This is a genomic window from Halomonas sp. GD1P12, assembly GCF_025725645.1.
GTDB lineage: Bacteria > Pseudomonadota > Gammaproteobacteria > Pseudomonadales > Halomonadaceae > Vreelandella.
Window position 1 is genome coordinate 1,814,413 of record NZ_CP107007.1, and the last position, 57,327, is coordinate 1,871,739.

The window sequence follows — 57,327 nt, forward strand, 5'->3', positions numbered from 1 at the left end:
GTGGCTCCTGCGCCCCTGAAGGCGGATGGCCAAGCGGGGTCAATTCGCTGTTCATCAAGAAACGTTCGTTCATGCAGCATGGCTTCCTTTAGCGAGCAGGTGCGCCGCGGCGTCTGGTGTCATTGCTTTGTCGATCCATTCGAACTGGGCCTGTGGCGTACCGAGCGCGTTGAATTGTTGTTTTAGGGTCTTGCGTTGGGCGCTATCAAAGCGCGTATCCTCATCGAGGTACCAGCCAAGGTGTTTGCGCGCGATGCGAACGCCCATGGTATCGCCATAGAAGGCGTGCAGGGCCTTTATATGTTCATCGAGTACGTCGCGCCGGGTGGCAAGCGGCGGCGTCTCGAGCCGCTCGCCGTACGCCAGGTAGTGATTGATCTGCTCGAAAATCCACGGGTTACCCTGTGCGGCGCGACCGACCATCAGCGCGTCGGCGCCGGTGTGGCGCAAAACGAACGCGGCCTTCTCTGGCGAGGTGATATCCCCGTTGGCGATCACGGGAATCGACAGCCTTGATTTGACCTCGGCGATGGTGTCGTACTCGGCCAATCCAGTATAGCGCTGTTCGCGGTGACGGCCATGGATCGCCAGCGCCTGAATGCCGCTGGATTCGGCAAGCCTGGCAACGGCCAGCGCGTTGTTGGAGTCGGCACACCAGCCGGTGCGAATCTTGAGCGTCACCGGAATGTCCACCGCGCCGACTACGGCCTCGAGAATCTCGGCGACCAGCGCCTCATCACGCATCAGTGCCGAGCCTGCTGCCTTGTTGCACACTTTTTTGGCCGGACACCCCATATTGATATCGATCACCTGGGCGCCGAGCTCGGCATTGAGCCTCGCGGCATTGGCGAGCATCGCGGCGTCACCGCCAGCGATCTGCACCACGCGAGGTGAGGGCTCGCCCTGATGATCCATGCGCAGGCGCGATTTACGGGTGTTCCAAAGCGAGGGGTCGGCGGTGACCATCTCGCCCACGACCCAGCCCGCGCCAAGGCGCCGGCAGAGCCTGCGAAACGGGCGGTCGGTCACGCCAGCCATTGGCGCCAGCATGACCGGGCTTTGCAGCTGGTAGTCGCCGATGGTCAAAAGCGTTGAAGAAGGTCGCGTCATGGTGTTGGTATCGAGCAAGCGGTAGGCGCATTAAAGGGGCGTATGATACGCCGCAGCGCCGCGAGCGTGAAGGCCATGCGGCAATTAACCCGGGCGCTTGCCGGTCAGCCGCACCCAGCCTTCCCTGAGGGCCGGCTCGTCGATCACGATGCCTTCGGCCTCGTAGGCTTTCACCACGTCATCGGCCTGGTTGGCCAGAATGCCGGAGAGGGCGATACGCCCGCCGGGCGCCACGTAACCTGCGATGGTGGGCGCGAGCTCGACCAGGGGGCCGGCCAGGATATTGGCGGTCACCACGGGGTAGCCTTCACCTTCGAGCTGCTCCGGGTAGTAAAGCGAGAGCCTTTCCTCGGCGATGGCGTTGCGTTCGGCGTTTTCGCGGCTGGCCTGAAGCGCCTGGGGATCGATATCGGTGCCGTCGGCGCGGGCTGCGCCCAGTTTGAGCGCGGCGATGGCGAGAATTCCCGAGCCGCAGCCAACGTCGAGCACGGTCTTGTCATCGAGTTGCCCCTCGACGGCCAGGCCATCGAGCCACTCGAGACACAGCGCGGTGGTGGCGTGAGTACCGGTGCCGAAGGCCAGGCCCGGGTCGAGAATCAGGTTAACCGCCTGGGGCTCAGGCGGCTCGTGCCAGCTCGGCACGATCCAGAGCCGCTCGCCCATTTTGAGCGGCGAGAAGTCGTCCATCCACTCGCGCTCCCAGTCACGATCGGCCAAGAGCTCGTATTCGATGGCGGGGCACGCCTCGCCAGGCATCTGTTCCGCCCAGGCCGCTTCGATACGACCAAGCATCGCATCGACCCCTTCGAGATCGTCGTAAAGGCCGGTCAAAATGGTTTCCTGCCACAGCGGGGTGGTGCCGCGGTCGGGTTCGAACACCGGATCGTCCTCGGCGTCCTGAAGGCCAATGGCCGTGGCGCCTTCTTCCAGCAAAAGCTCTTCGAGCAGTTCTGCCTGCTCCGGGGCAACGTGGGCGCGAAGCTGTAGCCAGGGCATGGCACTCTCCGAAAATGGGGTCGAAATGGGATCGGGATAAACGATAACGGGGTGGCCAGGCCACCCCGTGTCAAGCACGCGCAGGGATTAGCTGCTGAGCTTTTTCTCGAGATAGTGAATATTGACGCCGCCCTGGCGGAAGTAGCTATCGCGCACCAGGTCTTTTTGCAGGTCGATATTGGTCTTGATGCCTTCCACCAGCAGCTCGTCCAACGCGTTACGCATGCGCGTCAGCGCCGTATCGCGGCTTGCGCCCCAGGTGATCAGCTTGCCGATCAGCGAGTCGTAGTGGGGCGGTACGCTGTAGCCGGTGTACATGTGCGAGTCCATGCGCACGCCCAGGCCCCCCGGGGCGTGGAACAGCGTGACCTTGCCAGGCGAGGGCATGAACGTGCGCGCATCCTCGGCGTTGATCCGACACTCGAAGGCGTGGCCGTTGATCTGCACGTCATCCTGGGAAATCGACAGCGGCAAGCCCGAGGCGATCAGCAGCTGCTCCTTGACGATATCGACACCGGTGACCATTTCGGTGACCGGGTGTTCGACCTGCACGCGAGTGTTCATCTCGATAAAGAAGAACTCGCCGTCTTCGTAGAGAAACTCGAAAGTGCCGGCGCCGCGGTAGCCGATCTCGATGCAGGCGTCACGACACGCTTGCAGCACCTTGGCGCGCGCCTCGGGGTCGATGCCCGGTGCCGGGGCCTCTTCCAGTACCTTCTGGTGGCGGCGCTGAAGCGAGCAGTCGCGATCATAGAGATGAATGGCGTTGCCCTGACCGTCGGCCAGTACCTGGACTTCCACGTGGCGCGGACGCTCGAGGAACTTCTCCATGTACACCGTGCCGTCGCCGAACGCGGCGCTGGCTTCGGTGCGCGTCACGGTGATCGCCGAGAGCAGGTGCCCTTCGGTGTGCACCACGCGCATACCGCGACCGCCGCCGCCAGCGGCGGCCTTGATGATCACCGGGTAGCCGATGCGCTTGGCGGTCGCCAGATTGGCGGCATCGTCGTCGCCCAGTGGGCCGTCGGAGCCGGGCACGGTCGGCACGCCCGCCGCCTTCATCGACTCGATGGCGCTGACCTTGTCACCCATCAGGCGGATGGTCTCGGCGCGCGGGCCGATGAAGGTGAAACCGGAGCGCTCGACCTGCTCGGCGAAGTTGGCGTTTTCGGACAAAAAGCCGTAGCCGGGGTGTATGGCGCTCGAGTCGGTGACCTCGGCGGCGCTGATCAGCGCCGGAATGTTGAGGTAGGACTGCGCCGACGGCGCCGGCCCAATGCAGACCGCTTCGTCGGCCAGACGCACGTGCATCAGATCCCGGTCGGCCTTGGAGTGCACCGCCACGGTCTTGATTCCGAGTTCTTTACAGGCGCGAAGTATGCGCAGGGCAATCTCGCCGCGATTCGCGATAAGTACCTTGTCCAGCATGGGAGAATCCACCCGTATTGAAATGAAAGAGTTAAGCGATGACGACCATGGGCTGGTCGAATTCCACCGGCTCGCCGTCTTCCACCAGGATGGCCTCTACCACGCCGTCGCGATCGGCTTCGATCTGGTTCATCATTTTCATCGCCTCGACGATGCACACCGTATCGCCCTGTTTGACAGTATCGCCCACTTCGACGAAGGACTTCGCACCCGGCGCCGGGCTTCTGTAGAACGTGCCGACCATGGGCGAGTTGACCGCTTCGCCGCGATAGCTTTTGGCCGGCGCTTCTGCGCTCGCGTCACCGCCGGAAGCGGGCGCGGCGGGGGCCGGCGCGGGCTGGGCGTGACTCGGGTAGCCATACTGCGGCATTGGCTGGGGCTGCCAGGTCGAACCGTCCGGGTGGCGGCTAATGCGTACCGACTCTTCCCCTTCCTGAATCTCGATCTCGCTGATGTTGGACTCTTCAAGCAGTTCGATCAGTTTTTTAACCTTGCGAATATCCATTGCTGGGCCCCGGTAGTAGTGAACAGTGAATAAAGGCGCCCTGACGAGCCCTCGAAGGGCACGCCAAAGGGCGCAGTAAACCAAACGATAAAACCAACGAAAGGCGACACGTTAACGAACGTTACAGGCCTTTATGCCTTAAAACCGCCGCTAATGCCATTGGGAGCGGAGTTTGCCGAAAAACGCCGGCGTTGTCCAGCGTACGGCTCTCGATGGGGGCGGCCGCTGCGGCGCCAGGAATCAGTACTGCTTGAAAACGAGGGCGCCAGGAGTACGACGGTTTGCATCAGGCGCTCGGTCTCGTGTTTAAAGCGCGTTTGAGTGAAGAAAGGTGCTCGGCAAGCGCTTTTGCATCGACTTCGCCTTGAATACGCGCCTGGCGAATTTCGCGGCCACCGTCGAAAAACAGCAGGCTCGGGGGGCCGAACAGATCGAAGGCCTCTAAAGCAGCGCGAGTGTTGGGCGTCGTCTGCGTAACGTCGACCTCGATCAGCGCCATGTCCTTGAGGGCGTCGATCACGCGTGGGTCGGGGTAGACATCGCGCTCCATCAGCTTGCAGGAGATACACCAGTCGGCGGTGAAGTGAACGAACGCGAGTCGTTCGTCGCTTCGTGCGAGTGCTTCGTTGAGTCCGTCGAGTCCCTCGACGCTCTCGAAGGCGCGCGCCTCAAGGCTTTGGCCAGGCGAGAACGATGAAGCAGCGTGATCCAGCGGGCGCAGCGGGTCACCGCCGCCGGCGGCGGCGCCCAGCACCAGCGCGCCACCCCACACCAGCAGCATCAGCCCCAGGGTTTGGCGCGCCCGCGCCCAGCCGTCGGCGGCGCGCGCAAGCGCCCCAAGCGTCAGGGCGGTGGAAATGGCCAGCGCCGCCCAGAGCAGCAGCGCCAGCGGTGGGGCGATCAAACGCTCGACCATCCAGATGGCCACCCCAAACAGCAATAGCCCAAACGCGGTCTTGACCCCGTTCATCCAGGCGCCGGAGCGCGGCAGAAGCGTCGTGCCGAAGGTACCGACCAGCAGTAGCGGAAGCCCCATGCCAAGCCCGAGGGTAAACAGCACCGCTGCGCCCATCAACGCGTCACCGGTACTCGAGATGAACACCAGCGCCCCGGCCAGCGGCGCGGTCACGCACGGCGATACCACCAGTACCGACAGCGCCCCGGCAAGCGCAAGCCCCATCGGCCCGCTTTGCTGCGCACGCGACTGCCAGCGCTCGACCCGGTGGGCGAGTTTGGGCGAAAGGCTCAGGTTGAACGCGCCCAGCATGGCCATTGCGAACAGGGTGAAAAGAGCGGCAAAGCCGATCAGCACCGGCGGCGATTGAAGCCTTGCCTGCAAATTGAGGCCAGCGCCGAAAAGCCCCATCAGTACGCCCACGAGCGCGTAGGTCATCGCCATGCCCAGCACATAGCTCAGCGAAAGCATAAAGGCGCGCGGCCGGCTCGGATTCTGGCCGACGATGATCGACGAGAGGATCGGCAGCATCGGCAGCACGCAGGGCGTGAAGGTCAGCCCGATACCGGCCAAAAGGAAAAGACCGAGCGCCAGCGGCAGGCTCGCCTCGCTGATCAGCGCGCTAAAGTGCCCGTCCTCGCTTTGCACTGCGCCAAAATCCACCGGTGTATCGATGGGGGCGGCGGTGTCGCTTTCGGCGAGGGCATCGGCAAAGGCGGGGGGCGCGGTGGTTTGCGCCGCCTCGAGCGTGATCTGCTCCGGCGGATAGCAAAGCCCCGCATCGGCGCAGCCCTGAAAGCGAAACTCGAGCGACATCGGCCCGTCAAGCGCCTCGACCAGCGGCGCCTGGAACACCAACTGATGCCGGAACACCTGGGCTTCGCCCATAAACTCATCGGTGTGCGCTTCGCCCTGGGGAATCTGGAGCGATTCGAGGCCGTTGCCTTCAAGGTCAAGCTGATGGCGGTAAAGATAGTAGCCATCGGCGATGTCGACGCCGACGTAAACCCGCTCGCCGTCGTGCCAGGCCTGGCTTTCGAATGCCTCGAGTACCGGGAGAAAGTCGGACTGGCCGCTGCTGGAAAAAAACTGCGCCTGAGCACTCAGCGGGGCTATCAGCAAAAGAAGACAAAGTAAGCGTTTGATCGATAACACGGCGGCTTCCTGAAAACGTACCCGGCCAAAATAGCAGACCGGAGACGGTGAGCGTAGCGACTGCGGTGACGTGACGCGCCGATAGACGCTGGCACTTCAACGAAAGAAGCCGCCCGAAGGCGGCTTCTTTCACGGTGGACCAACGAGGGGTTACGCTTTCTCGTAGGCCGACACGGATTTTTCGATCGCCTTGCGCGCGGCCTCGACCCCTTCCCAGGACTCGACCTTGACCCATTTGCCTTTTTCGAGATCCTTGTAGTTTTCGAAAAAGTGGGCAATCTGCTGGCGAAGCAGTTCCGGCAGGTCAGTGACTTCCTGCACGTCGTCGTAAAGCGTGCTCAGTTTGGGATGCGGCACGCAGACGAGCTTGGCGTCTTCGCCGGCTTCGTCGGTCATGTTCAGGATGCCGACGGGGCGAGCGCGAATGATGCTGCCGGGCGCGACCGGATGCGGTGTGACGACCAGCGCGTCCAGCGGGTCGCCGTCGTCAGCCAAAGTGTGCGGAATGAAGCCGTAGTTGGCCGGGTAAAACATCGGCGTTGCCATGAAGCGGTCAACCAGCAGCGCGCCCATATCCTTGTCGATTTCGTACTTGATCGGCGCGTGGTTAGCCGGAATTTCGATTGCCACGTAAATATCGTTGGGCAGATCCTTTCCAGCGGGAATGTGGTCGAAGTTCATTTTCAATCCTTGGCTTTTGACGTGCGTGATTCAAGCGGTGGTTTAGTTGATGGTTTAAGCGATTGATGTCTTGCGTAATTGTGACGAATTATACGAACAAGCGCCGCTGATTACCAATTCAACGACGCTCGAACACCAAATTTCACGCCTCGATTAGACGTCGCTGCCGCCTTCGAGAAGGCAAGAGGGACGTTTGGCGATACCGAGGATCAATGGGGCATCGCAACCATAGCGCAGCGTGTATGATAGCGAACATCGAGGGAGCGCTCGGGGACGCGCCCGGTGCATTGGACGCGACGCCTTTTGTCGACGTACCTTAGTGATGTAGCACGTTAGGCCAAGGAGAATACAGTGGGGCACGCTCAGTTACTGATCAGCTACGGCCAGGCCTTCGTCGCCCCGGACCGGCGAAAGCACAGAAGCTCCATGTCGGTGAGCGTGCCCGACACTCCCTTGCTCAACCTCAAGGGTGCCTGCGCGGTGATCAGCGATTCGCTGTCGCGTAACACCATGGCCAAACAGGCCGGCGATCTGAGCGTGCGCGGCTTCATGGCCGACTACTACTCCACGCCCGAGCACTGGGATATCAAGACCTCGGCCACCCGGGTGATGCTGGCGCTCAATAGCTGGTGCTACAGCCAGAGCCAGCACGTCAAGGAGGGCAGCTTCGTCTCCTCGATGTCGGCAATGATCTTCAGAGGCGGTGAAGCCAATCTGTTTCATATGGGCGATACGTTGGTGTTTCGCCTGCGTGGGGCCGAGTTCGAGCAGCTTACCCGCGACCACGTCACCGACGTGGGCGGCTATCGCTACCCCTCCCGGGCGCTGGGCATGGATGGCAGCCTCGACATCGATTACAGCCTGGTCGAACTCAAGCAGGGCGACTTTTTCGTCTTCACCACGCAAGGCGTTCGCGGCACGCTCATGCCGTCGGACTACGTGCGCCTGATCCGCGAAAACGCCAGTGACCTGGACGCCGCCTGCGAGCGGTTGGCAAGCGAAGCCAGAGAGCGCGCCCAGGAGCGCGGCTACGGCGGGGATCAGTTCTGCTTTCAGATACTGCGCATCGACGAGCTGCCCGAAGAGACCGAGGACGACCCAGCGCTGATTTACGGCGATTTGCCGATTCCACCGGAGCTCTCCCCGGGGCAGCGCCTGGACGGGCTGGAAGTCGAGCGGGTTTTATCGCGCAACGCCCAGTCCCGCGTCTACCAGGTGCGCGACGTTCACTCTCAGCGCCAGATGGTCATGAAGGCGCCAAGCCCGGAACTTTCGCTGAGAAACGCCTACCTCGAGCATTTTCTGCTTCAGCAGTGGGTCGTGGAGCGGGTCAACTCGCCCTTCGTGGTGCGGGTGATCGAGCCATCAAGGCCCAGACGCTACCTTTACTACCTGATGGCGTTTGTCGAAAGCGAAACGCTCAGAGAGTGGGCGGACCGCCACCCCCAGGCGAGCCTGAAACAGCGCCTGGATATCGCCAATCAGCTCGGTAAGGCGGTGCAGGCGCTACACCATCGCGACATCATTCATCAGCAAATTTCGCCGGACAACGTGCTGATCGATATCCACGGCAAGGTAGTGCTAGCGGACTTTAGCGCCTGCCACATGCGCGATATGGAAGGCCACCGTAACTCCGGCGAGCTGTTGCGCCAGGTGGGGTTCACCGAGCACACCGCCCCCGAGTATGCGCTTGGCGACAGCGTTGGAAGGCGAAGCGATCAGTATTCGCTGGCGTCCACCGTTTACTGGCTTTTGACCGGCGCGCTCCCCTACACGCTGACGCCGGACCGGCTTAGAAGCCACACCGATCTCGAGTCGCTTACCTACAAAAGCGCGCGCAGCGCCAACCCCGAGATTACCTCGGCGCTGGACGATGCGTTGCGCCGGGCGTTGGACCCGCAGCGGGCACTTCGCTTTCGCAAAATGTCGGAACTTCTGTACGCGCTTCGCGTACCGCTTGGCCGTGTGGCCCATGTCGAAATGCGAAGCGAGCCCCGGCGTTTTTGGCAGGGCGTGGCAGGTATCCTGCTGCTGCTGCTCGTGCTCTCCTGGCTTTTACGCTAGCGTTTGGCGAGCACAAAAAAGCGGGGCGATGTAATCATCGCCCCGCTTTTTTATCGGCCGTCACCGGCGCAAGTCGATCGCGCTCAAAGGGTAAAGGTAGGCAGCTTTTGCTCGACCTTTGCAAGCTTCAATTTGGCGACCTTCGGCAGGCCGTTCTCGAACGGCGGGAAGTCCTCGCCCTGGATCAGCGGCGAGAGGTAGTCGCGGCAGGCTTGGGTGATGGCGAAGCCGTTGTCCGAGATGAAGTCCCGTGGCATGAACTTCTCCTGGTTGGCGATCTGCGACAGCGGCGCCGAGATTACGTCCCACTGATAAGGCGTTTGCGAGATACGGCGAATCGCCGGCATCATCGAGTTTTTGCCCGCCAGCGCCAGGCTCACGGCCTCGCGGCCCACGGCGTAGGCTTGCTCGACGTCGGTTTTGGAGGCCAGGTGACGCGCGGCGCGCTGCAGATAATCCGCGACCGCCCAGTGGTACTTGTAGCCCAGATCCTGCTTCACCATGCCGGCAAGCGTGGGCGCCACGCCGCCGAGCTGGCGGTGGCCGAAGGCGTCGGTGTTGCCGGCGTCCGCCAGGAAAGTACCGTCTTCGTAGCGCGCGCCTTCCGACACCACGATCACGCAGTAGCCGTACTTCTTGACGCTCTCATCGACGCGTGCCATGACGGCCTTGCGATCGAAGGCGATCTCCGGAAAGATCACCAGGTGCGGCGGCTCACCTTCACCTTCACCGGCCAGCCCTCCGGAGGCGGCGATCCAGCCGGCGTGGCGGCCCATTACTTCCAGTACGAACACCTTGGTCGAGGTGGCGCACATGGAGGCGATATCCAGGGAGGCCTCTCGGGTGGAGGTGGCGATGTACTTGGCCACGCTGCCAAAGCCCGGGCTGTTGTCGGTGATCGGCAGGTCGTTGTCCACGGTTTTAGGCACGTGGATAGCGGTGAGCGGGTAGCCAAGCTTTTCCGAAAGCTGGGAGACTTTCAGGCAGGTGTCGGCGCTGTCGCCGCCGCCGTTGTAGAAGAAGTAACGGATATCATGGGCCTTGAATACTTCGATCAGGCGCTCGTACTGGGCACGGTGAGTCTCGATATCCTTGAGTTTGTAGCGACACGAGCCAAACGCGCCGCCGGGCGTGTGGCGCAGTGCGGCGATGGCGTCGTCGCTCTCCTGAGTCACGTCGATCAGATCTTCGGTCAGCGCGCCGATGATGCCGTTATGACCGGCGTACACCTTGCCAATCTGGTCGGGCGCCTGGCGGCAGGCTTCGATCACGCCGCAGGCGCTTGCGTTGATGACGGCGGTGACGCCACCGGACTGGGCGTAGAAGGCGTTGTGCTGAGCCATGGAAACCTTTTAACTCCTGATCAAAAGAGAGCGTGGCCGGTCGTTTGAGCCCGGCCAATCGCATCGTAAACGGCGGGATTTTAGCGTAAAGCGCTCGGGACTGCATCAGGCCCAAGTATGGTTGGGCGAGTGCTTACTCCGCTGTATCCAGGTCCTGCTCCTGCTGAGCCAGCCGCCAGCCACCCAAATCCTTGTAGCGGTTGACCATGGTGCAAAAGAGCTCGGCGGTGCGTTCGGTATCGTAGCGCGCCGAGTGCGCGGCCTTGTTGTCGAACTCGATGCCCGCGGCGCGGCAGGCGCGGGCCAGCACCGTCTGCCCGTAAACGAAGCCCGCAAGCGTTGCGGTATCGAAGCTCGAAAAAGGGTGAAAGGGGCTTCTTTTGACATTGCAGCGAGCGGAGGCGGCGTTCAAAAAGCCGTGGTCGAAGGCGGCGTTGTGGCCGACCAGAATGGCGCGAGAGCAGTTGTGCGCCTTGACCGATTTGCGGATCGGCTTGAAAATTTCGCCGAGTGCGTCGGCCTCGGAGAGCGCGACCTGTTTTCTGAGCGGGTCGTCCAGGTTGATGCCGGTAAAATCGAGCGCGGACTGCTCGACGTTGGCGCCCTCAAAAGGCTGAATGTGATACGAGTAGGTATCATCGGGTAGCAGGTTGCCGTCGGAGTCCATCGTCAGCGTCACCGCGGCGATTTCAAGCAGCGCGTCGCGCTGGGCGTTGAAGCCGCCCGTTTCCAAATCGATGACGACCGGTAGATAACTGCGAAAACGCTGGGCCATCAGGTCGCGGGCTATTGCCTCGCTCATGCAGCTCTCCTTAAAAGCGAGTAGTCGGTAAAGAAGTCGTCGGTCGGGGATAGCGAAGGCGTTCGCTAACAGTGCCCTGATTCTAGCAGCTTTACCCTGGCGGCGTCGTTGACGGTGTTCCCGGCTCATTGAGAGCGCTATACTCTTGGTTTAACTCATTCGATAAAGTCCGACGTTAAAACGGGCTTTGCTAACCCCAAGGAGTCAAGAATGTCCGATGTCAAAAAGGTTGTGCTGGCGTATTCAGGCGGCCTGGACACATCCGTAATCGTCAAATGGTTGCAAGAGACCTATAACTGTGAGGTCGTGACCTTCACAGCCGACATCGGCCAGGGTGAGGAAGTCGAGCCGGCGCGCGCCAAGGCGCAGGCCCTCGGCGTCAAGGAAATCTACATCGAGGATCTGCGCGAAGAGTTCGTTCGCGACTACGTCTACCCGATGTTCCGCGCCAACACCATCTACGAAGGCGAGTACCTGCTGGGCACCTCCATTGCCCGCCCGTTGATCGCCAAGCGCCTCATCGAGATCGCCAACGAAACCGGTGCCGATGCGATCTCCCACGGCGCGACCGGCAAGGGCAACGACCAGGTACGCTTCGAGCTCGGCGGCTACGCCCTGAAGCCCGGCGTCAAGGTCATCGCGCCCTGGCGCGAGTGGAACCTTACTTCACGCGAAAAGCTGATGGCTTACTGCGAAGAGCACAACATCCCGGTCGACTTCTCCAACAAGAAGAAGAAATCGCCGTACTCCATGGACGCCAACCTGCTGCACATCTCCTACGAGGGCGGCATTCTGGAAGACCCCTGGGCGGAAGCCGAAGAAGACATGTGGCGCTGGAGCGTCTCGCCGGAAGAGGCGCCCGAGACCCCGACCTATATTGAGCTCACCTTCGAGAAGGGCGATATCGTCGCGATCGACGGAGAAGCGCTCAAGCCCCACGAAGTGCTCGAGAAGCTCAACAAGCTCGGCGGCGATAACGGCATCGGCCGTCTGGACATCGTCGAGAACCGCTACGTCGGTATGAAGTCACGCGGCTGCTACGAAACGCCTGGTGGCACCATCATGCTGCGCGCCCACCGCGCCATCGAGTCGCTGACGCTGGATCGCGAAGAGGCGCACCTGAAAGACCAGCTGATGCCGAAGTACGCCGAAGTGATCTACAACGGCTACTGGTGGAGCCCGGAGCGGCGCATGCTGCAGGCCGCCATCGACGAAACCCAGGGCAACGTGTCTGGCGTCGTGCGCATGAAGCTCTATAAAGGCAACGCCACCGTGGTGGGTCGTAAGTCCGAGCAGTCGCTGTTCGATGAGTCGATCGCCACGTTCGAAGACGATGCCGGCGCTTACGACCAAAAAGACGCCGAGGGCTTTATCAAGCTCAACGCGCTACGCCTGCGCATCGCCGCCGGCAAGGGCCGCAAGCAGAGCTGAGCCGCCCCGTGATGCACGCTTGATGTGAATAAAAACGGCCAGTCTGACTGGCCGTTTTCATATCAAGATGTTGTCGGTCAATCGATTTTGGAGAGCGTCATGTTCAAGAAACTACTATCGGCCCTGATGGGCGGGAGCGAGAAGCCCGCTGCCACATCCCGGGCTTCCGAACCGGTAATCTATTGCGACTTCGCGATCGTCTCCACACCGGACGCCCAGAGCGGGCAGTACCGGGTGAGCGGTACGATCAGCAAAACATTTGAGGATGGCCAAGCGCGTGAGCACCGCTTCGAGCGCTCGGACATGCTGCCGTCGCGCCAGGCCTGCGACGAAATGATGGTCACCAAGGCCAAGCGCTATATCGATGAGGTCGGAGAGGCGATGTTCGAGCCGGACCCGCGAGATAAAAGCTGACGGGTCGAGTCCTAACGCTGTCGGTATAACACGAGCGTATTGTCGATCAGTGATCGTGCGCGCGCGGCAGCGCTTAGTATCAATGAATCCGGCAGGCCCTCCAGTTTGATACCGCTTTCGGCTGATTCGACGTCGTTGAGCATCGCGCCGAAATGACCTTCTCGCGTGATCAGGGTGCGCCAAAAGCTGCCGCCGAGGTTGAGCTCTTTCATCAACGTGTCCAGATCGATATTCAGAATCACCGGCATGTGCGACAAGAGTCCGATGATAAACCCCTCTTCGTCATCCATGCGCCTGCTTTTCGCTACCTGCTCACAGGCCAGTGCCTTGGTCAAACCCTTGATCAGGTTGAGCTTGTTGGCCGGACTGTTATTGGCAAAAAGAATAATCGTCACCATCGTTCTAAGCTCGTTGACCCCCAGAAGCTGAATGCAATCACTCAACTTGTAGGAGGGCTTTGCAAGCGCGTGCCAAACCGAGTTGGCGCGTCTCAATACGGCTTCCACCAGGTAAGGGTCTTGCGCCACCAGCGATTTAATCTCCTGCATGTTGATTTCCGGCTTATAGAGCTTGGCAATCAGGCGGAGTAGGTTGGCCTTTGGAGATGAGCGGCGAACATAGCGAGTTTTTTGAGCGGTTGGCCGCTCGTAAAAATAGCCCTGAAAAAGCGTCACTCCCAACGCCTTGAAATGCTCGAACTCCTCACGCGTTTCCACGCGCTCTGCCAGTAACGTCAGTTTTTGTTGCTGAAGTGATTTGATCATCTCATGGGTGATATCGGATGAAATATCCAGCTTGACGATATCGCAGTATTCCAACAGCGATTGGTGATCTTCCTGTGTTTGAAAGTCGTCGATCGCCAGGGTGTAGCCTTGCGCCTTTAACCGCTCCAGCGCCTTTTTGACCTCCGGGGTCGGACGCGTCGATTCAAGAATTTCCAGTACCACTTGATTGGCAGGCAAGGCGTGCAAGTCGGGGTTGAGAAGCCACTGCTCCGAGACGTTGACGAACAGTTTGCGCGCGCCACAAAGTTTTTTTAATCCAATTTCGTAAATTGCAACGGAGCAGGCGCGGGCGGTTGCCTTGACATCGTCATCGACGCTGGCTGTGGCGGCATCAAAATGGCCGCGATAAAGAAGCTCATCTGCGACATGGCGAAGTTGACCGTCAACGATGGGTTGCAGGGCAATCGTATAGTTTTTACTAGCCTCCGCGGGTGTGTCACTGTTCATTCGATGAGTGCATTCCGAGTTTGCAGGGAGTTGGAGCGTCAAATTAATTTATATTAATCTGGTTATTGTCACATCACTGTGCTTAAGAAAATAATGATTGCTTTAGTGTAAACGGCTTATGCCTAAAACGACAGTTGATGTGTGTTTACAAGCTGCCATCACGGCGGTCCAGAGCGCTGGCTTGAAAAGCCAATAGTTGATCGAGTGTGAGAATGTGGCGCGCCTTGAGGCGCGGCAACATCGAAAGCCACAGTTCGGCGGTTAGCTGGGCGTCCCCCAAAGCGGTGTGGCGAGCCCCCGGGGGAATCGATAGTCCATAGCGTTTTGCCTGGGATTCGAGATCGTGGCCGGGCAGAGCACTGTCCAACGCTTTGGATATCAGCAGGGTATCCAGTATCGGATGGGAGAGACGCTTACCTGCCTGGCTCAGTGCGAGCAGATCGAACGAGGCGTTATGGGCCAAAAGCACCGCTTCGCGAGCGTAGGTTTCAAACGCTTCAAGCACCACGCTTGCGGCGGGAGCATCGCGCACGTCTTCATCGCGAATGCCGTGAATGGCCGTACTCGCGGCGGGGATAGCGCGCTTGGGGTTGATATAGCGCTCAAACACGTCGCTTGCCAGCAGCCGGTTATTGACGATGCGACAGGCGCCAAGACTCAATAGCGTATCGGCGCCGCGAAGGTCGAGCCCGGTCGTTTCGGTATCGAAGGCAACGATAGCCAGTTGATCCAGCGCGCGCTCGGAAAGCGGCGTTTGGGGCGGCGCCAGGCGGGCGATATCGAAGTCATGAAACTCGGGCCGTGAGGCAATATCGGGGTCTGGAGCGCTTTGGCGCGTCGAGCTTTTAAGCGATACGCAAAGGCGCGCGTGAACACCATCCGCGTCCTGTTCACTCCAAAGTTCGCTGCCATGGAGTCCAAGAATGTCGCCCACCGTGGGCGAAAGCGGAAGTGAGTCGATCACCGCGTTTCGCCACTGATTTAGTCGTGTCTGCTCGATGGCGCCCCCTTGCCAGATGAAAGCTAGCCAAACGCCTTTTCCCTCATGAACCAGCGAGCCCTCGAAGCGGCATTGAGGCAGTTGGCCGTGCAGCTGGGTCACCAGTAAATCGAAAAGCGCGATCAGCGACGGCGCGTGGCCCTTGAACCAGCCCGGCACCCCGATCGGCGTGATCAATTTGAGCGAGGGATTTAACTGCTCATCCAGGGTATGCCAGAACGCGTTGGACCAGATCGAGCTCAGGCGCTCGTTGACCAACTCACTATGATGCCAAAGCTCCTTGAGTAGGGAGAGTGACGATGCCGGCACGGTTTGCTCGAGCGAGTCCAGCGTCAGCGTCAGGCGTTTTCTAATTCCCAACTCGTTTTGCCAGACGCGCGTAACGTCCTTGAGTGTCACCAGAATCTCGCAAGGCGTGTAGGAAAGTCGGGTCAGACTAGCCGATATCGTCCGCTCAAAAGCGCTGGTCAGGACGTCGCGCGAAAAGGTGTCGTCCGCATCCATCGCTTCAACCAGCGCATTAAAACGCGCGGCCAGTACCGGGTCGGGCAGAAGATGCTTGAGCTCCTTGCCCAGGCCCAAATTGAACGGCGAGGGGAAAAGCGCGCTGGCCGCCGGGTTGAAAAGTAGCAACCTGCCGTGCTGATCGAAAAGCAGTACGGGGGTTGGTAAACGCTCGATCAGGCCTTCCAACTCCTGACGGATTCGCGCGGCTTCTCGCGCTCCGTCTCGGTGGGCGTTCTTTAACCGTTCGCGGTCGTCTCTCCAGCGCTTGGCAATCTGACAAAGGTCCGGGCCCAGGCTTTCGAGCCAGCCGCCGGGAGCATCGATGGGTTTGTCCGGATGGGCGATCAGTTTACCCAGCTCCGCATGCAGCGTACGCAGCGGTTTGAAGAGATAACGCTCGAGCAGATACCCAACCGCCAGCAGCGTCGCTCCACCTGAAAGTGCGCAAAGCCACATTAAAAGCCTGGCAGCAGGCTCCAGCGCCAGACGACTGTCGAGCCACGCTGCGAAAATGGCGCCGCCTGCGAGGCTTATGCCTCCCAGTAACAGCCAAAGGCCTACGAGCCATTGCGGCGTGGGCAGCCCTTTACGCATGGCGTTTACTCCTGGAAAGGCCAAACGCCCGGCGACGGGGTAGAGCCGTAACCGGAGTGTGCAACGTCACGCCTTTTGAGTGGTTCGATATAGCGATAGGCCTCGATTCCCATCAGGGCTTTGAAAATGAAGTTTAAGTAGATAGGCGCCTTGCGCCTAGGCGACCTTGGTGCAAATCCGCCGGTGATTGCTTGAAAGCGGGGCGCATCGAGGATTGCTATAATCCCGCCTCTTTTAAAAGCGTTAGTCAATAGGACAGGGCATGCGGGTACTGCTACTCTCGGCGTACGAGGCGGTTAGCCACCGCTACTGGGCGGATCAGTTGACGGCGCGGCTGGACGATATCGAGTGGGTGCGGCTAAGCCTTACGCCGCGTCATTTCGCGTGGCGTATTCGCGGCAATCCGCTGAGCTGGTGGCTCAGGGAGCACGCCACCTTGAGTCAGGCGTTTGACGTCGTACTCGCTACCTCGATGGTGGACCTGGCCACGCTCATCGGGCTTTTTCCGCACCTGGGGCAGGCGCGCAAGATCGTCTACTTTCACGAAAACCAGTTTGCCTATCCGAGTTCGAGCGCGCAGCGCCCGCCCGTCGAGGCGATGATGGTCAATCTCTACTCGGCGCTGGCCGCCGACGAGGTCGCGTTCAACACCGCCTTCAATCGTGATTCCTTCATCGACGGCGCGAAGGCGTTTCTAAAAAAGATGCCGGACAAACTCCCCGTTGCCGCGCCGCTGGAGGCGCTACGGCGTCGCGCACGTGTTCTCCCGGTACCGCTCGAGGCACGTCCATGCAAGGTCGCTTCAGGTTCGTCTATCAATCGAATCATCTGGAACCACCGCTGGGAGTACGACAAGAACCCGCAGGACTTTTTTGAGGTGCTGTTCCAACTAAGCCAGGCAGGCGTCTCGTTTGAACTTGCCGTGGTGGGGCAGCGTTTTCGCGACGCCCCGGCGGTTTTTGATGAGGCCAGGGAGCGCCTTGGCGCGCATATCCACTGCTGGGGGCCGCTCGAATACCAACAATACCAGGCGCTTTTGGACGAAGGCGGCATCGTGGTATCGACCGCCTGGCACGAGTTTCAGGGGCTTGCCATCATGGAGGCCGCCCAGCGCGGCGCTCGCCCGCTGGTCCCCGCGCGGCTCTGCTTTCCCGAACTCTACCCGGCGGCGTTTTGTTACGACGGTACACGCGACGGACTTTTCGAGCGCCTGAAGGGGTGGCTGGAGGTTCCGGAAAGCCGACCACCAACGCTCGACCTTCAGACGTTCGAGTGGCCGCAGTGGCAGGCGCGCTACCGCGAATTAATTGTGGGGAAATGACCGGGGGCGGTCAGAGCTCGGTTTTCTCCTTGTATTCGCACAGATCCTCGATGAGGCAGCTGCCGCAGCGCGGCTTGCGGGCGATACAGGTGTAGCGGCCGTGCAGAATCAGCCAGTGGTGAGCGTCCTGCTTGAACGTGCGGGGCACGTGGCGCTCGAGCTTTTGCTCCACTTCCAGCACGTTCTTGCCCCTGGCGATGCCGGTGCGGTTGGAGACGCGAAAGATATGCGTGTCCACCGCGATGGTCGGCTCGCCGAAGGCGGTGTTGAGGATCACGTTGGCGGTCTTGCGCCCGACGCCGGGCAGCGCCTCCAGCGCCTCGCGGCTTTTGGGCACCTCGCCCTGATGGCGCTCAACGAGCAACTGACAGGTTTTCATCAGATTCTGCGCCTTGGTGTTGTAAAGGCCGATGGTCTTGATGTGCTCTTTGAGTCCTTCCAATCCAAGCGCCAGAATTTGCGGTGGCGTGTTGGCGATGGGGAAGAGTTTGGCCATCGCCTTGTTGACGCCAACGTCGGTCGCTTGGGCCGACAGGAGCACGGCGGTCAGAAGCTCGAAGGGCGTGCTCCAGTTGAGCTCGGTGGTCGGGTGCGGGTTTTCCGCCTGAAGCCGGGAGAAGATCTCGGCACGTTTTTGAGCATTCATGGAGTCGTTTCCGAATCGAGCGCCGCGCGGGCCGAATCGACCACCTGCTGGGCCTTGTCGAGCTGCTCTTCGACCTGGCGCACCGCCGCGCTATCCTGCTGGCGCTTGGCGTGAGCGAGCTGCTGGCGCACGTGGCGAAGCGACTGCTCGGCGGCCTTGAGCGCCAGCCGCTTCTGGTGGCGGCGCGTGGCGTTGGGCTCGGTCGTCGTGGCGGGCGCGACGCCGGAAAGGCGTTCAAGCGTGGTGTCGAGCTCGTCCAGTTTCTGGCGCTGCGCCGCTAGCTGATCGGCTACGACCTGGCGCTGAGCGTCATCCTGCTCGGCGGCCAGCTTGCGCTCGAGGCGCTTGAGCGCCGCCGCCTGGCGGGCGCGACTGGCACGCAGGGCGCTTGGCGAGAGCTCGGGCGCTTGCGGGGCGGCCACAGCGGGCGGGCTGGCGGCGTGACGTTTGGCGCGGCGCTGCGCTTTGGCCTCGGCCTCGGCGGCCAGGCGCTGGTTGCGCGCAATAAAGCGCGAGCGCCCCTTGAGGGCGCGCTGCTCCAGGTAATCGGTTTGCGCGCCGGGCGTGGACGCCGCCTGCCACTGCGGGTGGGGTACCAGGTCGATGCAGTCGACCGGGCAGGGCGCGACGCACAGCTCGCAGCCGGTGCATTCGCTCTCGATCACGGTATGCATCTGTTTGGCCGCGCCGAGAATGGCATCCACCGGGCAGGCCTGGATGCACTTGGTGCAGCCGATACACTCGGCCTCGCGAATCACCGCCAGCAGCGGGGGCTGGGGCGGCTCGGCCAGCGCAATGACCGGGCGACCGGTCAGCCCGGCCAGCCGCTTGAGCGTTTCATCGCCGCCGGGCGGGCAGCGGTTAATGGCTTCGCCCTGGACAATCGCCTCGGCGTAGGGGCGACAGCCGTCATGTCCGCACTTGGTGCACTGGGTTTGCGGAAGCTCGGCGTCGATGGCATCGATTAACTGCGTGGCGAGCACGTTACATCACCCGCTGGCCCGGTTTGGCGCCGCTATCCGGTGACATCAGGTAGATGCCCTCATTATCGCCTGCCGCCAGCACCATGCCCTCGGACATGCCAAAGCGCATCTTGCGCGGGGCCAGGTTCGCGACCATCACGGTCAGCCGACCCTCGAGCGCCTCCGGCGAGTAGGCGCTGCGAATGCCGGAGAAGACGTTGCGGGTTTCGCCGCCCAAATCCAGCGTGAGCTGCAACAGCTTGTCCGCGCCTTCGACGTACTGCGCCTTGGCGATCCGCGCGATGCGCAAATCGACCTTGGCGAAGTCGTCGAAACCGATCTCATCGGCGATCGGCTCTTCCGCCAGCGGCCCCTTGGGTGTTTCCTTGAGTTTCTGCTCTTCCACCAGGTCCTCCTTCGATGCCTCGATCATGGCGTCGATTTTGTCGCGCTCGATGCGCGTCATCAGCGGCTTGAATTTCTCGATGGCGTGATCGGTCAGTACGGCCGTGCGGCTTTGCCAGTCAAGGCGCTCGAGCTTGAGAAAGCGCTGCGCTTCAACGGCCATGGCGGGCACGACCGGCGCCAGGTACACCATCAGTTGACGGAACAGGTTGATGCCCACGGAGCAGATATCCAGCACCTCCTGCTCGCGGCCTTCCTCCTTGGCCAATGCCCAGGGCGCCTTATCGGCGATGTAGGTGTTGGCCTCGTCGGCGAGCTCCATGATTTTACGCATGGCGCGGCCGAACTCGCGCGCTTCGAAATCCTGAGCGATGTCGTCGCCGGCATCGATAAAGCGCTGTACGAGCGTCGGCTCGGCGCAGTCTGCGGAAAGCGTGCCGCCGCCGAGTTTTTTGACGAAACCGGCGCAGCGGCTGGCGATGTTGACCACCTTGCCGACCAGATCGGAGTTGACCCGGGCGGTGAAGTCGTCGAGATTCAAATCCAGATCGTCGACGCCGGCGCTGAGCTTGGCGGCGAAGTAGTAGCGCAGATACTCCGGGTTCAGGTGCTCGGCGTAGGTGGCAGCCTTGATGAAGGTGCCCCGCGACTTCGACATCTTGGCGCCGTCGACGGTCAAAAAGCCGTGGCAGTTCACCGCGGTGGGGGTGCGCATATCCGCCCCGTGGAGCATCGCCGGCCAGAACAGGGCGTGGAAGTAGACGATGTCCTTGCCGATGAAGTGGTAGACCTCGGCCTCGGAGTCCCTTTCCCAGAAGCTATCGAAATCGATGCCTTCGCGTTCGCACAGGTTCTTGAAGCTGGCCAGGTAGCCGATCGGCGCGTCGAGCCATACGTAGAAGTACTTGCCCGGCGCATCGGGAATCTCGAAGCCGAAGTAGGGGGCGTCGCGGGAGATGTCCCACTCGTTGAAGCCGGATTCGAACCACTCCATCAGCTTGTTGCGAATCTGCGGCTGCACGTGGCCGTCACTGATCCACGCCTGCAAAAACTCACTGAACTCGGGCAGCTTGAAGAAGTAGTGGGTGGAGCTTTTCACTTCTGGCGTCGCACCCGAGATCGCCGATACCGGGTCGATCAGCTCCGCCGGTGTGTAGGTCGCGCCGCACTTTTCGCAGTTGTCGCCGTACTGGTCGTCGGCCTTGCACTTCGGGCAGGTGCCCTTGATGAAGCGGTCCGCGAGAAACAGACCCTTGACCGGGTCGAACATCTGCTCGATGTCACGGGTGGCGATATGGCCCTTGTCGCGCAGGCGGGTGTAGATCTGCTCGCTGAAGTAGCGGTTCTCTTCCGAGTGGGTGGAGTGGTAGTTATCGAAACCCACGCCGAATTTGGCGAAGTCCGCCTGGTGGGCGTTCGACACTCGCTCGATCAGCGCCTCGGGGGTGATGCCTTCCTGCTCGGCGCGCAGCATGATCGCGGTGCCGTGGGCGTCATCGGCGCACACGTAGAAGCAGCGCTGGCCCCGGCTCTTTTGAAAGCGCACCCAGATGTCGGTTTGAATGTACTCGAGCAGGTGGCCAAGGTGAATGTCACCGTTGGCGTAGGGGAGAGCGCTGGTCACCAGAATGTTGCGCGGGGCAGTGTTTGACATGGTTCGTGGACGTTCCAATTAGCCTGTAACAAATAAAGACGGCGAAGAGGGCACTTTGCCGATACTTCGCCGATAACGGGGCACTCAAAAAGCCGCAGGTCGCGGCACGTTGGGCCGCGCTGGTCAGCAGGGGTTCAGTAGAGCGCCTGCTCCTCTTGCACCACTTCCTTTAAGAGCTCTAGAAAAAGCTTGTCCGCCTCAGAGTGCTCGGCGGGGTCTTCGGGAATATGGACGCTGGTGGTGCCCGATATCTCGTTGGCGATACGCGCCATGACCGCCGGGCTCGAGCCTTCGGCGAACTCCTGGCGCGCAACGTTCAGCGACTGCGTGAGAATTTCCGGGTCCTGTAAAAGCTTACGTATGAAGCCGCGCAGCTCGTTGATCACGCGGGTTTTCTGAATTTCGGATGCGGACATGATGCGCTCCTTATCGCCTTGTCATCACAAGGCCTTGACCATTTCGAATATGCCTTGACCATAGCACTTTTTGCCACGCGCGGCATGAGGCACGCGCTGCGGCTAGACGCGCAGCCGCCCGGCCTTGTGTTTGACCGGGTTGGCGTACTGGGCCAGCCAATAGGGTTTTAGCTCATCGGAAACCGAGGCCAGCCGCTCGTTGAACCGTGCGCGATCATCGCGGCTGATGGCGCTGCGGGCGATCAGCTCCGGCGCCTCTCCCAGCGCCTCGAGGGCCAAATAGTGGCTCGGGAACAGCCGGTAGCCGCCGATCACCTGGCGGTCGATCTCGGCGGCGACTTCGTCCGGGGTCGCCATGTCCGCGCCGATCGGCTGACCAAAGCGCAGCTGCACGCGCCCCTTGGTGCCGGTGATGCCGGCAACGATCGAGCGGATGTCCTCGAACTCGGTCTTTGAATAGCTGCCCTTGTTAGCGATGTCGAAAAGCTCCTGGGCTTTTTGCACGTCGCAAGGGTCGTACTCATAGCTGATCGACACCGGTACCAGCTTGAGCTCGGCGATCGCATCGCCGAAAACGAACTCGCCGGCGTCGCCACGGCGCGCCATGGTCAACATTTTGACGATCGCCGGATCGGTGCGATCGATACCGTTCTTGGCACGCCCTTCGCGCTGGGCCATCCAGATCGAGTGGTTGTCCGTGGTGATCGAGTGGCGAATGTAGCCCGATAGCTGTTGGTAGGCCGCCAGCATCGCGCGTTTGCCGCGGGCGCTTCGGGGCACGATGAAGCTCTTGTTGAGCCGCATGAGATCGGTGACGTAGGGCTTTTTCAACAGATTGTCACCGATAGCGATACGCACCGTGTCGCGTCCGGCCTGGTAGAGCGCGTAGTTGACGAAGGCCGGGTCGAGCGAGATGTCGCGGTGGTTGCCGATGAACAGATAGGCGCTGTCGTCGTCGAGCTTCTCGAGCCCCGTGACTTCGAAGGCATCGGTGGTGGTGCGTATCATGCGTTCCATGTAGCTTGCGATACGCATTTGGAAATCATACACCGAGGCAACGTTATCGACCTCGCGGCGCACGGCGCGCCCGGCGAGCAGGCGTGCCACCCCGGGGGCCCACTTGGCCAATCGGGGCAGCTTGAACCGGGTCAACGCGTCCAGAAGCTCGCTGTCGCGCGCGAGCCGCGACAGCACGTCGTGCACCTCGTGATCCATGTAAGGGCGAATGTCGGCCCAGGGATCATCGGTCGAGGCGTTGGGGGCGTGGAGTTGGTCAGTCATGCGATCCGTTTATTAGAGTGAGCCAAATCGAGAAGCGTTGGACAGCGGCGAGCGCCGTTCAACTCGCATCAAGCGCTTTGCGGGGCGTCCGGCTCTTTTTTCGCCTCGCCGCCAAGCCACTCGAGCAGCCTGGGAATGTCCTGAGAAAGCGACTGCGCCATCAGGATGAAATCGGTTTCGAGTCGCGCCAGGGCGTCGTCGCCATCATCGGCGTGATCGGCCTCTTCGATCAGCGCGTCGCCAAAGCGCAGCGACTTCAGCGCCAGATCGTCGTGAAGCACTAAATTCAGCCGGCCTTCGAGCCCGAGAGCGAGCTTGCTCGCCTGGCGGCCGCTCTCCAACAGCTGCTGGATCTCGTCGCTGTCGAGGTCGACCTGGCGGGCGCGCAGTACGCCGTCGTCGCCCTTGGCCTTGAGCTCGACCTGATCACCGAGCTGCATGTCCGCCGGGCGGCTGGCGGCGTCGCCAAGCCAGGCCGTCATCGCGCGAATCGGCAGCGTTTCGGAGCTTACGGGAGTGACCTTGAGGCTACCCAGACTCTCGCGCAGTAGATCGAGAATCTCTTCGCAGCGGGTGCGCGAGCTGGCGTTGATGCCGATCAGATTGGTTTTCGTGTCCCACCATAGATCTACCTTTTGGCTGCGCACGAACGCGCGCGGCATCAGCTCTTCGGTGATCTGCTCCTTGAGTGCGGTCTTCTCCTTGCGGGAAACCTTGCGCGCCTCCTGGGCTTCGATATCGGCGACCTTGTCATCGAGCTCCTCCTTGACGACCGAGGCAGGCAGAAGACGCTCCTGGCGCAATACCGACAACAGGCGGTGACCTTGAATTTCGTGCAGAAGCTGACCGCTTCCCAAACGACCTGCCGGCGCTGTCCACCCGAGCCGGCGAGCATCCGAGCCGCCCAGCGGCCTCGATGCTAAAGGCTCCAGAGCGCGCTCGAGTGCCGCGGCGTCCGGTGCTACCTCGCCGTGCAGACGATACAAGTGCAGGTGTTTAAACCACATATCACCAATCCTATCCAAAAGGGGGCACATTATGGCGAAACGCCGACGCGACTGCCAGCCTCACGCATGCACCGGGTTTTATTGCCTACGTTTCAAACTTGTGTTTGATTGCGTAAGCGGTCGTTAGACGGATAATTATTCTTCTTCGGGGCGCCTGCCAAAAGCGAAATGCGCGTTTTTTACATCGAATAAGGAGTCAGTATGTCATCTTTGATCAATCGAGTCGGCCTTCGCGTTCGGGGTTATCACCTGGATGGCTATGGGCACGTCAACAATGCGCGCTATCTCGAGTTCATGGAGGAGGGGCGCTGGTCCTACTTCGATCAGCACGCGCGGCTCGTACGCGAAATGCACGATTCCGGGCGCGCTTTCGTCGTGGTCAATTTGAACATCGATTACAAACGCGCCGCGGTGCAAAACGATGACCTCACCGTAATGACCGGCTTGATCGAGGTCGGCGAGCGCAGCGCGCTTTGCCATCACCGCATTTTGCGTGCCGACGGCAAGGTGGTGGCTCAAGCGGACCTGACGTTCGTGCTGATGGACATGAATGCCGGCCGAGCCAGCACGATCGACGGCGAAATTCTCGAGACGATGAAGCGCATTCGAGTGGCCAAAACCGAGTTCGCCCTTTAAGTCGCCCACTCGCTTTCATTTTTTTGCGATTTTAGGGGCTAGACTCTTACTATCCCGCCGCCCCAGAGCGCGGGTTACCAGGCCAAGCGCAGCGGGCGATGGCTGCGCCTTGACAACACTCTCGACGGAAAAGGGCATTCGCTATGAGCGATGACAAGGAAGCGATCTACAAGGAGTTTCGAGAGGCCGTCAACATGGCGCCCAAGGAGCTCGAGGAGTGGCTTGAGACCGACGAGTCCAAATCCGTGGGTGATAGTGACGGCGGTGAGTCGACCGGGCACAAGTCGGGGCGGCGTATCGTCGAGATCAAGCGCAAAAACAAGGACGAGCTGACCGATAGCGACTATAGCCATATGAAGAAGGTGAACCAGTACGTGGCGCGTCATCTCAAGCAACCACCAAAGAAAGAGGACAAGAAGACCTCGCGCTGGCGCTACTCGTTAATGAACTGGGGACACGATCCGCTGAAATAATCGGCGAACGCCTCTCGGGTTTTACCCGCGGCCGAGCACTGCCTTTGGCCGCTTTTAACACGCTCGATTCAGACTCGGCGCGTCTGAGTGTCCCGCCACGCGCTTTTTTCACGACCCCTTGGGGGCCTACTGTTCTTTCAGGTCAACGCTTTGGCGTGCTCTCTGACTGCCCATGATGCTCACACAGTGGTATGATACATGCGACTATGTTCGCCTCTGATAGGCCGTTCAAGCGGCCTTCAAGCGCTTTCAACTCTCGCAGTGCCAATGCAGTGCAAAGGATCTGACTTTCATGGGTGACATCGCCAGAGAAATATTGCCCGTCAATATCGAAGACGAGCTAAAACAGTCGTACCTCGACTACGCGATGAGCGTCATCATCGGCCGCGCGCTACCCGACGTGCGCGACGGTTTGAAGCCGGTGCATCGCCGCGTGCTGTTCGCCATGCACGAGCTTAGCAACGACTGGAACAAACCGTACAAGAAGTCGGCGCGTGTGGTCGGCGATGTCATCGGTAAATACCACCCTCACGGCGACAGCGCGGTTTACGACACCATCGTTCGCATGGCGCAGCACTTCTCGATGCGCCATGTGCTGGTCGACGGCCAGGGTAACTTCGGCTCGATCGACGGCGACAACGCCGCTGCCATGCGTTACACCGAGGTGCGCATGGCGCGCTTGGCCCACGAATTGCTGGCGGATCTGGAAAAGGATACCGTCGACTGGGTCGATAACTACGACGGCACCGAGCGAATCCCCGAGGTACTGCCGACGCGCGTACCCAATCTACTGATCAACGGCTCCTCGGGTATCGCCGTGGGTATGGCGACCAACATCCCGCCGCATAACATGCGCGAAGTGATCGACGGCTGTCTGGCGCTGATCGACGACTACACGCTGACCATCGATGATCTGATGCAGTACATCCCGGGGCCGGATTTCCCCACTGCGGGCATCATCAACGGCCGCGCGGGGATTCTGGACGCCTACCGCACCGGACGTGGGCGCATTTACGTGCGCGCGCTGCACACCATCGAGCACGATGACAAGAGCGGCCGCGATCACATCATCATCACCGAGCTGCCCTATCAGGTGAACAAGGCGCGGCTGATCGAGAAGATCGCCGAGCTGGTGAAAGAGAAGCGCATCGAAGGCATCGCCGAGCTTCGCGACGAGTCCGACAAGGAAGGGCTTCGCGTGGTCATCGAGATCAAGCGCGGCGAATCCGGCGAGGTGGTGGTCAACAACCTCTTCGCCCAGACTCAGCTTCAAAACGTCTTCGGCATCAACATGGTGGCACTGGAGAACGGCCAGCCGCGCACGCTGAATCTGAAGGAGATGCTCGAGGCGTTCATTCGCCACCGCCGCGAAGTCGTCACACGGCGCACGCTGTTCGAGCTCAAGAAGGCGCGCGAGCGTGGCCATATTCTCGAAGGCCTGACCGTTGCGATCTCCAACATCGATGAGGTGATCGAGCTCATCAAGGCCTCGCCCAACGCCGCCGAGGCGAAGGAGAAGCTGCTCGAACAGGTGTGGCAGCCAGGCCAGGTCACGGCGATGCTCGAACGCGCCGGGGCGACCTCCTGCAAGCCCGAGGATCTCGACGAAGGCTTTGGCCTCAATACGCTGGCCACGGAGTATCGGCTATCGCCGGCTCAGGCCCAGGCGATTCTGGAGCTGCGCCTGCACCGTTTGACCGGGCTTGAAACCGAAAAACTTCTCGACGAGTACCTGGCGATTCTTCAGCGCATTGCCGAGCTGACCGAGATTCTGGCCTCGCCGGATCGTTTGATGGAAGTCATCCGTGAAGAGCTTCACGCGGTGCGCGACCAGTTCGGCGACGACCGCCGTACCGAGATCCAGGCAAGCCACCTCGACCTCTCCATGGAGGACTTGATCGCCGAAGAGGACATGGTCGTCACCGTGTCGCGCTCCGGCTATGCCAAGACCCAGCCGCTGTCCGACTACCAGGCCCAGCGCCGTGGTGGTCGCGGCAAGTCCGCGACCTCGATGAAGGACGAGGACGTCATCGAGCATCTGCTGGTCGCCTCGACCCACGACACCGTGCTCTTGTTTTCCAACCGCGGCAAGGTGTACTGGCTCAAGGTGTACGAAATGCCCAACGCCAGCCGTGGCTCACGCGGCAAGCCGCTGGTCAACATGCTGCCGCTCGACGAAGGCGAGGCGATCAACGCGATTTTGCCGGTGCGCGACTACGACCCGGAGCACTACATCTTCTTCGCCACCGCCAAGGGCACCGTCAAGCGCACGAGCCTCGAGCAGTTCTCGCGACCACGCTCGGTGGGCCTGATCGCCATCGATCTCGAAGAGGACGACCGCCTGGTGGGCGCGGCGATCACGTCGGGCACCGATCACGCCATGCTACTCTCGTCCAACGGCAAGGCGATCCGCTTCGAAGAGGGTAACGTGCGCGCCATGGGCCGCACCGCCCGCGGCGTTCGCGGCATGCGCCTGCTCGACGACGCGGAAGTGATCAGCCTGATCATTCCCAAGAGCCAGCAGATCGACCAGGAAAACGACGGCGACGATGAATCGGCGGCACCCGAAGCGGCCGCCGAGACGCCGATCGAAGAGGGGCAGATCTACATTCTGACTGCCAGCGAGAAAGGCTACGGCAAGCGTACGCGTCTTCAGGAGTTCCCGCTCAGGGGCCGCGGCGGTCAGGGCGTGATCGCAATGCAGACCAGCGAGCGCAACGGCGCGCTGGTGGCGGCCATGCAGGTGTATGACGCCGACGAAATGATGCTGATCACCGACCGCGGCACGCTGGTGCGCACGCGGGTCGAGGAGGTCTCCACCACCTCGCGCAACACCCAGGGCGTGATGCTGATTCGCTTGGGCAAGGAAGAACAGCTCGTTAAAACCGTGCGCGTCGATGAGCCTGAGGAGGTGCTGGTCGACGAAGCGGAGGCGCTCGAGGCTGACGCCAGCACCGCCGAGAACGCCGGCGACAATCAGGGTGAGCAAGAGCAAGGTAGCGCCGATGACACGTCACTATAACTTCTGCGCAGGGCCTGCGGCCCTGCCTACCGCCGTTCTGGAGCGCGCTCAGCGTGAGATGCTCGATTACCAGGGGCGCGGCCTCTCGGTGATGGAAATGAGCCATCGAAGCGACGAGTTCATCGCAATCGCCAGGCAGGCGGAAGCGGATCTTCGCGAGCTGATGGCCATTCCCGATAACTACCGGGTGCTGTTCCTGCAGGGTGGGGCGAGCATGCAGTTCGCCATGCTCCCCATGAACCTGCTCGGGCGAGGCGGCAGCGCCAACTTCATTCAGACCGGTATCTGGGGCAAGAAGGCGCTCACCGAGGCCAAACGGTTAGGGTTCGATTGCCACGTAGCGGGTGAGAGCGAATCCAACGGCCATACCGAAGTGCCGCCGCTTTCAAGCCTCTCAATAAGCGACGACGCCGCTTATCTGCACTATACCGCCAATGAAACCATCGGCGGGCTCGAGTTCGACTATGTCCCAACGATTGCGCGCGCCGACGGCGTTGACGTGCCGCTCGTGTGCGACATGTCCTCCAGCATTTTGTCCGGGCCGACCAACGTGGCCGACTTCGGCATCATCTACGCCGGCGCCCAGAAGAACATCGGCCCGGCGGGGCTGACGCTGGTCATCGTGCGCGAGGATCTCGCCGGTCACGCCGTGGCGAAGACGCCGACGCTGTTCGACTATCAGGCGCTGGCCGAGGCCGAGTCGATGGTCAACACGCCGCCGACCTACGCTTGGTATCTGTCGGGGCTGGTGTTCGACTGGCTCAAGAACGACATGGGCGGTTTAAACGCCATGGATGCGCTGAACCAGCGCAAGGCCGACAAGCTCTACCGCGCCATCGATGAAAGCGGCTTTTATTCCAACCCGATCGCCAAACATAACCGTTCGCGCATGAACGTGCCGTTCGTACTGGCCGATAGCGCCCTGGACAAGGCGTTTTTGAGCGAGGCGGAGGCGGCGGGGCTTTTGAACTTGAAGGGCCACCGCAGTGTCGGCGGCATGCGCGCAAGTCTTTATAACGCCGTGCCCGAAGCCGCGGTGGACGCGCTGATCGCCTTCATGCACGATTTCGAACAACGAAAAGGCTAACCCCATGTCAGATACGCCAATCAATTTGGGTGAACTTCGCCAGCGCATCGACCAGCTCGACGAGGATATCGTGCGTCTTATCAGCGAGCGCGCCCGCTGCGCTCAGCAGGTCGCCCGCGTGAAGCTTGCCGACGATGAGAACGCGGTATTTTACCGGCCCGAGCGCGAAGCCCAGGTGCTGCGCCGGATCATGTCGCTCAACGAAGGGCCGCTGGACGACGAAGAGATGGCGCGGCTGTTTCGTGAAATCATGTCGGCGTGTCTGGCGCTGGAGAAGCCCATCAAGGTGGCGTATCTCGGACCAGAAGGCACCTTTACCCAGCAGGCGGCGCTCAAGCATTTTGGCGACAGCGCCGTGAGTCTGCCGATGGCGGCCATCGATGAAGTCTTTCGCGAGGTCGAGGCGGGCGCCGTCAACTATGGAGTCGTGCCGGTCGAGAACTCCACCGAAGGCGTGGTCAACCACACCCTGGATACCTTCATCGATTCGTCGATCAAGATCTGCGGCGAAGTCGTCCTGCGTATTCATCACCACCTGCTGGTCAGCGAGAACACTCGCCGCGACAAGGTCACGCGAATTTATTCGCATCCGCAATCCTTTGGCCAGTGCCGCAAATGGCTCGACGCCCACTTCCCCCACGCCGAACGGGTGCCGGTGGCCTCCAATGCCGAGGCGGCGAAGCTGGTCAAGACCGAGTGGCACAGCGCGGCGATCGCCGGCGACATGGCGGCCAAACTCTACGGGCTGACCCATATTGCAGAAAAGATAGAGGACCGGCCGGATAACTCTACCCGCTTTTTGATCATCGGCAGCGAAGGCGTACCGAGCTGCGGTGAAGACAAAACCTCGGTCGTGGTGGCCATGCGCAACCAGCCCGGCGCGCTTCACGATCTGCTCGAGCCGTTTCACCGTCACGGCATCGATCTTACCCGCATCGAAACACGCCCCTCGCGCACCGGCGCCTGGAACTATGTGTTCTTCATTGACTTCAAGGGCCACACCGACGAGCCCGAAGTGGCGTCGGTACTCGAAGAGGTCAGCCGCGGCGCGCTCGAGCTGCGCGTACTGGGTTCCTACCCCCAGGGTGTCATGTGACAAAGCGGCTCTCTTCGATGAGCGTTGCAGGCGTGTGTCATGAGCCGCGAATTCTCATCGTCGGGCTTGGCCTGATGGGCGGCTCGCTCGCCGCTGCGCTCAAGAGCAGGGGCTTCGAAGGCGAGATTCTGGCCTGCGACCCGGACGAAGGCGAGATCGCGCTCGGCGTCGAAATGGGGCTGATCGACAGCGGGGGCCGTGAGCTCGAAGCGCTGCTGGATGGCGTTTCGCTGGTGGTGCTGGCGGTGCCGGTGCTGGCGATGGAGCCGGTGCTGGAACGTCTCAAGGCGGGGCTCGACCGTGCGGCGGCCAGCGTCGTCGTGACCGATGTCGGCAGCACCAAGGGCGTGATTCGTGACTGCGTCGAGCGCGTGTTCGGTGAGCTTCCCACCAATGTCGTGCTGGGGCATCCGATCGCCGGCTCGGAGAAAAGCGGCGTGGCCGCTGCCAACCCGGCGCTCTACACCGACCACAAGGTGATTTTGACGCCAGAGCCCGACACCGATCCCGTGGCGCTGGGCCGAGTGTACGCGCTTTGGCAAGCCTGCGGCGCCGAGGTGCTGGAGATGAGCGTCGAGCGCCACGATCAGGTGCTGGCGCGCACCAGCCACCTGCCGCACCTGCTGGCGTTCTCGCTGGTGGATACGCTGGCACGTCAGGACCAGCGCCTCGATATCTTTCGCTACGCCGCTGGCGGTTTTCGCGATTTCACGCGGATCGCCGGCAGCGACCCGGTCATGTGGCGCGACATCTTCATTGCCAACCGCGAGGCGGTGCTGGCGTCGCTCGACGACTTCGAGGCGGGCCTGAAAACGCTTAGAACGTCCATCGAGCGCGGCGATAGCGACGCGTTGATCGCCACCTTCGATCGAGCCAGCCATGCGCGGCGCTACTTTGGAACCTTACTCAGTCAAACAAGCTATCAGGCGGAATACCATATGCACTCTCATGCGCGCGTTACCTACCGTGTCAAGCCCGGCGGCCAGGCCCAGGGGCGCCTGCGGGTGCCCGGCGACAAATCGATGTCGCACCGCTCCATCATGCTGGGGGCGCTTGCCGAAGGCGTAACCGAGGTCAAGGGCTTTCTCGAAGGCGAGGACAGTCTGGCCACGCTTCAGGCGTTTCGCGAAATGGGGGTGGCCATCGAAGGCCCGCACCAGGGGCGTGTGATCATTCACGGCGTGGGCCTGCACGGGCTCAAGGCGCCGGCGGGGCCCCTGTACGTCGGTAACTCCGGCACTGCCATGCGCCTGTTTGCCGGGCTTTTGGCCGGGCAGGATTTTGATAGCGAACTCACCGGCGACGAATCGCTGACCAAGCGCCCGATGGGGCGCGTGGCGGACCCGTTGAGAGCGATGGGGGCCACCGTCGAGACCGCCGACGGCGGGCGCCCGCCGCTCGTCATCAAGGGCGGCGCGGCCCTCAAGGGGATCCATTACGATATGCCGATGGCCAGCGCCCAGGTGAAGTCATGCCTGCTGCTCGCCGGGCTTTACGCCAAAGGCGAAACCCGCGTGCGCGAACCCGCGCCGACCCGCGATCATACCGAGCGCATGCTCAATGGCTTTGGCTACCCGGTTCACCGCGAAGGCGATACGTGCTGGCTGGAAGGCGGCCACGGCCTGACCGCCGGGACCATTGACGTGCCCTCGGATATCTCTTCGGCGACCTTCTTTTTGGTGGCCGCAGCGATCACCCCGGGGTCGGATATTACCCTCGAGCACGTGGGCATGAATCCGACGCGCATCGGCGTGATCAATATTCTAACGCTGATGGGGGCGAATCTTGCGTTCGAGAACGAGCGCGAGGTAGGCGGCGAGCCGGTGGCGGATATTCGTATTCGCTACGCGCCGCTGACGGGCATCGATATTCCGGTCGAGCAGGTGCCGCTGGCCATCGACGAATTTCCGGCGCTGTTCATTGCCGCCGCCAACGCCCAGGGCACTACGCGCCTGCGCGGGGCGGAAGAGCTTCGCGTCAAGGAGTCGGACCGGCTGCAGGCCATGGCCGACGGTCTTGCGATTCTGGGTATCGAGCACACGATGCTCAATGACGGTATCGATATCGTGGGCGCTCAGCAGGATGATTCACCGGCGCCCAACTACACCGGTGGCAACGTCGATAGTCTGGGCGATCACCGTATTGCCATGGCCTTTGCGGTGGCGGCGCTGCGCGCCTCCAGCGAAATCACGATCGACGACTGCGCCAATGTGGCGACCTCCTTCCCGGGCTTTCTAGGGCTTCTCGAGCGTATCGGCATGAGTGCCGAGGAGGTGCGCCAGTGAATGTCGAGGTTCCCGTTCTCACCATCGACGGCCCCGGGGGCGCCGGCAAGGGCACCATTAGCGGCTTGATCGCCGAACGCCTGGGCTGGCATCTGCTCGATAGCGGCGCGCTTTACCGGCTGACCGCCCAGGCGGCGCTCAAGCACGGCGTGGCGCTGGACGACGAAGGCGGCCTCGAACGCTTGGCGATGTCGTTGGACGTCGCGTTTCCAGTAGAAGAGGGCACGCCGCGTACGCTACTGGAAGGCGAAGACGTCACGCTGGCCATTCGCACCGAGCAGGCCGGCGAGCGCGCCTCCCAGGTGGCATCGCTTCCCGGCGTTCGCCAGGGGCTTTTGGAGCGCCAGCGCAACTTTTGCCAGACGCCCGGGCTTGTGGCGGATGGGCGCGATATGGGTACGGTCGTTTTCCCCGATGCGCCGGTCAAGGTATTTTTGACCGCCAGTGCCGAGGAACGGGCGCGAAGACGCTTCAGGCAGTTGCAGGACGCCGGCGTGGATGCTAGTCTTTCGAGTCTTTTGAAGGAGATTCAGGCACGCGATGCACGCGACACGCAGCGCAGTGTGGCTCCGCTCAAGCCGGCATCCGATGCCGTAACGCTTGACACCACGCGCCTGAGTATACCGGAAGTGGTTGATCGTCTAACGCAGTTGCTGGCCCAAAAAGGGCTTGCAAGCGCAGACTGATTCTCCCTTGCGGCGTTTTTGGGAAGGTGTCACGACATGGCAGGGCGGCAAGTCATATGATCGTTCATATCCGAGAGCCCGGTCAGGTCCAACCAGCGCTAACACCCCTGAAAGCTGAGTTACATAGGCCCGTACTCGCTGGTGGTACGGAGAAGGCATTACGCCTCAACAACGTTGATCACGTAGGAAAACCATGAGCGAAAGCTTTGCTGAACTGTTTGAACAGTCTCTTAACGACATCAACATGGAGCCGGGCGCCATCGTCGCGGCCCAGGTTGTCGACATCGACGGTGACTGGGTTACCGTTAATGCTGGTCTGAAATCCGAAGGCCAAATTCCCGCGGCACAGTTCCGCGACGACAACGGTGAACTCACTATCGCCATCGGCGATGACGTTCACGTTGCACTGGAAGCCGTCGAAGACGGTTTCGGCGAAACGCGCCTGTCGCGTGAAAAAGCCAAGCGTGCTGAAGCCTGGAAGATTCTGGAAGCGGCCTTCGAGAAAGACGAAATCATCAAGGGCGTGATCAACGGTAAAGTTAAAGGCGGCTTCACTGTCGACGTTGACTCCATCCGTGCCTTCCTGCCGGGTTCACTGGTCGACGTTCGTCCGGTTCGCGATACTGCGCACCTGGAAAACAAGGAACTCGACTTCAAGGTCATCAAACTCGACCCGAAGCGTAACAACGTCGTTGTATCGCGTCGCGCCGTCCTCGAAGCTGAAAACAGCGCCGAGCGTGAAGCTTTGCTTGCCACGCTTCAGGAAGGCCAGCAGATCAAGGGTATCGTCAAGAACCTGACCGATTACGGCGCCTTCGTCGACCTCGGCGGCGTCGACGGCCTGCTGCACATCACCGACATGGCCTGGAAGCGCATCAAGCATCCGTCCGAAATCGTCGCCGTGGGCGATGAGATCAACGTCAAGGTGCTGAAATTCGACCGCGAGCGTAACCGCGTATCGCTGGGTCTCAAGCAACTGGGCGAAGATCCGTGGGTCAACATCAAGGCGCGTTACCCGGAAGGCACCAAGGTGCACGCCGTGGTGACCAACTTGACCGACTACGGCTGCTTTGCAGAGCTCGAAGAAGGTGTCGAAGGTCTGGTTCACGTCTCTGAAATGGACTGGACCAACAAGAACATCCATCCGTCCAAGGTCGTTCAAGTGGGCGACGATGTCGACGTCATGGTTCTGGACATCGACGAAGAGCGTCGTCGTATTTCCCTGGGTATCAAGCAGTGCACCGCTAACCCGTGGGAAACCTTCAACGCCGAGTACAACAAGGGCGACCGCGTTTCTGGCACCATCAAGTCGATCACCGATTTCGGTATCTTCATTGGTCTGGAAGGCGGCATCGACGGTCTGGTTCATCTGTCCGACATCTCCTGGACAGAGACTGGCGAAGAAGCGGTTCGTAACTTCAAGAAAGGCGATGAAGCCGAAGCCGTTATCCTGTCGATCGACCCGGAGCGCGAGCGCATCTCCCTGGGTATCAAGCAAATGGATTCCGATCCGGTGGCTGAATACCTCTCGGTCAACGACAAGGGCAGCATCGTGACTGGCCGCGTTGTCGAAGTCGATGCAAAAGAAGCGCACGTTGAGCTGGCAACCGATGTTGTTGCTATCCTCAAGGCGTCTGAAATCAGCGCTGACCGTGTCGAAGACGCGCGTAACGTGCTGAACGAAGGCGACAGCGTTGAAGCGCGTATCGTGAACGTCGATCGCAAGAGCCGTCAGATCAATCTGTCGATCAAAGCGAAAGAGCAGGACGATACTCGTCAGAACATGAAGAAACTGCGCGAGCAGGACTCCGAAACCGGCGGTGGCGGTGCTACCACGATCGGTGATCTGATCAAGCAGCAGATGGGTCAGGACTAATCGTTCCGGCTCTATCTCAAAAAACGCCACCTTCGGGTGGCGTTTTTTTTTGCTGAGTTGAATCTTTTCCATGATGCACTCTTTACGACCACCAGTTGTTAAGTTTCAAGCGTAGATATAAAAAAACGATTAGTATTCGTCCTTGAATGGACTAGACTATTGTCAATTAGTGAAATTGAAGTAATAATGTCGCCGCCTCGCGATAAGTAGACGGCTTTAAAAGACGTTTTGCTTTTCCAGCCATAGTTTATCAAGGAAGCCCCATGTCATTGCTGAATGAATACATGCAAAAAGAGCAGCAGTTAAAGCAGCTGCAGGAAGACCTTCAACGTCTGGAAGGCGATCAGCGACTTAAAAGTGAGCTGGAGTTTAAATCCAAACTCGAAGCGTTAATGAACGAGTTCGGTAAAAAACCGGCCGATGTCATTGCCATGCTTGACCCGTCAAGCGACCAGCGAGGCAGCAGTGCTGCTTCCAAGGCTTCTGCTACCCCCAGCAATCGCCGTAAGCGCCGTTTGAAAGTGTACAAGAATCCGCACACTGGTGAAGTCATCGAAACCCGTGGCGGCAATCATAAAGGCCTGCGCAGCTGGAAAGACGAGTACGGTGATGAAACCGTAGAATCCTGGCTCGAGCAGCAGGATAGCTAAAACATGACCGGCGCCCTCGTTGAGGGCGCCGGTTTTTTGTTTCTCGGGGTGGTAGCAGTGTTCATGAGCGGTAAACGTGTCTGGTAGTGTGTTAGGCATTCCTGCCGGCAACTCTGCCTTGTTTTAAGACACTGCGATATTCGAAGCCTTGCCTACGGAACTCAATCCGGAAAATGGCATCAAATTTTGACTTCATGGTTCAAGCGCTCACCGTTAGGGTGATTCGATTAATGTCGTTCTTCCAGACTCGGATATATGCGCTATAGTAGTAGGCGCTCGTATTCGATGGGCAGGAAGGCGTCCCAGACCCGGGCATCTTTCGTAGTATTTGTCGACGAGTATTAACGAGCAACCTCCCGCCAAGATGAAGCGGCTATCTTCTGGCTTTTTTCACTGACGCTTTACGTGGATACAGAGCAGGACATGCTCTCACCGCGGTTTGAATATTTGTAGCTTTTGTCGTTTCAAGGCACCTGATTCAGGTTGACGCTGACGAGTTTTGCACACATGAAAATAGTGCCGTTAAAGTCAGCAATTAGTGCCAATAAAGAACGCTCTCTTTTCTTAAGTAAGGTGTGAATTCAAGTTCAATGAAATATCAAAAGGCTCATAAACAAGTGGATGAACGCGATAAACTGCGCAAGTTTCGCGAGCTCGACGACGCCTTCGCCGAAGCCTTGCGACAGCTTGAAAGTCCAGGCAATCGTTTTGATATCCCCACCGGCCCTCCCGTGCGCTCGCTCAAGGATCTGGAAGAGGAAGAGCATCAGACGCGCTTACAAGAGCGTGAGCGCCAATTCGAGGAGCGCTTGAAAGCGCTGTGCATCGAGTCAGGCTACCGCGATAAAAAAGCCCTGGCATTGATTGAAAGTCTGCTGGAATGCGGTCTTTGGTCCAGAGAAGATACGCCTGCGATCAGCGAACCTACCGTGGCAGCGCTCAGCGGTAGCGATAGATCCGAAGGCTAGGCAGAAACGGCTCGCTCTCGAGCTTTTCATCACGACGCTTGGCGCGAGTACGCTCGGTGGGCGCCTGGCTATTAGGCGCCTTGATATGCGGCAAACGTGCCTCGACGTTTGGAACGATCAGCGGCATGGCAATATTATGCGCTCTTCGCGTGTGGCCATCTTCCAGCGGTTCGATAAAAAACAGATTGGCGCGCATGAGAGGGGCCTGGGCCTGCACCTGAGCCAGCGTTTCACTACTGGGGATCCCCGCGAGTTTTTGCAGCTGAATCCGAATATGAGGTGCGTCGGTATCGAGCTGCAAAAGCTTTTTTTCAGCATCCCGGACGCTGAGTTTTTTGATCGAGCGCCCGCTGGTATACCAGGCAAGCCGAACCCTGGCCACCGGCGCCGGCGCGATCGGTACATGGCGCCAGCACTGCTTTAAATGAAGGCGCGCCATACCACTTTTACGCAGCATGTCGTCCACATGGAGGTGGCGTGCAGGCAGTCTACTCTTGGCCTCAGATAGCGCGTGAGAAGAGAGCGCCTTGATACGCCCAATCAGTTCGCCAATAGCATCTTTTTTCCGATTGACCTCTTCGACCGCTAGAATTAGCGGTTCATCCGCCGCCACGACGGCGATGTAATTACGCGTTTCACGCCCGTCCTGACCTTCAACGTGCCACATATCCATCAGTGCCTGACGAAACCAGTGGGGTCCCTCGACGTTTGTTTCGAGTCGCCAGCTAAGCGGCGGCTGAGCCTCGAAAAGCGACGCTGCGTGGTCGATCGCCGCCATTAACTCATCGAAGCGCGCATCGAGCTCGAAGAAAAGATGATAGGCAGCAGGCGCCGGGCTAGTCATGGAAGAGCGCAGCCTCGGCGTAGAGCGCCGTATCGGCAAAGCCCCTCATGAGAGCGGCGCATCCTTGTCGGCTTGGGCGAGCAGCGTTTCGATATCCGCTTCGTCCATGGCCGATTCGCCGCCGATACGATGCGACTCGTCCGCCCAGGCGCCCAAATCCAGAAGTTGGCAGCGCTTACTGCAAAACGGTCGATAGGCGCTTTCCGGCGCCCAAGCCACTTTGGTAGCGCACTGAGGGCAGTCGACTTCGAACGGGGAATCGTTGGCAGGGGACATAAAACTCCTGGGTAAAAAACGCTTTCGCGGTATCGGATTGAACTTCCTGTTGGAATATTTACGAACGCTTTGGTTCCTGCGGTGAGTTCGTCTCGCTCATGTGGCGATAGCGCTCGTCAAGCGCCGCCACCTGGGCCTTGAGTCGCTCCGGGTCGCCATCGTTGTCCAGCACATCGTCGGCGCGCACCAAACGCTCTTCGCGCGAAAGCTGAGCGGCCAGTATGGCCTCGATTTGTGCGGCGCTAACGCCATCCCGTCGCAGGGTTCGCTCGCGCTGGGTATCCATACTAACATCGACGACCAGCGTTCGCGCGACCAGCGCCGCCTGGCCGGATTCGAACAGCAGCGGCGAGACGAGCAGCACGTAAGGGGAGTGGCGCTTCAGCACCTGCAAGCGTTCGACAATGCGTTGGCGGATGCGCGGATGGGTAACCGACTCGAGCCACGCGCGCTCAGAAGGCTCGTTGAAGATACGCTCGCGAAGCGCGGCGCGATCGAGGCTGCCATCCGTTTTTAATAGGTGCCGGCCGAAATGATCGGCGATTTCTGAAAGCGCCGGCTCATCAGGCTCGACGATCTCTCGGGCAACGTCGTCGGCATCCACGTAGCCGATGCCAAGCGCTTCGAACGCTTTTGCCACCGTCGATTTGCCCGAGCCGATACCGCCCGTCAATCCAATGATCATATTATCGCGCCATTTACTTGAGTACGGATCAATAGCTTAGCGCGGCGTAGAGCGCGAACAGCTCATCACCGACCAAAAGACACACCCACCCGGCGAGCGCTAGAAACGGGCCAAAGGGAAGAGGCTTGCCGCGCAGAGTGGGCGAGAGCAGTTGGGCGAGCCCACCGACCACTGCGCCAAGCCCCGCTGAGAGCACTAGCAAAAGCGGCAAGAATGGCCAGCCAAGCCAGGCGCCCAGCGCCGCCAGCAATTTGAAGTCGCCATAGCCCATGCCTTCCTTACCGGTAACCAGCTTGAAGAGCCAGTAGAAACTCCAGAGCGCTAGATAGCCCGCGATCGCCCCGATGACTGCCTGCGTGAGCATAAACGGCTGAAATAGAAGCTGATAAACCAACCCTAGCCATAGCAGCGGCAGGGTCAACGTATCCGGCAGTAAAAAGGTGCGAAAGTCGATCACGGCCAGCGCCAGCAGCGTCAAACAGGCCGCATATACCAACAGCGCTTGAGACTCAAAGCCATGAAGCGCGGCGACGGCCACCGCCAGGAGTCCACCGGCGAGCTCGACGAGCGGGTATTGCCCACTGATGCGCGTCTGGCAATGGGCGCAGCGGCCGCGGCGCTTGAGCCAGCCCAGAAGTGGCAGGTTGTCGTGCCAGGCGATGGGTGCTTCACAGCGCGGACACATCGAGGCGGGCACGGCGAGGTTGAAGCGCGGTGCGTGATCAACAGGAATTTCGAGGGCTTGCTGCGCCTCCTCACGCCAGCGTCGCATCAGCATGACGGGTAAACGCGTGATGACAACGTTCAAAAAGCTGCCAAAACAGAGGCCAGTGACGAAAACGAGCGGGTACAGAATGGCTGGCGATACGCCCATGGTGCTCCGAAGCGTGGTTGAATGGCGGTGTGTAGTTGAATGACCCTACGCGATTAAAGCGCGGTTCCTATTTCGAAAATGGGCAGATACATGGAGACGACGACGCCGCCGACCAGAAGCCCCAATACCACGATTATAACCGGTTCCATCAGCGAGGTGAGGGTATCGACCTTGTTTTCGACCTCCTCTTCGTAATAGTCGGCCACTCGATTGAGCATGGCATCCAGGGAACCGGCTTCTTCACCGATGTTCACCATCTGAACCGCCAGGGCGGGAAAGCGGTTGGTCAGGCGCATGGCAAAGTGAAGCTGCTGGCCGGTGGTCACATCCTGGCGTACTTCATTGATCGCCTTCATGTAAACGCGATTGTCCGCCGCGCCGGAGGCAGTTTCGAGGCCTTCGATCAGCGGCACGCCGGAACTGAACGTGGTCGCCAGCGTGCGCGTAAAGCGCGATACCGCGGATTTATGCAAAATGTCGCCCAGCACCGGCAGGCGCAACAGAAACTGATCGATCTTGTACGCTACCTTGTCCGAGCGCCGCGCCGCCGCCTTGAGCAGCAGTATGGCGCCAACGATCAGCGCCAGTGTGGGCAGCCAAAATACCTGAGCGAGTTCGGAAAACTGAACGGTGAGCTGGGTCAGCATCGGAAGCTCCGCGCCGAAGCCCTGAAACATGCTTTCGAATTCCGGCACGACGACGACCAGCAGAATCATGGTCACGGCAAGGCCGATGGTGAGTACTGCAGCCGGATACCAGAGCGCCTTTTTCACCCGGCTTTTGAGCGAGGCGACTTTCTCCTTGTAAATCGCGATACGCTCGAGCATCTGATCCAGCGCGCCGGCCTGCTCCCCGGCATTGACCAGGTTCACGAACAGCCGGTCGAACTGTTTGGGGTGGCGCGCCATGGCTTGGGAAAGGCTATCGCCGGAGGAGACATCACGCATGATCTGCTGGGTGAGATCGACCATGGCGGGCTTTTTCATGCTTTCGGAAATCGCCTGAAGCGCTTGGAGAATCGGAATGCCGGCGCGCATCATCGTGGCCATCTGGCGCGCGAACAGCATGATATCGACGCTGGCTACCTTGCCTCGGCCGCTAAAGCTGCTGCGCTTTTGAATCTTGAGAACGGTGATGCGCTGCTTGGCGAGCTGGTCGACGATTTCCTCCCGGCTGCGGCCGATCAGCTCGCCTTTCATGAGTCGATCCTTCGGCCCCTTGCCCTGCCATTTCCAGCGGTGCAGGGGGGCAAGCTTCGTCCGCGCTTTTGCTTTGGCCATCACCGGGGCTACTCCTTGCTGATACGGTTGACTTCTTCAAGGCTCGTGCTGCCATCGAGCACGCGCGCAAGACAGCTTTGGTAAAGGCTCGGATGGCCCTCCTTGCGCGCCAGCTCGTCGATTTCGAGCGCGTTGCCGTCACGCATGATCAGGTTGCGCATGGCATCGCTGATCGGCAGCACTTCATAAATACCGACCCGGCCCTTGTACCCCTGAGTGCACTGTTTACAGCCAACCGCTTTATAGATCGTCACGTTGGTCAGCTGCTCCTTGCGAAAGCCGGCTTTTAAAAGCGCTTCCTGAGGAATGTCCGCCGGCGCTTTGCAGCTCGGGCAAAGCCGGCGCGCAAGGCGCTGAGCAATAATCAGCGTGACTGAACTTGCGATGTTATAAGAGGCCACCCCCATATTGGCCAGGCGCGTCAGGGTTTGCGCCGCCGAATTGGTGTGAACCGTGGAGAGCACCATGTGGCCGGTTTGCGCCGCCTTGACGGCGATCTCGGCGGTTTCGAGGTCGCGAATCTCGCCGACCATGACCACGTCCGGATCTTGGCGCAAAAACGCCCTTAGAGCGCTGGCAAAGTTGAGCCCTATTTTGGGCAGCACGTTGACCTGGTTGATGCCGGACACCTTGATCTCGACCGGATCCTCAGCGGTACAAATATTGCGCTCGATCTCATTGAGCATGTTGATGCCGGTATAAAGCGTCACGGTCTTGCCGCTACCGGTTGGCCCGGTGACCAGAATCATGCCCTGGGGGCGCTTGAGCGCGTATTCGTACTCGCGCTGCTGTGTGGGGCTAAAGCCCAGTTGCTCGATGCCAAGTCGCACCGAGGAGGGGTCGAGTATCCGCAGCACCAGCTTTTCGCCATACACGGTGGGCAGGGAGTTGACGCGAAAGTCGATCGAGCGGGTGCGCGAGAGCTGAAGCTTGATCGCGCCGTCCTGGGGCAGGCGACGCTCGGAGATATCGAGTCGCGACATGATCTTCAGGCGTGCGGCGATCCGGTCGCGCATCGAAAAGGGCGGTTTAGCGACCTCGATGAGCATGCCGTCGATACGAAAGCGAACCCGGTACTGGGATTCGAACGGCTCGAAGTGAATATCCGACGCCCCGCGGCCGATGGCGTCCAGCAGCACCTTATTGACGAACTTCACGACCGGTGCGTCATCCTTGTTCGTCACCGAGGACTCGAGCGTAACCTCTTCCTCCTCTTCCTGCTGCACGACATTGAGCTCGCCCACGGCGTCGTCCACGCCTTCCAACTCATCCAGCAGGCTACGCTCGTTTTGCGAGACGTACTGCGCCAGGTTATTGCGTATCTGCTCGACCGGCGCCAGCACGCCCTCGACACTCAGGCTGGTCGCAAACTGCAGCTCGTCGAGCCGTGTGAGCGTGGCCGGGTAGGGGACTGCCACGGTCAGCCGGTGGCCGTGGCGTGCCAGCGGCAAAACGTTCAGCTTTTCGAGAATCTTGACCGGATAGTCGCTGGCCGGAGGAAGCGCGCTGATCTTGATCGCCTCCAGATCCACTACCGGCAAACCGTACTCCCAGGCCGCCGCGAGCGCTGCATCGACCGAGCCTACCAGCCCGCTTTGTACTACGTGCTCCAAAAACGAGACTTCGAGCTCGGCAGACGTCGTATCGGCGACTTCGGCCTGGCCCTGGGTCATCACCTCATGAGCGACGAGCCGTTTCGCGATACCGCTAAGCGCGCGTGAAGCCAAGGGCTGATCGAAGGCGGATGAGGACATAGGGGCTCGCAGCGCAGGAGGTGCATGGGGAAAGCAGCTGACATCTGACGCTGCCACCTAAAAGCACTATACTGCACGAATGTGTTTGGTCAAAACGTCTGAATAGCGCTCAAAAAAGGCTTATAAAGCTAGTTGTCAGCTTGCAGGGGCTGAGCTAATGTGACAAGCCAAGCGGCTAAGCTATTTTAGCTCCATAACGCACAACGCAAGGGACTCAACGTATGCAAACCCCCACAACTACTCAGCTACGCCGGTACTACCAAAGCGGTTTTACCCTGATCGAGCTTTTGATCGTGATCGCGATCATCGGGATTTTGGCGGCGATTGCGGTGCCGCAGTATGGTAATTATTTGGATCGTTCTGAGCGTAGTGCTTGTATTGCGGAGTTGAACTCATTTAGATCTTTAGCGGTTGCCTCTTCTGCAACAGGAGAAGATTTGGATGAAAATGTTTTAGACTTTGAAGCCTGTAGCTTGGATGCAGAAGGAACAACTGTAAACTTCGAGGGATTAGTGGAGTTGTTCGTAGCTCAAGGAACCGGCTCTGGAGTTGAGGCTGATGGCCCTGAAACAATAATCACACAAAACCGAACTCAGCCCGTTTATGTTTATTCTAATGGTCGTATCTCTCAAACCAACGATTAAAATTTTATTTAATTATGGCGTTTAAAAAAAGCCGCTGACAAGCGGCTTTTTTTATACTTTAAAAAAATCTCGTAAGTTTTAATATAATTGAATGCCGTGTCTTAAGAGATTAACCACCCGCTCGTTAAATAACTCTCGTCAACTAAATCACCACTCTATCATAGCCGTGATTGATGATCGACGATGAAACGCTTTATGAGAAGCATGGCGATTTTAGAGCCAAGTGTAGCGTTTAAGCCTCTGCTTCAAGTATAGAGTCGAATAGCCAGCAGTTCGTTAATGCGACCATTTACCTTTTAAAATGCCATTTATTTGAGGCCTAATCGGCGTAATTAGGCGATGTTTTATTCAATGGAATTAGCATGCTTGATCTGAGGGCAGATTGCACTTAAGTACACATTGTTCTTGATTTTATACTAAGCTACAACCTCCATTCTTAATGAGTTTAGGTATGAACATTTCTGCTTTGAGCATCTTGGTGGCCACTTCCTTGACGTGGCACACCGTTGCACTAGCCCAACCCGCCCACGCGCCAGCCCATAGCGCGCGAGGCAATTCGCAAGGTCACCACCAGGATCACCATCAACGCGGCAATTCACACCGCGGCCATGACGAGTCGCACTCCTACAGCGACCTGCCGCGTTTCAACGACCAGGATATTCTGCGCATCCTTCGCCAGTACGATGTTCGCGCTGACTCCTCCCTGCCGCCGGGTATGCAGAATCGTTTGGAGCAGGGTAAACCCTTGCCGCCCGGGATCGCCAAACGCTTCGACGATTCCGTTTATCGTGAGCTTCCGCAGTATTCCGGCTATGAGTGGCGCCGCGTGGGGGCCGATGTGGTGCTGATCGAAGCGGCTACCCAAGTGGTCGTCGATATCATCACCAACGCGCTGATTCGTTAATGTCATGACACCGCCATGAGGACTCCTTACCATAAAGCGTTTAGCACAACGGTAAGGGAGTCAGCATGGCGGTTACTTTGGAAGCACGTTTAGCCGAAGCGGTGCGCATTGCCGAAGAGGCAGGGCGCATGATCGTTAAAGCGCGAGAAGAGCAGTGCTTCGATCAGCGCTTGAAGGAAGGTATCGAACTGGTCACCGATGTGGACGTGGCGGTCGATACCTTTATCAGTCAGCAGCTCGACAAACACTTCCCTGGCGAGCTGCAGTTGAGCGAAGAACTGAGCCCGGAGCAGGGCCTCGGTACGAAAGCGCCGCTGTGGGTGGTAGATCCCATCGACGGCACGGTCAACTTTGCCCAGGGGCTTCGCCACGTGGCGGTCTCGATCGCTTGGCTTGAAGAGGGTGTAGGCAAGGTCGGCGTCGTACACGCGCCATTTCTCGATGAAACCTTCACTGCTTTCAAAGGCGGCGGCGCGTTCTGCAATGGCCAGCCGATCAAGCCTAGTAGCGCTACCGAGCTTCCCGCCACGCTGGTAGGCACCGGCTTTCCCTATGACCGCGCCGCACGCAAGGCGCTGATGCCACGTTTGGAAACGATTCTGACCCACTGCCAGGATATCCGCCGCAATGGCGCGGCCGCACTCGATATTTGCGACATCGCCTGCGGGCGCTTGGACGCGTATGTCGAAACGGTATCGCCCTGGGATTTCGCCGCGGGCTGGGTGATTGCCCGGGAAGCGGGGGCGACGGTGGGCCGGCTGGTCGAGGTGCCTGAAGGTGTCTCAATCGATCTTTACCCAAAAGAGCTTCTGATCACCGCGCCCGGTGTTTTCCAATCGATGAAGTCGCTTTTACTCGATGCAATTTGAAAGCCTTGGCCAAGCATTTGATAAGAAAGCGTAAAAAGGCCTTTTCATTTGAAGCGCAAAACGCTAGTATACGCACCGTCCTGAGGCGTTAAGCCAATGGGCATCGGAGTGTGGCGCAGCTTGGTAGCGCGTTGCAATGGGGTTGCAAAGGTCGCAGGTTCGAATCCTGTCACTCCGACCAATACTAAAAACCGCCGCTTTGGTTTATCCCGAGCGGCGGTTTTTTTATGGCTGGTCAGTAGCGGTCATTGAGCTCGTTTGGTCGGCCCTGCTGGCCACCAGGGCGCGCGTTTTGAGGGCGCTGAGCTTGATTGGGAGTGTTTCCGCGATGCTTGTCCCAGGCGTTTTTTACCTTCTGGCGATTGGCGGGCTTTCGCAGCCAGTTGAACACCGCCAGCATGATCCACTTTCTCATACAGCCTCCTTGATAAAGTAAGAGGGCATTGGTTGTCTAGCGTGCAGCGTTCGAGCTATAACGCCGCTCGATTGGAGCGGCAATGCAAGGCACTTACTCCTGCTGGGCGCGGTGGTCGGCGAGTGCGGTGGTTACGGCTTCTTCCCACTGGCCCGCGTTGATACCCCAATGCTCCATTTCAGCTTCGTCCGGCGCGCCTTCGGCCGCCTTTTCGAGCTCTTCCGGGGAGTGGGCTTCGAAGCAGTGTTTGGCGAACGCCTTGGTCGGGCCTTCCTGAAGCTGGTTGATCATTTCCATGTGAGTATCCTTTCCTTGGGAGTACATAAAGCGCGATGTCGCGTGTACTCAGTATAGTGTTTCGTTCGGCATTTGCGTCAAACGTTGTACGCCGCGTTCAAAGAAACACGTCGGTGATGATTTTTACCGCAATGGATGCCAGCAGCAGCACGATGAGATTGTCGAACCACACGTAGGGCAATCGCTTGCCGAGTGCGGCGCCAAGCGGCATGCCCAGTGCAATGACGCCAAAGGCAGCCGCGCTGTAAAGCGTAAGCTCCACGTTTAAAAGCCCCGCAGCCAGCAGCGCGGGAATCTGCGCGACGGTGATCGCGCAGAAAAAAACCGAGATCGAGCCGATAAATACGCGCCGTTCGAGCTGCATGGCGTTCAAGAACGTGATCGAGGCGGGTGCCGACATGCCCGCCGCGCCCTGAAGTACGCCGCCGACCAGACCCACCGGTAAAACGAGCCGCTGCGCCCAGGCCATCGAAAGCGCCATTTTGCGCCGCAGCAGTTTGATTATCAGATAAAGCACGATCGCCCCCGCGACGCCAAGCGACAGGGTATCGTGAGACAGCGCGACGAGCCCCCAGGTGCCGACTACGATGCCAGCACACCCGGCGATCGAGAAGGTGGCCAGAAAGCGCCAGGGCAGCAGATGTCGGCGGTACTGCCACACCTGAAGCGCGTTGCTGCAAAGGTTGGAGACCACCAGTAGCGCAATCGCCACCCGCACGTTGTAGAGCATGGTGAAGATCGGCACCACGATCACCGGCACGCCGGAGCCGATCGCTCCCTTGACGACGCCGGCGGCAAGTAGGGTCAAAAACGCAACGATCACGCCTTCATCTCTGGATGAGTCGGTAAAAGCTCACTTCTTGAGCACGTAGCAGGGCGTATAGGGCTGGCCGTCGAGCTTCATGCGCCCCTGGGCGACGAAGGAGCTCAAGAGCTCGTCCAGGCGCGTCATCAGTTCCGGCTCGGCGGAGAGCTCGAAGGGCCCATACGCCTTGATCGCGCGAATGCCCGGCTCTTTTACGTTGCCGGCGACGATACCGGAAAACGCCCGGCGCAGGTTGGCGGCAAGCTCGTGAGTCGGCTGATGGCGGTGAAGCGCGAGGCTTTTCATCGCTTCGTGGGTCGGCTCGAAGGTCGCCTGGAACTCACGGGCGATGTTGAGGCGCCAGTTGTAGTAGAACGCGTCCTGGTGCTCGCGGCGAAAGTGCGTAACCGTGTCGATGCCTTCGCGCATGCGCCGTGCGACCGCCACCGCATCGCCGGTGATGATGGTGTAGTAGCGGCGAATCTCCTCACCCAGGGTGTAGACCAGAAACTCGTCGATCTTCTCGAAGTAGGCAGCGGAATCCGCGGGGCCGGTAAAGATGAGGGGGAAGGGCATGGTGGCGTTGTTGGGGTGGAGCAAAATGCCGAGGAGGTACAAAATCTCCTCAGCGGTACCCACCCCGCCGGGGAACACGATGATGCCATGGCCCAGGCGCACGAAGGCCTCGAGGCGTTTTTCGATGTCCGGCATCACCACCAGCTCGTTGACGATCGGGTTCGGCGCTTCGGCGGCGATGATGCCCGGCTCGGAAATCCCGAGATAGCGCCCGCCCTTGCGCCGCTGCTTGGCGTGGGCCACGTTGGCGCCTTTCATCGGGCCCTTCATGGCGCCCGGGCCGCAGCCGGTGCAGATGTCCATTTCGCGCAGGCCCAGCTGATAGCCCACGTCCTTGGAGTAGTCGTACTCCTGGCGTGAGATCGAGTGGCCGCCCCAGCACACCACCAGGCTCGGGTCGAGGCCGGGCTTTAACGTGCCCGCCTTGCGCAGAATATGAAACACCGCGTTGGTCGTACCTTCACCGGTGGTCAGATCGAAGCGATTGTGCTGCTGGATCTCGTTATAGACGTAAACGATATCGCGAAGAATCGACGAGAGATGCTCGCGAATACCGCGAATCATGTGGCCGTCGACGAAGGCTTCCGCCGGGGCGTTGGTCAGTTTCAAGCGAATACCACGATCCTGCTGGAGCACCTCGATGTCGAAATCCTTGTAGGCTTCGAGAATCGCGAGGCTATCATCGGAGGGGTTGCCGCAGTTGAGCACCGCCAGCGCGCAGCGGCGCAAAAGGTCGTGCAGACCGGTTTGCGAGGTGCTCTGCAGCCGGTTGACCTCCTGCTGCGAGAGTACTTCGAGGCTGCCCTCCGGCGAGATGATGCTGGAAATGGTCGGGCGAGGTGACAGAACTTCATTCATGCGTGAGACGGTCTCTATGTAATTGATCGCGGTTGATTTCCATACTATCACGCAAGCATCGGGGCTGGCGCAAGGCCGCCTTCACTTGCCGGTTATGCTAACCTTACGCGTTTGGGTGGCCGGGTTGCGTCACCTGACGACTCTTTTGCCATGGCGCTTCTCATGTTCAATGCCCACTACTTTCGAACGTTCATCACTTTGGTGGAAACCGGCAGCTTCACGCGCACCGCAAAGCGCCTGGAAATGACCCAGCCGGGTGTCAGTCAGCACATTCGAAAGCTCGAAGGGTATCTGGATAAAACGCTGATCGAGCGTAAGGGCAAGAGCTTCACGCTGACCGAGTCCGGGCGTCGCGCCTACGACTACGCGCTCAAGCTCTTTGCCGAGCATGAGCAGTTTCGACACGCCCTGGATGATGATTTGATCGATAGCGGCGAGTGCCGTATTGCATCACCCGGAAGCGTAGGGCTCATGCTCTACCCGTTCATTCTGGGTCAGCAGCAGATGCACCCCAACCTGACGGTGAGCTACAGCTTCGCCTTCAACCACGAGATCGTCGGGGATGTGATCAATGGGCGCTACGATATCGGTATCGCCACCGAACAGGTCAAAAGTGCGGAGCTCTCCTGCACCGTTTGGCATACCGAGCCGCTTTGCCTGGTCGTACCGGCGGACTTCGCTGGATCTACGCTTGCCGAGTTGATGGGCCTGGGCTTCATCAACTACTACGACGGCATCAACCACGCCAACCACCTGCTGCGCGCCAACTATCCCGACGAATTTCGCTCGATGAGCCACTTCCGCCATCAAGGATTTACCAACGAGGTGAGCATGGTGCTCGACGCCGTGGCCCGGGGGCTGGGGTTTACCGTGGTGTCGCGGCTGGTGCTCGAAACCTCGCCCTGGCAGCGTCAGGTACGGGCGCTTTCGCTTCCGGTCGGTGTCGACGAGGTGCTCTACGTACTGACACGGCGCGACGCCACCCCGCCCAAGCGCTATCAAAAGCTGCTCGACGGCTTCAAGGCGCAGCGGCTTCAGGAAACCGCTCAGTAACGAAGACATAAGTAACGAAGGCATAAGTAACGCAGGCATAAGTAACGAAAGCGTAGGCAACGAAACGCATAAGTATCGAAACGTATAAAAAAGCCCCGCCGCGATGCGCGCGGCGGGGCTTGTCGTGCCAAAAGACGAGGGGGCTATTCGCTTCGGTAGTCGTCGATGCTCGGGCAGGAGCAGATCAACTGCCGGTCGCCAAGCACGTTATCGACCCGGTTGACCGCGGGCCAGTACTTCGCCGCCATGACCGCCTCCGACGGGAATGCGCCGAGGGCCCGATCGTAGGGGCGATCCCATTCGGCATCGACCAGATCGCTCTGGGTGTGCGGGGCGTTGACCAGCGGATTGTTCTCGAGCGGCCACTCGCCGTTTTCGACGCGCTTGATCTCGCCTCGAATGCTGATCATGGCGTCGCAGAAACGGTCGATCTCGTAAAGCGACTCCGACTCGGTCGGCTCGATCATTAGCGTACCCGGCACCGGGAACGACATGGTCGGCGCGTGGAAGCCGTAGTCCATCAGGCGCTTGGCGATATCCTCCTCGCTGATGCCGGAGCTCTGCTTGAGCGGGCGAATATCGATGATGCACTCGTGAGCCACGGTGCCGTTTTGGCCGCGATAGAGAATCGGGTAGCTCTCTTCGAGGCGCTTGGCGATGTAGTTGGCGTTGAGGATCGCCAGCTCGGTCGCCTCGCGCAGTCCGCGCGCGCCCATCATCTTGATGTAAGCCCAGGAGATCGGCAGGATCGAGGCGCTGCCGAAGGCCGCTGCGGCCACCGCGCCGCCTTCGGTTTTCACACCACTGATTGGCGTGACCACGTGATTGGCAACAAAGGGCGCCAGGTGCGCTTTTACCCCGATCGGTCCCATGCCCGGACCGCCGCCGCCGTGGGGAATACAGAAGGTCTTGTGCAGGTTCAGGTGCGAAACGTCGCCGCCGAAGTCGCCAGGCCGGGTTAAACCGACCTGAGCGTTCATGTTGGCGCCATCGACATACACCTGGCCGCCGTTGTCGTGCACCACCTCACACACCTTACGCACGTGGGATTCGAACACGCCGTGGGTCGACGGGTAGGTGATCATCACCGCGGAGAGGCGGTCCTTGTGCTGCTCGGCCTTTTGGGTCAGGTCATCGAGGTCGATGTTGCCCTGCTTGTCACACTCGACCACGACCACTTCCATGCTCACCATGGCCGCGGACGCCGGGTTGGTGCCGTGGGCGGAACTCGGAATCAGGCAGACGTTGCGGTGGCCCTCGCCCTGGGCGGCCTGGTAGCGGCGAATGGCCAAAAGCCCCGCGTACTCGCCCTGGGCGCCGGAGTTGGGCTGCATCGACACGTGGTCGTAGCCGGTGATCTCGACCAGAAACGCTGCCAGCTCATCGATCATCTGATGATAGCCGGCCACCTGGTCGCGCGGCGCGAAGGGGTGCAGCTTGGCAAACGCCGGCCAGGAGATCGGAATCATCTCGCTGGTCGCGTTGAGCTTCATGGTGCATGAGCCCAGCGGAATCATGGCGTGGGCCAGCGACAGATCCTTGTTCTCCAGGCGCTTCAGGTAGCGCAGCATTTCGGTTTCGCTGCGGTAACGCTTGAACGTCGGGTGCGTCAGAAAATCGCTTTCACGGCGGTAGGCGGCCGGAATGCCCGAGCGCTCTTCACTCATCACCTGCTCTTCGAGCGGCGGCAGCGACAGACCGTGCTCATCGCCCAGCAGCACATCGAACAGCGTGCTCACGTCGTGGGCGGTGGTGGTTTCGTCGAGGCTTACGCCGATGTCGCCGTCTTCGAAATAGTGCAGGTTGATATCGACGGTCATAGCACGGCCGTGAATCTTGCCCGCATCCACGCCGGTCAGGCGTAGCGTGTCGAACCAGCTGTCGCTTGCAAGTGTCACGCCGGCCTGCTCGAGGCCCAACGCCAGCAGGGTGGTCAGGCGGTGAACCCGGGCGGCGATCTTTTTGAGTCCTTCGGCGCCGTGGTACGTGGCGTAGAAGCCGGCGATGTTGGCCAACAGCGCCTGGGCGGTACAGATATTGGAGGTCGCTTTCTCACGGCGGATGTGCTGCTCACGGGTTTGCATCGCCATGCGCAGCGCGGTATGGCCGCGACTGTCCTGGGACACACCGATGATCCGCCCGGGAATCGAGCGCTTGAGTTTGTCGGAGGTGGCAAAAAACGCCGCGTGGGGGCCACCAAAGCCCATCGGCACGCCAAAGCGCTGGGAGTTGCCGATAACGATGTCGGCCCCCATCGCGCCGGGCTCCTTGAGCAGTACCAGACTCAAAAGATCCGTCGCCACGCAGCTCATCACGCCGCGCTCCTTTGCGGTGGTCAACAGCGTCTCGAGTGAAGTGATCGCGCCGCTGGCGTTGGGGTATTGAAACAGCGCGCCGAAGACGTCGTGCTCGGCAAGCGACGCCGCCGGACCAGTGATCAGCTCGAAGCCGAAGCACTCGGCGCGGGTGCGTACCACGTCGACGGTTTGCGGGAAGACGTCGTCGGCAACGAAGAAGGCGTTGGACTTGCTCTTCTTGTTGGCGCGTTTACAAAGCGCCATGGCCTCTGCCGCCGCGGTCGCTTCGTCCAGCAGCGAGGCGTTGGCAAGCTCCATGCCGGTCAAATCCATCACCACCTGCTGGAAGTTCAAAAGCCCTTCCAAACGGCCCTGGGAGATTTCCGGCTGGTAGGGCGTGTAGGCGGTGTACCAGCCCGGATTTTCCAGCACGTTACGCTGAATCACCGCCGGCAGATGGGTGTTGTAATACCCCTGGCCGATGTAGCTTTTGGCAACCCGATTCTGGCGCGCCAGCTGGGCAAGATAGCCCAGCGCCTCGGCTTCGCCCTGAGGGTCGTCGAGTGCGAGCTCGCGGCCCAGGCGAATGTCATCGGGCACGGTGCGCTGAATAAGCTCCTCTAAGCCTTCGATGCCCAGCGCCTGGAGCATCGCGCTAACGTCGCGCTCTCCCGGGCCGTTGTGGCGTTTGATGAAGGCATCGTGGTCGGCCAGTTCGGCCAGGCGGCGTGTTTCAAAGGGCATGAGAAAATTCCGGACGTGATGGAAAAACCGTGCAGGGTAAAACGCAGGCGCCTGCCAGGGCAGGCGCCTCAAGCTCACTCGTCGGCGAGTGTGGCTTGGTAGGCATCGGCGTCGAGCAGGCCGTCAAGGCCGGTATCGTCGAGACGCACTTTCATGATCCAGCCGCCTTCGTAGGGCGCTTCGTTGACGGTTTCCGGCGCATCGTCGAGCGCTTCGTTGACTTCGACCACTTCGCCGTTGACCGGCGCGTAGAGATCCGAGGCCGCCTTGACCGACTCGATGACGCCGAACTCGTCGCCCTTGCTCAGGGTTTGGCCGACGTCAGGAAGCTCGACGAACACCACGTCGCCCAGCGCCTTTTGAGCGTGATCGGTAATGCCGACGGTAACGGTACCGTCTTCGTTATCGAGCACCCATTCGTGGCTTTTGGCGTAGCGAAGGTTGGAAGGCAAGTTGCTCATGTCGTTTCCCTATTGAACGGTTGTCTGAACCACCATGGTAGCGCCTGGCCGGGGGGCTTGGCGAGCCTCTCGCCGGGCGTCGATGATGGACGCTATGGTACCGTGTTTCTGATAGGAAACAAATTTCCATAGCGCGATCGGGTATAAGAAAATAGCCTTGTGAAAGCGCCCGATCATTTGCAGCAGTGCGTGAAATCAATCGCTTGGCGAGGTTTTGCAAGCTAAAACGCGTAAAGCGCATGGCGGGCGATAGGGGTAATGGTGTAAAACGGGGAAATCGAGCGCCGAATGGGGACGGGGCCTGGGCCTGGTCGCGCTCGGCGTTCAGTCAACGCTTTGCCACCGTATAGAGCAGGGTGAGCCGAACATAAAAAATCAGCCATAACAAAAAGCATCCAGCGGATGCTTCAAGGGATAAGGAGTAATGTCGTGGAGACTTTAACCAGTCTGGTAGGCGCCGTGAACGGCGTCGTGTGGGGGCCTTTGATGCTCATCCTGTTGCTCGGGGTGGGGATCTATCTTCAGGTGGGCTTGAAGTTGATGCCGGTGCGAAAGCTCGGCACGGGTTTCAAGCTGTTGTGGCAGGGGCGCGACCCGAAACGGGTGAAGGGCGTCGAGCATAAAACCGACGACGGCGAGATTTCGCCGTTCAACGCGCTGATGACCGCGCTTTCCGCCACCGTCGGTACGGGGAATATCGCCGGTGTGGCCACGGCGATTGCCCTGGGTGGGCCGGGGGCGGTGTTCTGGATGTGGATCACTGCGCTGGTTGGCATGGCGACCAAGTTCGCCGAGGCAGTGCTCGCCGTGCGCTATCGTGAAACCGATAGCAACGGCCACCACGTGGGCGGGCCGATGTTCTACATCAAGAACGGCCTGGGCCGAAAGTGGCTGTGGCTCGGCGTACTGTTCGCCTTTTTCGGCGCGGTCGCTGCCTTCGGCATCGGCAATACCGTTCAGGCCAACTCCGTGGCCGATGCCATGGATGCGACCTTTGGCGTGCCGCACTGGCTGACCGGCCTCGTGATCATGGTACTCACCGGCGCGGTCATTCTGGGCGGTATCAAGCGGATCGCCAACGTGGCGGGCAAGCTGGTACCGATCATGGGCATCGCCTACGTGCTGGCAGGGCTTGCGGTTCTGGTGGTCAACGCCGACCAGCTCGGTGAAGCGTTCGGGCTGATCTTCTACTACGCCTTCAACCCGGCGGCGGCCGCTGGCGGCTTCGCCGGTGCGGCGGTCATGGCGGCGATTCGTTTCGGTGTGGCGCGCGGTATCTTCTCCAACGAAGCGGGTCTTGGCAGCGCGCCGATCGCTCACGCCGCGGCGCAAACCAAAAATCCGGTGCGCCAGGGTCTAATCGCGATGCTGGGCACCTTCATCGACACGCTTGTCGTGTGCACCATTACCGCGCTGGTCATTCTGACCTCCACGGTTTGGCTCGAAGGTGAGGAGGGCGCCTCGCTGACCGCGCTCTCCTTCGATGCGGCGCTGCCCGGCTGGGGCAATCAGATCGTGGCCGTCGCGCTTGCGATCTTCGCCTTTACCACCATCCTGGGCTGGTCGTTCTATGGCGAGAAGTGCTTTCAGTTTCTGTTCGGCACGCGCTCGATCATGCTTTACCGCGTGCTGTTCGTGCTGGCGCTGCCGCTGGGTGCCATGGCTCAGCTGGGGTTCATCTGGCTGATGGCGGATACGTTCAACGCGCTGATGGCGATTCCCAACCTGATCGCGCTGGCGCTACTGTCGCCGGTGGTGTTCAAGCTTGCGCGCGACTACTTCGCCGGCAAGGACGTGCTCCCCGGCGAAGCGCTGGATCACGACAAGTAAGCATGAGCGCAACACGTTGACTCGAGCCGGGGGCGAATCACGCTTCCCGGCTCTTTTGATGTCGATGAAAAGATATCGAAGATCAGATATTGAGGAACGAGCATGACCGAACTCAAGAAAACCCCGCTACACGCGCTGCACGAGTCGCTGGGCGCCAAAATGGTGCCCTTCGCCGGCTATGAGATGCCGGTGCAGTACCCGCTCGGCGTCAAGAAAGAGCACGAGCATACCCGCCGTCAATGCGGGCTGTTCGATGTTTCCCACATGGGCCAGATCGCGGTGTCCGGCCCGGACGTTGCAAAGGCGCTTGAATCGCTGATTCCCGCCGACCTCGTGGGCCTGTCGAAAGATCATCAGCGCTACGGGCTGTTCATCGGCACCGAGGGCGGCATCATCGACGATCTGATGCTGGTCAACGCCGGTGATCATTTCTATCTGGTGGTGAACGCGGCGTGCAAGGATCAGGATTTGGCGCACCTGCGCGCCACGTTGGGCAACACCCACGATATCGAGGTGTTGGAGCGCGGCCTTCTGGCGCTGCAGGGCCCGGAGGCTGTTAACGTCATGCAGCGTCTCTGCCCGGATGCGTGCGCGCTGACCTTCATGCAGCATGGGCGTTTCAACGTGGCCGGCTTTGACGTGTGGGTCAGCCGCAGTGGCTATACCGGTGAGGATGGCTTCGAGATCTCGGTAGCCGAGCCGGACTGTGAGCCGTTCGCTAAAGCACTCTTGAGCGAGCCGGAGGTGGAAATGATCGGCCTGGGCGCGCGGGACTCGTTGCGCCTGGAAGCTGGGCTCTGCCTTTACGGTCACGATATGGACATGCAGACCACGCCCATCGAGGCCGGCCTGATCTGGGCGATCGGCAAGCCCCGCCGCCACGGCGGCGAACGCGCAGGCGGCTTTCCTGGCGCCGACGTGGTGCTTCACCAGATCGATGCGAAGGATCATACGCGCAAGCGGGTGGGTCTGGTCGCCGATGGCCGGGCACCGGTACGCGAAGGCGCGCGCCTGGTCGATGAGCAGGGTGACGAGGTTGGGGTGGTCACGTCCGGCGGTTTTGGGCCAAGTGTTGGCAAGCCGATCGCCATGGGGTACGTGGCCCGCGAATTCGAAGCGGTGGAGACGGTGGTCTACGCCGAAGTGCGTGGAAAGAGGCTGCCGATGACCGTGGTTAAAACGCCGTTCGTTGCTCCGGGGTACTATCGCGGCTAGGCCTACGTTCTGACCGAGAAGCCCCGGCGATGGCCGGGGCTTTTTTGTAGCTGTCCGTAACGCGTTGGGGCGCTAGCGAAGCACCCGGCGCGGGTCGATCGGCTGGCCACCCAGGCGCAAATCAAACAGCAGGTCATAACGCTGGGTGGCGTTACTCTGACCGACTTCGCAAAGCGGCTCGCCGGCGCTGACGTTCTGGCCGGTGCTGACCAGGATGTTGTCACACAGCGCGTAGACGCTTTGCAGGTTATCGGCGTGATGCACGATCACGACTTCACCCAGCTGGCGCATACCATCGGCGAAACGCACTTCACCCGGAGCCACCGCCTGGGCCCGCGCGCCCGCTTGAGTCGCCAGCAGCATCGGTTGAAGCGTGCCTCGGCTGTCGGTGCCGAAGCGGCGCACGATGCGGTAATCCTCCAGCGGCCAGGGCCAGTTGCGCGCCGACGACGGGACGCTGGCGCTCGGCGTGGGGGCCGGGCGGCTGGCGCTACTCGAGGCGTTGGAGGAGGCTGCTCGTGCGGCGGATGCGCCACTCAGCGGTACGCTAATGACCTGGCCCACACGCAGCGCGGTGGGTGAGGTGCCCGAGTTGGCACTTTGAATGCGCCCCGCCGTGGTGTTGAAGTGGCGCGCGACTTTGGAAAACGTATCGCCCGGGCGGATCTGGTAGCGATAGGGCCCGCCGGACGGGGCGCGCTCCTGTTGAGTAGGAATCAAAAGGCGTTGCCCCACCGCCAGGCCTCTGGCATTGACCCCGGGGTTAAACCGCTCCAGGCGCTCCAGCGGTACGCCCGCGCGGTTGGCAAGCTCACCCAGCGTATCGCCGCGGCGTACCTCGACCCACTGACCGTTAATGGCGCTAGCGCCGCTGGCGCTGCTGCCCACGCTAACCCGCTGACCCGACGAGGGTGACGAGCCCGCGCACCCGCCAAGAACGCCGGCCAGCAGGCAAACACCAATCCAAAGCGTTAGGCGTGATCGCTGAGCGTTTCCAGCAGCGCGTCTTTTTCCTGCCAGAGTGAGTTGATCCATGCGTGGAAACGTTCCTTGTGCTGCGGTTGTTGATGATAGCTTGCGGTGTGCATCCAGTCGGGGATCTCGAGTTTGCGGGCCACCAGCGTGATGGGCGCTTCCTGACCACAAAGAAAACCCCAGAAGGTTGGCGATGGGTTGGCGTAGCTGATGGTGACATCGATAACGCCGTCGAGTTGGTCGCCAAGGAGCCCGAGCACCTGGGCGACGCCGCCGGCCTTGGGCCGCAGTAAATGTCGATACGGGCTCTGCTGAGCGTCGCGTTTGGCCACGCTAAAACGGGTGCCTTCGACGAAATTGTAGATCGAAATTGGCGCGTGGCGCGCCTGGCGGCACACGCGCTCGGTCGACTCCCGGTCAATGGTAGCGAGCTTTGGATTTTTGGCAATCTGCTCGCGGCTAAAACGGCGCATGAAGGGAAACTCCAGCGCCCAGAAGGCCAGACCGACGATGGGAATCCAGATCAACCGGTGTTTGAGAAAAAACCGCGGCATGGGAATGCGCCGATGCATCGCCATGAACAGGATGAAAATATCGGTCCAACTGCGATGATTGGAAATCACCAGAAGCCACTGCTCAGGGCTTAGCGAGTCGGGAACGTCCAGGGAGACGTTGGGCTTGAGCCAGCGCTTCATCCACCAAAGGTTGAGCCCGATCCAGTTCAGCGCCACCGCGCAGAGCCGGTCGAGCAGCCACTGACGAGCACGCCGCCCCGGTATCACGACCTTGAGAAACGTGAGTACGAGAAGCGGCACGCCCCAGAAAAGCGTGGTAAGCGTCATCAGCACTATGCTAACGACTCCCTTGATGACCGGCATACTCACCCTCCTTAAGTGCCCCGCGCCCTTTTATTGACTCTTGGTAAGCCGCTTTGCCCGTGACCGCGCTGGCACGCCCGGCGGCCCGGTTGGAACGCATTGTCC

General features: G+C 60.3%; 51 protein-coding genes and 1 tRNA gene (1 of these 52 only partly in view). 21 read left to right on the plus strand and 31 right to left on the minus strand.

Going from position 1 to position 57,327, the window contains the following annotated elements; translation table 11 throughout:
- From fis to ppa, 7 genes are all read right to left on the minus strand, one after another.
- Positions 1-73: the 5' portion of a DNA-binding transcriptional regulator Fis gene (fis, locus tag OCT39_RS08455; RefSeq protein WP_263587205.1), read on the minus strand. 242 nt of this gene lie to the left of the window's left edge; only the first 73 of its 315 coding nucleotides appear in the window; its start codon is at positions 71-73; its stop codon lies beyond the left edge, outside the window.
- Entirely contained in the window at positions 70-1,110 is a 1,041-nt protein-coding gene (gene dusB / locus OCT39_RS08460) for a tRNA dihydrouridine synthase DusB (RefSeq protein WP_263587206.1), read from the minus strand. Before dusB ends, fis begins: the two co-directional genes overlap by 4 nt.
- Positions 1,111-1,194: 84 nt before the next feature.
- Positions 1,195-2,106 (minus strand): 50S ribosomal protein L11 methyltransferase, encoded by a 912-nt coding sequence (gene prmA / locus OCT39_RS08465; RefSeq protein ID WP_263587207.1) that lies wholly within the window; start codon positions 2,104-2,106, stop codon positions 1,195-1,197.
- 87 nt (positions 2,107-2,193) lie between these two features.
- Positions 2,194-3,534 (minus strand): acetyl-CoA carboxylase biotin carboxylase subunit, encoded by a 1,341-nt coding sequence (gene accC, locus OCT39_RS08470; RefSeq protein WP_263587208.1) that lies wholly within the window; start codon positions 3,532-3,534, stop codon positions 2,194-2,196.
- Between the two features lie 31 nt (positions 3,535-3,565).
- Positions 3,566-4,039, minus strand: a complete 474-nt coding sequence (accB, locus tag OCT39_RS08475; RefSeq protein ID WP_263587209.1) for an acetyl-CoA carboxylase biotin carboxyl carrier protein — start codon at positions 4,037-4,039, stop codon at positions 3,566-3,568.
- Between the two features lie 286 nt (positions 4,040-4,325).
- Entirely contained in the window at positions 4,326-6,149 is a 1,824-nt protein-coding gene (dsbD, locus tag OCT39_RS08480) for a protein-disulfide reductase DsbD (RefSeq protein WP_263587210.1), read from the minus strand.
- A gap of 150 nt (positions 6,150-6,299) precedes the next feature.
- Positions 6,300-6,830, minus strand: a complete 531-nt coding sequence (ppa, locus tag OCT39_RS08485; protein ID WP_263587211.1) for an inorganic diphosphatase — start codon at positions 6,828-6,830, stop codon at positions 6,300-6,302.
- Between the two features lie 351 nt (positions 6,831-7,181).
- Here ppa and OCT39_RS08490 point away from each other — a divergent pair, with 351 nt between their 5' ends.
- Positions 7,182-8,894, plus strand: coding sequence for a bifunctional protein-serine/threonine kinase/phosphatase (locus tag OCT39_RS08490; RefSeq protein WP_263587212.1), 1,713 nt, complete (start codon positions 7,182-7,184; stop codon positions 8,892-8,894).
- A gap of 83 nt (positions 8,895-8,977) precedes the next feature.
- On the opposite strand, the gene OCT39_RS08495 is transcribed toward OCT39_RS08490, so the two are convergent.
- Positions 8,978-10,237 carry a 6-phosphofructokinase gene (locus tag OCT39_RS08495; protein ID WP_263587213.1) on the minus strand — a complete coding sequence of 420 codons (1,260 nt, stop codon included), beginning with the start codon at positions 10,235-10,237 and terminating at the stop codon, positions 8,978-8,980.
- Positions 10,238-10,370: 133 nt separating this feature from the next.
- Complete coding sequence (gene rnt / locus OCT39_RS08500) at positions 10,371-11,039, minus strand: ribonuclease T (RefSeq protein WP_263587214.1); 669 nt, start codon at positions 11,037-11,039, stop codon at positions 10,371-10,373.
- 210 nt (positions 11,040-11,249) lie between these two features.
- On the opposite strand from rnt, the gene OCT39_RS08505 reads away from it, so the two are divergent.
- Positions 11,250-12,470 carry an argininosuccinate synthase gene (locus OCT39_RS08505; protein ID WP_263587215.1) on the plus strand — a complete coding sequence of 407 codons (1,221 nt, stop codon included), beginning with the start codon at positions 11,250-11,252 and terminating at the stop codon, positions 12,468-12,470.
- Between the two features lie 99 nt (positions 12,471-12,569).
- Positions 12,570-12,884 (plus strand): HlyU family transcriptional regulator, encoded by a 315-nt coding sequence (locus tag OCT39_RS08510; RefSeq protein WP_263587216.1) that lies wholly within the window; start codon positions 12,570-12,572, stop codon positions 12,882-12,884.
- Between the two features lie 11 nt (positions 12,885-12,895).
- Here the strand turns inward: OCT39_RS08510 and OCT39_RS08515 are convergent, their stop codons facing one another.
- Entirely contained in the window at positions 12,896-14,116 is a 1,221-nt protein-coding gene (locus OCT39_RS08515; protein ID WP_263587217.1) for an EAL and HDOD domain-containing protein, read from the minus strand.
- A gap of 145 nt (positions 14,117-14,261) precedes the next feature.
- Positions 14,262-16,217 carry an exonuclease domain-containing protein gene (locus tag OCT39_RS08520; RefSeq protein ID WP_263587218.1) on the minus strand — a complete coding sequence of 652 codons (1,956 nt, stop codon included), beginning with the start codon at positions 16,215-16,217 and terminating at the stop codon, positions 14,262-14,264.
- A 262-nt stretch (positions 16,218-16,479) separates the two neighbouring features.
- Between OCT39_RS08520 and OCT39_RS08525 the strand changes: the two genes are divergently transcribed.
- The gene (locus tag OCT39_RS08525) at positions 16,480-17,538 is read left to right on the plus strand and encodes a DUF3524 domain-containing protein (protein ID WP_263587219.1); all 1,059 of its coding nucleotides are present in this window, start codon (positions 16,480-16,482) and stop codon (positions 17,536-17,538) included.
- 10 nt (positions 17,539-17,548) lie between these two features.
- Here the strand turns inward: OCT39_RS08525 and nth are convergent, their stop codons facing one another.
- From nth to OCT39_RS08555, 6 genes are all read right to left on the minus strand, one after another.
- Positions 17,549-18,184 (minus strand): endonuclease III, encoded by a 636-nt coding sequence (gene nth / locus OCT39_RS08530; protein ID WP_263587220.1) that lies wholly within the window; start codon positions 18,182-18,184, stop codon positions 17,549-17,551.
- Entirely contained in the window at positions 18,181-19,167 is a 987-nt protein-coding gene (locus OCT39_RS08535; RefSeq protein ID WP_263587221.1) for an RnfABCDGE type electron transport complex subunit B, read from the minus strand. The genes nth and OCT39_RS08535 overlap by 4 nt, the downstream gene beginning before the upstream one ends.
- Position 19,168: 1 nt before the next feature.
- Entirely contained in the window at positions 19,169-21,205 is a 2,037-nt protein-coding gene (gene metG / locus OCT39_RS08540; protein WP_263587222.1) for a methionine--tRNA ligase, read from the minus strand.
- Between the two features lie 134 nt (positions 21,206-21,339).
- Positions 21,340-21,621 (minus strand): hypothetical protein, encoded by a 282-nt coding sequence (locus OCT39_RS08545; RefSeq protein WP_263587223.1) that lies wholly within the window; start codon positions 21,619-21,621, stop codon positions 21,340-21,342.
- 102 nt (positions 21,622-21,723) lie between these two features.
- Positions 21,724-22,902, minus strand: a complete 1,179-nt coding sequence (locus OCT39_RS08550; protein ID WP_263587224.1) for a 1-acyl-sn-glycerol-3-phosphate acyltransferase — start codon at positions 22,900-22,902, stop codon at positions 21,724-21,726.
- Positions 22,903-22,970: 68 nt separating this feature from the next.
- Complete coding sequence (locus tag OCT39_RS08555) at positions 22,971-23,909, minus strand: recombination-associated protein RdgC (RefSeq protein ID WP_263587225.1); 939 nt, start codon at positions 23,907-23,909, stop codon at positions 22,971-22,973.
- A 201-nt stretch (positions 23,910-24,110) separates the two neighbouring features.
- Between OCT39_RS08555 and OCT39_RS08560 the strand changes: the two genes are divergently transcribed.
- The 10 genes from OCT39_RS08560 (at position 24,111) to OCT39_RS08605 (ending at position 36,688) form a co-directional block, all read left to right on the plus strand.
- Entirely contained in the window at positions 24,111-24,545 is a 435-nt protein-coding gene (locus OCT39_RS08560) for an acyl-CoA thioesterase (RefSeq protein ID WP_263587226.1), read from the plus strand.
- 143 nt (positions 24,546-24,688) lie between these two features.
- Positions 24,689-25,018, plus strand: a complete 330-nt coding sequence (locus tag OCT39_RS08565; RefSeq protein WP_263587227.1) for a DUF3140 domain-containing protein — start codon at positions 24,689-24,691, stop codon at positions 25,016-25,018.
- Positions 25,019-25,310: 292 nt separating this feature from the next.
- On the plus strand, positions 25,311-28,040 hold the full coding sequence (gene gyrA / locus OCT39_RS08570) for a DNA gyrase subunit A (RefSeq protein WP_263587228.1): 2,730 nt from the start codon (positions 25,311-25,313) through the stop codon (positions 28,038-28,040).
- Positions 28,024-29,127, plus strand: coding sequence for a 3-phosphoserine/phosphohydroxythreonine transaminase (serC, locus tag OCT39_RS08575; RefSeq protein WP_263587229.1), 1,104 nt, complete (start codon positions 28,024-28,026; stop codon positions 29,125-29,127). The genes gyrA and serC overlap by 17 nt, the downstream gene beginning before the upstream one ends.
- Positions 29,128-29,131: 4 nt before the next feature.
- Complete coding sequence (gene pheA, locus OCT39_RS08580; protein ID WP_263587230.1) at positions 29,132-30,223, plus strand: prephenate dehydratase; 1,092 nt, start codon at positions 29,132-29,134, stop codon at positions 30,221-30,223.
- A 17-nt stretch (positions 30,224-30,240) separates the two neighbouring features.
- Positions 30,241-32,508 carry a bifunctional prephenate dehydrogenase/3-phosphoshikimate 1-carboxyvinyltransferase gene (locus OCT39_RS08585; protein WP_263587231.1) on the plus strand — a complete coding sequence of 756 codons (2,268 nt, stop codon included), beginning with the start codon at positions 30,241-30,243 and terminating at the stop codon, positions 32,506-32,508.
- Positions 32,505-33,194, plus strand: coding sequence for a (d)CMP kinase (cmk, locus tag OCT39_RS08590; RefSeq protein WP_263587232.1), 690 nt, complete (start codon positions 32,505-32,507; stop codon positions 33,192-33,194). The genes OCT39_RS08585 and cmk overlap by 4 nt, the downstream gene beginning before the upstream one ends.
- A gap of 193 nt (positions 33,195-33,387) precedes the next feature.
- Entirely contained in the window at positions 33,388-35,070 is a 1,683-nt protein-coding gene (gene rpsA, locus OCT39_RS08595; protein WP_252108694.1) for a 30S ribosomal protein S1, read from the plus strand.
- Between the two features lie 263 nt (positions 35,071-35,333).
- The gene (locus tag OCT39_RS08600; RefSeq protein ID WP_263587233.1) at positions 35,334-35,720 is read left to right on the plus strand and encodes a histone-like nucleoid-structuring protein, MvaT/MvaU family; all 387 of its coding nucleotides are present in this window, start codon (positions 35,334-35,336) and stop codon (positions 35,718-35,720) included.
- Positions 35,721-36,337: 617 nt separating this feature from the next.
- Positions 36,338-36,688, plus strand: coding sequence for a hypothetical protein (locus OCT39_RS08605; protein WP_311960807.1), 351 nt, complete (start codon positions 36,338-36,340; stop codon positions 36,686-36,688).
- On the opposite strand, the gene OCT39_RS08610 is transcribed toward OCT39_RS08605, so the two are convergent.
- Genes OCT39_RS08610 through pilB form a run of 6 tightly spaced genes read right to left on the minus strand, consistent with a single transcriptional unit; the run spans position 36,660 to position 42,401 of the window.
- Complete coding sequence (locus OCT39_RS08610) at positions 36,660-37,532, minus strand: DNA replication terminus site-binding protein (protein WP_263587235.1); 873 nt, start codon at positions 37,530-37,532, stop codon at positions 36,660-36,662. The two genes, OCT39_RS08605 and OCT39_RS08610, sit on opposite strands and share 29 nt — an antisense overlap.
- A gap of 45 nt (positions 37,533-37,577) precedes the next feature.
- Complete coding sequence (gene yacG / locus OCT39_RS08615) at positions 37,578-37,808, minus strand: DNA gyrase inhibitor YacG (protein ID WP_263587236.1); 231 nt, start codon at positions 37,806-37,808, stop codon at positions 37,578-37,580.
- Positions 37,809-37,866: 58 nt separating this feature from the next.
- Positions 37,867-38,493: a dephospho-CoA kinase gene (coaE, locus tag OCT39_RS08620; protein WP_263587237.1), complete on the minus strand. Its 627-nt coding sequence runs from the start codon at positions 38,491-38,493 to the stop codon at positions 37,867-37,869.
- Positions 38,494-38,521: 28 nt separating this feature from the next.
- The gene (locus OCT39_RS08625) at positions 38,522-39,367 is read right to left on the minus strand and encodes a prepilin peptidase (RefSeq protein WP_263587238.1); all 846 of its coding nucleotides are present in this window, start codon (positions 39,365-39,367) and stop codon (positions 38,522-38,524) included.
- Positions 39,368-39,420: 53 nt separating this feature from the next.
- Positions 39,421-40,647: a type II secretion system F family protein gene (locus tag OCT39_RS08630; RefSeq protein WP_263587239.1), complete on the minus strand. Its 1,227-nt coding sequence runs from the start codon at positions 40,645-40,647 to the stop codon at positions 39,421-39,423.
- A gap of 8 nt (positions 40,648-40,655) precedes the next feature.
- Positions 40,656-42,401: a type IV-A pilus assembly ATPase PilB gene (gene pilB, locus OCT39_RS08635; RefSeq protein WP_263587240.1), complete on the minus strand. Its 1,746-nt coding sequence runs from the start codon at positions 42,399-42,401 to the stop codon at positions 40,656-40,658.
- A 221-nt stretch (positions 42,402-42,622) separates the two neighbouring features.
- On the opposite strand from pilB, the gene OCT39_RS17415 reads away from it, so the two are divergent.
- The 4 genes from OCT39_RS17415 to OCT39_RS08655 all read left to right on the plus strand — a co-directional run bounded on the left by OCT39_RS17415 (position 42,623) and on the right by OCT39_RS08655 (position 44,999).
- Entirely contained in the window at positions 42,623-43,045 is a 423-nt protein-coding gene (locus tag OCT39_RS17415) for a prepilin-type N-terminal cleavage/methylation domain-containing protein (RefSeq protein WP_318152982.1), read from the plus strand.
- Positions 43,046-43,496: 451 nt separating this feature from the next.
- Positions 43,497-43,949, plus strand: a complete 453-nt coding sequence (locus OCT39_RS08645) for an anti-virulence regulator CigR family protein (RefSeq protein ID WP_263587241.1) — start codon at positions 43,497-43,499, stop codon at positions 43,947-43,949.
- A gap of 65 nt (positions 43,950-44,014) precedes the next feature.
- The gene (locus OCT39_RS08650; RefSeq protein WP_263587242.1) at positions 44,015-44,818 is read left to right on the plus strand and encodes an inositol monophosphatase family protein; all 804 of its coding nucleotides are present in this window, start codon (positions 44,015-44,017) and stop codon (positions 44,816-44,818) included.
- Positions 44,819-44,922: 104 nt separating this feature from the next.
- Positions 44,923-44,999: transfer RNA gene (locus OCT39_RS08655), tRNA-Pro, on the plus strand.
- A gap of 54 nt (positions 45,000-45,053) precedes the next feature.
- On the opposite strand, the gene OCT39_RS08660 is transcribed toward OCT39_RS08655, so the two are convergent.
- The 4 genes from OCT39_RS08660 to ppnN form a co-directional block, all read right to left on the minus strand.
- A complete protein-coding gene (locus OCT39_RS08660) occupies positions 45,054-45,233 on the minus strand; it encodes a hypothetical protein (RefSeq protein ID WP_263587243.1) in 180 nt (59 codons plus the stop codon).
- Positions 45,234-45,326: 93 nt separating this feature from the next.
- The gene (locus tag OCT39_RS08665) at positions 45,327-45,530 is read right to left on the minus strand and encodes a hypothetical protein (RefSeq protein ID WP_263587244.1); all 204 of its coding nucleotides are present in this window, start codon (positions 45,528-45,530) and stop codon (positions 45,327-45,329) included.
- Between the two features lie 97 nt (positions 45,531-45,627).
- Positions 45,628-46,353, minus strand: coding sequence for a sulfite exporter TauE/SafE family protein (locus OCT39_RS08670; protein WP_263587245.1), 726 nt, complete (start codon positions 46,351-46,353; stop codon positions 45,628-45,630).
- 30 nt (positions 46,354-46,383) lie between these two features.
- Positions 46,384-47,769 carry a nucleotide 5'-monophosphate nucleosidase PpnN gene (gene ppnN, locus OCT39_RS08675; protein ID WP_311960797.1) on the minus strand — a complete coding sequence of 462 codons (1,386 nt, stop codon included), beginning with the start codon at positions 47,767-47,769 and terminating at the stop codon, positions 46,384-46,386.
- Positions 47,770-47,931: 162 nt separating this feature from the next.
- Between ppnN and OCT39_RS08680 the strand changes: the two genes are divergently transcribed.
- Positions 47,932-48,822 (plus strand): LysR family transcriptional regulator, encoded by an 891-nt coding sequence (locus tag OCT39_RS08680; RefSeq protein ID WP_263587312.1) that lies wholly within the window; start codon positions 47,932-47,934, stop codon positions 48,820-48,822.
- A 143-nt stretch (positions 48,823-48,965) separates the two neighbouring features.
- Here the strand turns inward: OCT39_RS08680 and gcvP are convergent, their stop codons facing one another.
- A complete protein-coding gene (gene gcvP, locus OCT39_RS08685; RefSeq protein ID WP_263587246.1) occupies positions 48,966-51,863 on the minus strand; it encodes an aminomethyl-transferring glycine dehydrogenase in 2,898 nt (965 codons plus the stop codon).
- Between the two features lie 74 nt (positions 51,864-51,937).
- The gene (gcvH, locus tag OCT39_RS08690; RefSeq protein WP_263587247.1) at positions 51,938-52,324 is read right to left on the minus strand and encodes a glycine cleavage system protein GcvH; all 387 of its coding nucleotides are present in this window, start codon (positions 52,322-52,324) and stop codon (positions 51,938-51,940) included.
- A gap of 429 nt (positions 52,325-52,753) precedes the next feature.
- Between gcvH and OCT39_RS08695 the strand changes: the two genes are divergently transcribed.
- Positions 52,754-54,154 (plus strand): alanine/glycine:cation symporter family protein, encoded by a 1,401-nt coding sequence (locus OCT39_RS08695; protein ID WP_263587248.1) that lies wholly within the window; start codon positions 52,754-52,756, stop codon positions 54,152-54,154.
- A 102-nt stretch (positions 54,155-54,256) separates the two neighbouring features.
- Positions 54,257-55,369, plus strand: a complete 1,113-nt coding sequence (gene gcvT, locus OCT39_RS08700) for a glycine cleavage system aminomethyltransferase GcvT (protein WP_263587249.1) — start codon at positions 54,257-54,259, stop codon at positions 55,367-55,369.
- A 72-nt stretch (positions 55,370-55,441) separates the two neighbouring features.
- Here gcvT and OCT39_RS08705 read toward each other — a convergent pair whose 3' ends face one another.
- Both OCT39_RS08705 and OCT39_RS08710 read right to left on the minus strand, forming a co-directional pair.
- A complete protein-coding gene (locus tag OCT39_RS08705) occupies positions 55,442-56,404 on the minus strand; it encodes a LysM peptidoglycan-binding domain-containing protein (RefSeq protein WP_263587250.1) in 963 nt (320 codons plus the stop codon).
- Entirely contained in the window at positions 56,341-57,222 is an 882-nt protein-coding gene (locus OCT39_RS08710; RefSeq protein ID WP_263587251.1) for an acyltransferase, read from the minus strand. The genes OCT39_RS08705 and OCT39_RS08710 overlap by 64 nt, the downstream gene beginning before the upstream one ends.
- Between the last annotated feature and the right edge of the window lie 105 nt (positions 57,223-57,327).

Excerpts from the sequence above, each read along its gene's own strand:
- OCT39_RS08585 (WP_263587231.1), top strand. The coding sequence starts at position 30,241 with ATGAGCGTTGCAGGCGTGTGTCATGAGCCGCGAATTCTCATCGTCGGG.
- gcvH (WP_263587247.1), bottom strand. The coding sequence starts at position 52,324 with ATGAGCAACTTGCCTTCCAACCTTCGCTACGCCAAAAGCCACGAATGG.
- OCT39_RS08645 (WP_263587241.1), top strand. The coding sequence starts at position 43,497 with ATGAACATTTCTGCTTTGAGCATCTTGGTGGCCACTTCCTTGACGTGG.
- OCT39_RS17415 (WP_318152982.1), top strand. The coding sequence starts at position 42,623 with ATGCAAACCCCCACAACTACTCAGCTACGCCGGTACTACCAAAGCGGT.
- ppnN (WP_311960797.1), bottom strand. The coding sequence starts at position 47,769 with ATGAATGAAGTTCTGTCACCTCGCCCGACCATTTCCAGCATCATCTCG.
- rnt (WP_263587214.1), bottom strand. The coding sequence starts at position 11,039 with ATGAGCGAGGCAATAGCCCGCGACCTGATGGCCCAGCGTTTTCGCAGT.
- OCT39_RS08520 (WP_263587218.1), bottom strand. The coding sequence starts at position 16,217 with ATGCGTAAAGGGCTGCCCACGCCGCAATGGCTCGTAGGCCTTTGGCTG.
- dusB (WP_263587206.1), bottom strand. The coding sequence starts at position 1,110 with ATGACGCGACCTTCTTCAACGCTTTTGACCATCGGCGACTACCAGCTG.
- pheA (WP_263587230.1), top strand. The coding sequence starts at position 29,132 with ATGTCAGATACGCCAATCAATTTGGGTGAACTTCGCCAGCGCATCGAC.
- nth (WP_263587220.1), bottom strand. The coding sequence starts at position 18,184 with ATGAATGCTCAAAAACGTGCCGAGATCTTCTCCCGGCTTCAGGCGGAA.
- OCT39_RS08610 (WP_263587235.1), bottom strand. The coding sequence starts at position 37,532 with ATGACTAGCCCGGCGCCTGCTGCCTATCATCTTTTCTTCGAGCTCGAT.
- OCT39_RS08600 (WP_263587233.1), top strand. The coding sequence starts at position 35,334 with ATGTCATTGCTGAATGAATACATGCAAAAAGAGCAGCAGTTAAAGCAG.
- OCT39_RS08515 (WP_263587217.1), bottom strand. The coding sequence starts at position 14,116 with ATGAACAGTGACACACCCGCGGAGGCTAGTAAAAACTATACGATTGCC.
- metG (WP_263587222.1), bottom strand. The coding sequence starts at position 21,205 with ATGTCAAACACTGCCCCGCGCAACATTCTGGTGACCAGCGCTCTCCCC.
- OCT39_RS08510 (WP_263587216.1), top strand. The coding sequence starts at position 12,570 with ATGTTCAAGAAACTACTATCGGCCCTGATGGGCGGGAGCGAGAAGCCC.
- OCT39_RS08555 (WP_263587225.1), bottom strand. The coding sequence starts at position 23,909 with ATGTGGTTTAAACACCTGCACTTGTATCGTCTGCACGGCGAGGTAGCA.
- prmA (WP_263587207.1), bottom strand. The coding sequence starts at position 2,106 with ATGCCCTGGCTACAGCTTCGCGCCCACGTTGCCCCGGAGCAGGCAGAA.
- gyrA (WP_263587228.1), top strand. The coding sequence starts at position 25,311 with ATGGGTGACATCGCCAGAGAAATATTGCCCGTCAATATCGAAGACGAG.
- OCT39_RS08560 (WP_263587226.1), top strand. The coding sequence starts at position 24,111 with ATGTCATCTTTGATCAATCGAGTCGGCCTTCGCGTTCGGGGTTATCAC.
- gcvT (WP_263587249.1), top strand. The coding sequence starts at position 54,257 with ATGACCGAACTCAAGAAAACCCCGCTACACGCGCTGCACGAGTCGCTG.
- OCT39_RS08495 (WP_263587213.1), bottom strand. The coding sequence starts at position 10,237 with ATGGCTCAGCACAACGCCTTCTACGCCCAGTCCGGTGGCGTCACCGCC.
- serC (WP_263587229.1), top strand. The coding sequence starts at position 28,024 with ATGACACGTCACTATAACTTCTGCGCAGGGCCTGCGGCCCTGCCTACC.
- OCT39_RS08665 (WP_263587244.1), bottom strand. The coding sequence starts at position 45,530 with ATGGAAATGATCAACCAGCTTCAGGAAGGCCCGACCAAGGCGTTCGCC.
- OCT39_RS08625 (WP_263587238.1), bottom strand. The coding sequence starts at position 39,367 with ATGGGCGTATCGCCAGCCATTCTGTACCCGCTCGTTTTCGTCACTGGC.
- coaE (WP_263587237.1), bottom strand. The coding sequence starts at position 38,493 with ATGATCATTGGATTGACGGGCGGTATCGGCTCGGGCAAATCGACGGTG.
- accC (WP_263587208.1), bottom strand. The coding sequence starts at position 3,534 with ATGCTGGACAAGGTACTTATCGCGAATCGCGGCGAGATTGCCCTGCGC.
- ppa (WP_263587211.1), bottom strand. The coding sequence starts at position 6,830 with ATGAACTTCGACCACATTCCCGCTGGAAAGGATCTGCCCAACGATATT.
- yacG (WP_263587236.1), bottom strand. The coding sequence starts at position 37,808 with ATGTCCCCTGCCAACGATTCCCCGTTCGAAGTCGACTGCCCTCAGTGC.
- accB (WP_263587209.1), bottom strand. The coding sequence starts at position 4,039 with ATGGATATTCGCAAGGTTAAAAAACTGATCGAACTGCTTGAAGAGTCC.
- OCT39_RS08680 (WP_263587312.1), top strand. The coding sequence starts at position 47,932 with ATGTTCAATGCCCACTACTTTCGAACGTTCATCACTTTGGTGGAAACC.
- OCT39_RS08705 (WP_263587250.1), bottom strand. The coding sequence starts at position 56,404 with ATGGATCAACTCACTCTGGCAGGAAAAAGACGCGCTGCTGGAAACGCT.
- OCT39_RS08630 (WP_263587239.1), bottom strand. The coding sequence starts at position 40,647 with ATGGCCAAAGCAAAAGCGCGGACGAAGCTTGCCCCCCTGCACCGCTGG.
- OCT39_RS08660 (WP_263587243.1), bottom strand. The coding sequence starts at position 45,233 with ATGAGAAAGTGGATCATGCTGGCGGTGTTCAACTGGCTGCGAAAGCCC.
- OCT39_RS08650 (WP_263587242.1), top strand. The coding sequence starts at position 44,015 with ATGGCGGTTACTTTGGAAGCACGTTTAGCCGAAGCGGTGCGCATTGCC.
- OCT39_RS08565 (WP_263587227.1), top strand. The coding sequence starts at position 24,689 with ATGAGCGATGACAAGGAAGCGATCTACAAGGAGTTTCGAGAGGCCGTC.
- OCT39_RS08550 (WP_263587224.1), bottom strand. The coding sequence starts at position 22,902 with ATGACTGACCAACTCCACGCCCCCAACGCCTCGACCGATGATCCCTGG.
- OCT39_RS08545 (WP_263587223.1), bottom strand. The coding sequence starts at position 21,621 with ATGTCCGCATCCGAAATTCAGAAAACCCGCGTGATCAACGAGCTGCGC.
- rpsA (WP_252108694.1), top strand. The coding sequence starts at position 33,388 with ATGAGCGAAAGCTTTGCTGAACTGTTTGAACAGTCTCTTAACGACATC.
- OCT39_RS08505 (WP_263587215.1), top strand. The coding sequence starts at position 11,250 with ATGTCCGATGTCAAAAAGGTTGTGCTGGCGTATTCAGGCGGCCTGGAC.
- OCT39_RS08525 (WP_263587219.1), top strand. The coding sequence starts at position 16,480 with ATGCGGGTACTGCTACTCTCGGCGTACGAGGCGGTTAGCCACCGCTAC.
- OCT39_RS08710 (WP_263587251.1), bottom strand. The coding sequence starts at position 57,222 with ATGCCGGTCATCAAGGGAGTCGTTAGCATAGTGCTGATGACGCTTACC.
- gcvP (WP_263587246.1), bottom strand. The coding sequence starts at position 51,863 with ATGCCCTTTGAAACACGCCGCCTGGCCGAACTGGCCGACCACGATGCC.
- pilB (WP_263587240.1), bottom strand. The coding sequence starts at position 42,401 with ATGTCCTCATCCGCCTTCGATCAGCCCTTGGCTTCACGCGCGCTTAGC.